The sequence below is a fragment of the Corynebacterium uropygiale genome, assembly GCF_021568315.1.
Taxonomy (GTDB): domain Bacteria; phylum Actinomycetota; class Actinomycetes; order Mycobacteriales; family Mycobacteriaceae; genus Corynebacterium; species Corynebacterium uropygiale.
Genome location: NZ_JAKGSI010000007.1, coordinates 1 through 55,066 on the forward strand (window position 1 = coordinate 1; position 55,066 = coordinate 55,066).

Consider the following 55,066-nt stretch of genomic DNA (forward strand, 5'->3'; position numbering starts at 1 on the left):
CTTCACCACAACGACGAACTGCTTGCCCCAGAAGTGATGGAGGAGATCTGCCAGCGTATTCATGCGCTGTGGCGTTCACAACTTGTGGGTGTCGTGGATCTTTCCTCTGAGATTGCGCAGCGCCCAAGGCTCAGATCCCTTACTGGCGCCGGGGAGATGATCACCGGGATAACGCGGTGGAATCCCTTCCACAGGGAGGAGTTCGAGGACTACCGTCGGCGTTGGGAGGAGAGGGCGTCGCAGGCCCAGTGATGTGTCACTGTGGTTGAAGGCAGCGCGGACGTTCAGAAGAGAAGGTGATCGTGTGGTTCATTTCATAGATTGGTTTCCCAAGCGGGATGCCCTCATTAAAGATGCCGAAATGAGAGTCGCGGCCGCCCAGGGCAACACAGTCGTGTGGCGCGTACCAACAAAAAACAGCGCGGAAGCGATCCGCGAATTGATCGACAGCGAACAGATCCGGGGTTTGATCGTGGAGTACTGTCCGATGCCCAACGAGGAAGGGAGGTAGCGCGGTGTCCTCTGAAGAAGAAATCACTCGGCTGACATCCGAACCCCGATTTTTGCTCCAAGCAAGCCGCGACACGACGAACTCCTTCGTGGGGCATGCCAATAATATCGCCGCGGTCGAGGCGCTGTTTGATTATTATCGGCAGCTTCCCGGCCAGCCGGATGTCTGGCACGGAAGGGCGCTCTTTGATAACCCGGAGGATTTTTATTCCCGGCCGGTCTTTATCGACTCTCAGCGCACCCAGTGGTGGCCGAACAGCTTCGATATCCTCGACCCACTCGAGTCCTTCCATCGAAGCTCGTGCAGATTCAGCGGCTCGTGGAGTGACCCGTCCTCCCGCTACGGGGTGAATGAAGATTTCCACATTGAGATGACCGCTCGCTGGGGCCAGTCCGAATGGGGTTGTACTGACATCTGCCGCGACGTTCTCAGCATGAGTTTCCAGCCGGGAAGCTACGCGGTCGATCAGGATACGTTCATCGACGTGTTATGCCACGTCGAGCTCCTCTGGCGTGCAGACGTCGTCGGGATTATTGACCTCAACGCTCTGCCGCTCTCCCCCCGGATCACCAATGATGCTGAGTGGGTGGAGCATATGGTGGCCGGAATCGTGGACGGGGAGTACTTCATGCGGCAGGAATTGGAGGACTACTTCTCCACCTGCTGACCTCACTCCCAGTCCACGTCAAGCCCCAGGGCGGCAGCTTTCGCCACCCTTGGGCCCCTTTCAGCTGCTACAGCTGCGCGCCATTCGACCCGATGACGTCCCGGTACCAGTAGTAGGACTTCTTCGGCGTGCGGGCCAGGGTGCCGCTGCCGTCGTCGTTGCGATCAACGTGGATGAGGCCATAGCGCTTGCGCATCTCGCCGGTCGTGAAAGAGACCAGGTCAATGATCCCCCACGGCGTATACCCAATGAGGTCAACACCGTCCTTCAGCACCGCATCCTTCATCGCCTCGATGTGGGCGCGGAGGTAGTCGATGCGGTCGTCGTCGTGAACGGTGCCGTCCTCCTCGACGGTGTCGTACGCGCCATAGCCGTTCTCCACGATGAAGAGCGGGATGTCATAGCGCTCCGAGAGCGTGATGAGGCTGTGGCGCAGCCCCGTGGGGTCGATGGTCCAGCCCCAATCGGTGGCGCCCAGGTGCGGGTTATCCACCGAGCCCGGCATGCCGCCATCGACGATGCCGGATTCCTCGGCGTGATCCTCCGCCCCGGCTTTCACCGTGGTGCTCATGTAGTAGGAGAAACCGAGGTAGTCCACGGTTCCTGCGCGGAGGATGGCGTCGTCGCCCTCCTGGAAGCCGATGTCGTAGCCGTTGGCCTCAATCTCCTTGAGCGCGTAGGCGGGCCAATGGCCGCGGACCTGGACGTCGGGGAAGAGGAAGCGCTCGTGGTTGGCGATGTCGGCGGCGAGGATGTCCTGCGGGTCGCAGGAATAGGGGTAGACGGTGACGAAGGAGATCATCGCGCCGATCTTGAGGTCGGGGTCGATCTCGTGGCCGGCGGTGACGGCGAGGGCGCTCGCGAGGAGCTCATTGTGCGCGACGCGGAGGAGCACCTCGCGGGGGTTGTCCTCCTCGTGGAGGGTGACGCCCGAGTTCGTCCAGAGGAAGAGCGGATTCCGGGTGTCCATCTGGTTGTTGATCTCGTTGAAGGTCATCCAATAGCGGACCTTCGTGTGGAAACGCTCGAAGCACGTGCGCGCGAAACGCTCGAAGTGGGCGACCACCTCGCGGTTGCGGAAGCCGCCGTAGTGGCGGGCGAGGTGCAGGGGCAGTTCGAAGTGGCTGAGCGTGACAACGGGCTGGATGCCGTGGGCGTTGAGGGTATCAAAGAGGCGGTCATAGAACGCGAGGCCCGCCTCGTTGGGCTCCTCCTCATCGCCGAGCGGGAAGATGCGGCTCCACTGGATCGAGGTGCGGAAGCAGCGCAGGCCCATGCCCGCGAGGAGCTCCACATCCTCCTCGTAGCGGTGGTAGAAGTCCGAGGCCACCTGGTTGGGGTAGTACTCTTCGGGCTCGACGTTCTCGGTGATGCGCCGCGGGACCCCGTGGGCGCCGCCGGTGAGGACATCGACGACGCTCAGTCCCTTGCCATCCTCATCCCAGCCGCCTTCGATTTGGTGGCCGGCCACGGCGCCTCCCCAGAGGAACCCCTCCGGCAGGGCATTCCCGCTGGTAGGCGTGGCGACATTCTGCTGATTCTGCATGACAACTCCTTAGGATTGCGTGGGGGTGGGGGCGGGGAGGACGGCGCCGAGCTCCTCGCCGGCGTCGACGTGCTGGGACAGCCGGGGGATGACCCCGCCGAGGTCGGCGGAGTTCGTGAGGACCACCGGCGTGATGGTGGAGTATCCGGCGGCGGTGATGGCCGCCGCATCGAACTCGAGGAGCAGGTCACCGCGTGCGATGCGCTGCTTCTTCTCCACGTGGAGGGTGAAGGGCTCGCCCTTCATCGCGACGGTATCGAGCCCGACGTGGATGAGGACGTCGAGGCCGTCGTCGGACCGCAGGCCGATCGCGTGCTTGGAGGGCAGCACCGTGACGACCGTCCCGTCGAAGGGGGCGATGACGCGGCCGGTGCCGTCGGCGGCCTCGGGCTCGACGGCGAAACCCTCACCCAGCCCGCCTTGCGCGAAGACCGGGTCGGGGACCTCGGCGAGCGGAAGGGGCCGGCCGGCGAGGGGGCTCACGAGGCGGGTGGCCGCCGGGGTGGAGGCCACCGCGGTCTCGTAGGCGGCGAGGGCGGCTTGCTCGGCTTCAGCGGAGAGGCCCTCTGACTCCTCCTCGGCTGCGGGCTCGGCCGGGGACGCGGCATCGTCGTTGAAGCCCACGATGTACACGAGCAGCGCCGAGCCCGCGAAGGCCACGAGGCAGCCGACGACCTCGCCGATGAGGGACATCGAATTCTCCGCACTGTGCGCATTCATGATGGTGAGGGCACCGGGAAGGCCCGCGTAGACGTAGTAGCGCGAACCGAAGAGCGCCACCGTGATAGCACCGAGCGCGCCGCCCACGCAGCCGCAGATGAAGGGCTTCTTCAGGCGGAGGGTGACACCGTAGATGGCGGGCTCGGTGATGCCGAAGATGCCGGTGATCGTGGCGGAGCCGGCCACCCCGCGCAGGGACTTCACGGGGGACTTGAGGAACACCCCGAAGGCCGCGCCCACCTGGCCGAGGACCGCGGCGGTCTGGAAGGCCTGGAAGGAGTCCGAACCGTACTGGTCAAAGTTGGAGAGGATGACCGGGGTGATGCCCCAGTGCACGCCGAAGATGACGAAGACCTGCCAGAAGCCACCGATGATCGCCGCGGCCAGCGGCGGGAAGATGTCCACCAGCCAGTTGTAGCCGTTCGCGATGGCGTCGGCCCCCGCCGCGGAGAGCGGCCCGAGAGTGAGGAGGGTGAGCGGCACCATGATGAGCGCGCAGAGGAAGGGCACGAAGATCGACGCCGCGACGCCGCGAATGTGCCGGTTGAGGAAGTGCTCGAGGTAAGAGAGCACCCACACGAGGATGAGCGGCGGCAGCACGGTGGAGGTGTACGTCGTGGAGCTCAGCGCGAAGCCGAGGAAGTCCACGCGATCCCCGTCTGCGACGTGCTCGGCGAGCGTTGCGACGTCGGGACTGACGAGTGCGGCGCAGCAGAACACGGCCACGAAGATGTTCACCTTGAAGTGCTGGGCCGCCGTGATGGCGATGAAGATCGGCAGGAAGGTGAACGGCGCCCAGGAGATGAGCGAGAAGACCTGGTCCGTGCCGGAGCCCTCGAAGCCGGGCCACGCCAGCCGCACGAGGATGAGGATGCCCTGGATGAAGCCCGCTGCCGCGAGCACGTAGATGAAGGGGGCGAAGACCGCGGACATCGTGGCGATGACGCGGTTCATGATGCTGGCCTTGGGCTGGTCATCGGAGTCCTCGGCGGAGAGCGAGGTGGTGGCGAGGAGCGCATCGTAGACCTCGCTCACGTGCGCGCCGATGACCACCTGGAACTGGCCGCTGTTCTCGATGACAGTGATGACCCCCGGCAGGTCAGCGACCTTCTCCTTGGCGCCGGCCGGGGTCTCCTTGAGGACCAAGCGCAGGCGCGTGGCGCAGTGCGTGGCGTTGTGAATGTTCTGTTCCCCGCCGACGATCTCCAGAATCTGGGACGCGAGCTTGGGATAATCGCGAATCTTTTCAGCCATTGCTGAGACACCAATCCCATCAACACGGGTGGATTCCATGGCCGCAGAACACCGCTGCCGGCCATGAGGGTTGATGCCTCGCGAAGTGGAGTGACACGCCCAAAAGTTAGGCCCAGTGTAGCGCGCATGTGGGGTTATACCGCAAGGGCTCCGGCTATGAACTCTGTCACTCGCGCGGGCGTTCGGCGTGGGTGAGCACGAGCATGACCGGACCGCGGGCGGCGCTCGACGACGGCCCCGGGCACGACGAACCCACCGCACACTGCGCGCACGCCCCGCTACTGCACGAGCTGGCCAGAACCTCCCGCCGGAGCTGCCCCGTGCGCTCGAGGTGGGCGAGGATCGCATCGACCGTGAACGGGGAAATATGCGCGCGCCGGGCGATGTCCGCCCGGGACGTCGCCCCCTCGGCGAGCGCCTCCCGCACGGCGGCGAGGGTGTGACCGCCGGAGGTGGCGGCGAAGTCGGCGCGGATGTGCTCGGCGAGGGTTCTCAACGACATCGTGTTATCCATGGTGAAGCCCCATAACGACTGGTCGTGGCGAGCCTAAGCTCCTTCTATGACGGGAGCTTAGACTTCGCTATCCCCGACGACAGGGATAAGGATTACCAATGGTGGGTGGGAATGGGGGCTAGTCGATGGGGGTGGCCATTTCTCTGACGTCATAGTCGACGGAGGCTGATCCAAGGCCCGGCACGGTGAGCTCTACTTTCCAGCGATCGGCGAACTGGTCGACTCCGTCGAGCATGGTGACCGTCCCCGATACGAGGATCGTTCCGGGCGTGTCCTCGCCGCGCGTGTGGAGGATATCCAGCCAATAGGACGGGCTCAGGAGGGCTCCGGCCGTGGAGTCTTGGATGAGCGTGGGGGTGGAGTCGCCATTGTGGGTGACCCATGCCTGGAGGGTGATCGTGGAGAGGTCCTCCGGGAGCTCGTCGAGGGGGAAGGCCACCGTGCCGAGGACGTCCGGGGCGGCGTTCTTGGACCAGGCCACACCGTGGGTCTCCAGGGCGCGGTCGGTGTGATCACACGCGACGGTGAGGAGCTGCCGGCCGTCGTCGTCGATAATGAGGGCCCATTCGGCTTCGCCGGATGTGGTGGAGTGCTGGACGTAGACGATGTCCGTCTGCTGGGCCAGGTAGGGGGAGACGGGGTAGAGCGTGGGGCTGGTGCTCGGGGCAGGGACGCCGAGTTCCGCGAGCTCGCGGATGTGTGCTTGGACCTCGGCTTGGTCCTGGCCGGCATAGCCGGCGTTGAGGAGGCGGCGCACGGTGGTGGTGGATGTGCTGCCGTCGGGGAGGGTGAAGGTCAGCGTGGGGTGGGCGGTGGAGGTCATGGTGGTTGTGCTCCTTTGCCTATTGATGGACAGGAAATAGCTGTTGTCATGCAGCCTAGCGCCCTCATTGTATACAATCAACGGCACAGTGAGATCTGGGACACGAAAGGAACTCTCATGAGCGACGCATCCCTGCACCAACCACCACCGAGAAAAGATGTGTACAAGGCCTTCGTGGCCTCGCTCTCGGGGACCTCCCTTGAGTGGTATGACTTCGCGGTGTACTCGGCGGCATCGGCCCTTGTTCTTGGGCAGCTGTTCTTCCCGGCGGATGATCGCTACGCCGCAACGATCTCTGCGTTTGCGACGTATGCCATCGGGTATTTGTCGCGACCAGTGGGAGGCGTGGTGTTCGGGCGTCTGGGGGACAAGCTCGGAAGAAAGACCGTGCTTGTCTATACATTGGTCCTCATTGGCGCGGCGACGTTCGCTATCGGCGTTTTGCCGACGTATGGGCGAATCGGGTTGTGGGCGCCGGTCGCGCTCGTGATCCTGCGATTCCTCCAGGGGGTGGGCGTCGGCGGAGAGTGGGGCGGGGCAGTGCTGCTGTCCTCGGAGTACGGCAACCCCCGCCGCCGGGGCTTTTGGGCAAGCGCTGCGCAGGTCGGGCCACCCGCCGGCAACCTCCTGGCCAATGGAGTGCTCGCTCTTCTCACCGTGTCTCTCAGCGAGGAACAATTCCTCGCGTGGGGGTGGCGCGTTGCCTTCTTGGCCTCCCTGATCCTTATCGGATTTGGACTGTGGATCCGGCTGAAGCTTGAGGACACCCCGGTATTCAAAGCGATTGAGGATGCGGGAGATCGATCCGATACACCCGTGACGGACGTCGTGAGAACGCAGACGAAACCCCTGATCGCAGCGGTGCTCAGCAGGCTTGGGCCCGACGTGTTTTATGCCCTGTACACCGTTTTCATTCTCACGTACGGGACGCAGAAACTCGGATTACCCAGAAGTGAGATCCTGGGGGCTGTGCTCATTGGTTCCGCGACGCAGTTGATCAGTATTCCGCTGGCCGGGTGGCTTTCTGACCTGGTTCACCGTCGAGTTCTCTATGCGGTGGGGGCTATTGCCGCGGCTCTGTGGTCCTTCGAGATTTTTGCTATCGCGGATAAGGGCAGCTTTGGGCTCCTGGCTCTGGCTATGGTCGTGGCCGGGACGTGCCACTCGCTGATGTTCGCTCCGCAAGCCGCCTTCGTGATCGAACAATTTCACCCGCGGCTTCGCTACACGGGCGCGTCACTGGCCTACACCATCGGTGGAGTCTTCGGTGGTGCCCTCGCGCCCTTGATGTTCACCGTGGTCGCGGGGCCATCCATCTCCTCGTTCCCGGTGGCGCTGTATGTTGTCGGCGCAGTGTGTTGCACGCTCGTGGGGCTTGTGATGGGGAAGAACCCGACGGTCGAGCACGAAGAAAGCGTGGTTAGGAACTCGCAGGCGTGACGCCGGGAGAGAGGAGGACGTCGAGCGTCCGATCCAGGTGGTGGACCACCGCACGGAGCGCAGCCTGGGAATCATTCGCACGGAGGGCGTCGACAATGTCGGCGTGCTCGCGAATAACCTCGCGCCAGCGATGGGGGGTATAGAGCGCCTGAGCCCCAATAATCCTCTGGCGGACGCGCAGCTTTTCGTACACCGCGCTGATCTCGTGATTGCCAGCGGCCTCCATGATGCGCGCGTGGAATTCCTGGTCAAGGCGGATGAACTCGATGACATGCTCGTGACCGGGCGAGTCAAGGAGACGGCGCTGCTGTTCGAGGGTGACTGATAGGCGATCCGCGACGGAGGAAGCGACGCCACGCTCGATGACCTTGAGGGTTGTGTGCTTTTCCAGAAGACCGCGGAGCTCCATGAGGTCGAGGATCTGTTCCCTGCTGATGCTGGGGATTCTCGTTCCGCGGTGGGGGATGTGTTCCACCAGGCCCTCGGAGGCGAGGGCGCGAATGGCCTCCCGAACCGGGGTGCGGGAGATGCCGAGATCATCGGCGATCGCTTGTTCACTCAAGAAGGACCCCTGAACGGAGGGGTCGACCAGGATGTGAGTGGTCAAGTAGCGATAGGCCAGGTCACGGCCGCGCGGAGAAGCCATAAGGGGATAGTACGTCGCCTCTCGCGCCCCGAAAAAGTCACTTTCGACCCATCGGGAGGTAACTTTCGACCACACTTTGACCAAAGCTCTTTAAATGCGTGGTCGGAAAAGGTAGCGTCCAGGGTGCAGGAACAGTCAGGGCACGTCCTGACGCACACTGATACATTCACAGGAGGCAGACATGACGTGGAATCTGATGAAGAAGAGCATTGCGGCGCCGGCACTGGGCGTGATGCTGGTGATTGGAGGGACCGGAGTGGCATGTGCGCAGGGCACCGACGCCGCCCACCTGGGTGCTTCCCAGGCGCAGGCGGCCGATGAAGTGCCGACCATCCAGCTCCAGCAGATCAACGACTCCGCTTTCGTCCTGGATCTCCCGGACGGCGTGGGCATTGACGCGGAGGCTGGCACCCTGACGATCGACGGCAAGGACATCCAGCTGCCCGACCAGGCCACCGACCGCGAGGGAAACGAAGCCACCCTCTACTACACGACGACCGACAAGGGCGTTGAGCTGCGCGCCATCGAGCGCTACGCGACGCGCGAGTTCCGCCAGTGCGACGTCCCCGAAGCCGAGAACCCCCTGACGGCGTCCGTGCCGGTGCAGGAGGAGTCCATCGAGCCCGGCATCCAGAACGCCGTGCAGGACGGCCTGGTTGCCGCCTTCCCGACCTGCTTCCACTAAGAAGTGCGGCCGGGTGCCGCGGTGAGCGGTAGTTGATGCTGCCGGCGCGGTTGTCTGAACAATGAGTGAGCCCACCACCCCAACGGGTGGTGGGCTGTGGCGCGTGTGGGGGAGGGTGGTTGCGCGAGCAGGTGCGAGGGACTTTATTCACCCGTCTGCGCAGGACGCATGACGCTGGAAGAAGTTTTTGAGCGTCTTAACCAAGGGGTTGGTCTGATCGGGATTATTCGATGGTGACGATATGTTGATTGCTAGGAATGAAGGAAAGAAAGTAGCCGCCATATCTTTCTATTTTATTCCTTTCTTTCCGGCCACTCTTCAGGCATTCTCCATATCTTTTTCCCAACCGGGGTTAGTTTAACGCCGGGCTTTATTCGGATCATATAGTCCCCGTCGCTTTCACGGCGCGGCACGTATGCGAAACCTGGCCCATTGGTTAGCCCAGGCACGGCAGGGTATTTCGGATCGAAGTCTATCACTTGGTTGAAAGCTTTTAGCTTGCGCCAGATAGCGCGGGCACGCTCGTACTGGGATTGAGTCAAAGAGGCGGGCCCACGCCATCTCACCCAACCGATTGCCCTGAAACCTTGATACAAAGCATTGCCCTTAAACTCTGACGGAATATCCCAAGGTATATGTTGGGTAAGCTTTGTCCATTTTGGTTCGTAGCCACCTTCCCTAGCAAGTTTGTAGATGTACTGCCTGGTAACACCTACCTGCCTGGCAATTTCAGCCTGGCTCATACCCTGGTCAAGAAGCTCCATGACTTCATCCGGTGTGATCCTCATGGCTCGCATCTTAGTTGATACAAACTATTGCGATCGGTGTTGCCTCCAACCTTCAAACGAGCTTGCAACCTTCATGCGTGCGTTCGAGTCCATGCGCTAGTAGAAGCGCAGTGTCGGCAGTTAGAGTCCCAACTTCACATAGCGAGCGCCTCGGGCATCGCACTAGCGGAACGGCACCTCGCCGATGCTTCGCCGCAGCTTGCGCGTGCGCAGCCGCTCGGGGTGGAGGGCGAGGGTTTCCATCGCCCGCACGGCGCAGGTGACGTGCGCTTCCTTCGAGTTGCTATAGAAGGCCTTGGCCTGGGAGGGCAGCTTGGGGACAGCGTGCAGCGGGAGGTCGGAGACGCTGAGCAGGGTGCCATAGGGCACGCGGTAGCGGTAGCCGTTGGTGGCGAGCGTGCAGGATTCCATGTCCACGGCGACGGCCGTCGAGCCATGAAGCCAGGACCACAGCTCCCGCGGGGTGTGCCATTCCCAGTTGCGGTCGCCCGTCGAGAGGACGGTGCCGGTGCGCATGAGGGACTTATCGGCGCTGTAGACCTCCGCGACGCTCGCCTCGAGGGCGCGCTGAACCTCGGGGATCGCGGGGATGGGGACGTCGCGGCGGACGTGGCGGTCGAGGATGTAGTCCTCCCGCTGGTAGGCGTTGCCCAGGATGAGGTCGCCGATGCGCATCCGCCCGTCGAGGCCCGCACAGTGCCCGATCATGATCCACGCCTCCGGGCGCAGCACCGCGAGGGCGTCGGTGATGGTCTTGGCATTCGACGGGCCCACGCCGATGTTGATCATGGTGATGCCGTCGCCGTCCTCGGTGGTGAGGTCGATGCGCGGCATCTGGTGGCCGGCGACGGCCGTCGTGATCCCCGTGTAGCGCGTGCCCTCCTCGGCGAGGCGCGCGCGGCCGAGCTTCTCAAACTCGGTGGTGTGCATGTCGTAGTTGGTGAAGAGGATGAAGCGTTGGAGCGACTCCACCTCGATGCCCGTGTAGTGCTCAATGCGCGCGCACGCGATGTCGAAGCGCTGCGGCCCGAAGTAGAAGAGCGGCTTCTCGGAGCCATGGAAGGCGTCCCAATCGGCGTCGACGATCGCATCGTGCACATCATCGAGGGAGGGGCGCGGCACCCCGGCGGGGCGCACCTCCCCGACGCTCCCGATCCCCGGCAGGTACTCCGGCGGGATGCGCGTGGCGCCGGGCTCCACCCAAATCCGGCAGGGATAGTTGCTGGTCAGGTGGGTGAGCTGCTCCTCGAGGTAGGGGCGCATGATGTGCGGCCGGGAGATTTCCGCGCTGTAGTGCCCGGCCTCCTCGACATAGCCGAAGGGAGCCGCCCGGTCGATGGGCCGCCACTCGAGGACCTCGACGTGCAGCCTGGGGTAGACCACCTGGCTCCACAGCCCCCATTCCTGCTGCTCGACGGCACGCCGCGCGGTTGCCACGGAGTTGTCGTAGATGGCGCAGAGTTTCTCGACGGATTCTTGGACGGCTTTATTCGCAGCTCCCACCATGGGTCCAAGCGTAGCGGGAGAGGGGCGCTTCCGCCGGCTGGACGGAACCCACAAGCTCGGCCCAGGGGAGGGGGTGGAGCGCGTGGCAGTCGAAGGGGACCCGCTGGTGCAGCGCCCGGAGGAGCTCGGCCGTGGCGAGGGCATCCCCCAGCGCGCTGTGCCGGTACTGGTGTTCGATGCCGCAGTGCTCGGCGCAGCGGGCGAGTGAATGGGAGTCCAGGTCTGGAAACACCGTCCGCGCGTGCTCGCACGTGCAAAGCGTCCAGGACTCGTGCGAGGGAAGTTTCACGTGAAACCGCGCGCATTCCTGGGCGAGGAAACGCGCATCAAAACGCGCCCAGTGCGCCGCGAGCAGCCGCCCGTCGAGAAGCGAAGCCAGCTCCCCGGCCACCCCGCGGAAGGACGGGGCCTGCGCCACGTCTTCCTCCCGGATCCCGTGGATGTGCGTGGCGCCCACGCCGCCGGCGGGTCGGATGAGGCTCGTCCATGTGGTCTCGACGCGCAGCTGGGCGTCGAGCAGCACCACGGCGAGCTCCAGGATCTCGTCCTCGCTGGAGAGGCCGGTGGTTTCGCAGTCGACGACGGCGACGGGATAGGGGAGCGGGGCCAGGGCGCCCGCGCTGCTGGGAGGCATGTTAGGAGCGGGCGGCGGCCATGCGGACCGCCTGGCTCACGGCGGGGGCGACGCGCCCGTCGAGCGGGGAGGGGATGACGTGCTCGGCGTTGAGGTCCTCGGCGGCGATTTCGGCGATGGCGCGGGAGGCGGCGAGCTTCATGTCGGGGGTGATGCTCGTGGCCCCGGCGGCGAGGGCACCGTGGAAGATGCCGGGGAAGGCGAGCACGTTGTTGATCTGGTTGGGAAGGTCGCTGCGCCCGGTGGCCACCACGGCCCCGTAACGATAGGCCAGCTCAGGGGCGATTTCTGGGTCGGGGTTGGCGAGGGAGAAGAGGATCGGCTCGGGCGCCATGCCGGCGAGCTCCTGCTCGCTCACGTGCCCGCGGGACAGGCCGATGAAGGCGTCCGCCCCGCGCAGCGCCTCGGCGACCCCGCCGGTGATGTTCCGCGGGTTGGTGTAGGTGAGCAGCTCCTCCTTGATGGGGTTGAGGTGGCCGCGATCCTTCTGGATGATCCCGCGGGAGTCGAGCACCGTGATGTCGGTGATCCCGGCGTCGTGGAGCATCTTTGCGCAGGCCACGCCCGCGGCGCCGGCCCCGGAGATGACCACGCGCAGCCGGGTGAGGTCCCGGTTGAGGAGCCGGCAGGAGTTGTGCAGCGCGGCCGTGATGACGATGGCGGTGCCGTGCTGGTCATCGTGCATGACCGGGATGTCGAGCTTCTCGATGAGACGGCGCTCCACCTCGAAGCAGGTGGGCGCGGCAATGTCCTCCAGGTTGATCGCGCCGAAGGAGGGCGCGATGGCGGCGATAGTGGCGACGAGGGAGTCCGCATCATGCTTGTCCAGCACGATGGGCACCGCGTTGAGGTCGGCAAAAGCGCTGAACAGCTGGGCTTTCCCCTCCATGACGGGCAGCGCGGCGAGGGGCCCGATGTTCCCCAGCCCCAGCACCGCCGAGCCGTCCGAGATGATGGCCACGGTGCGGCCCCGGCCGGTGAGCCGCTGGGAGGCCTGCGGCTCGCCGTGGATCTGCTGGCACACCCGGGCGACGCCGGGAGTGTAGGCCAGGGAGAGATCGCGGACGGTGCGCAGCGGCCGCGAGGAGGTGACGGTGAGCTTCCCTCCCTCGTGAGCATCAAAGATCTCTTGGTCGGACAGTTGTGCCGGCTGATGGTCAACGTGGTGCTCAAGGGGGAAGCTCATGGGCACATAGTGTAACGGGTCACCTTGGAAAGCTGGAACTGTGCGGCGGGGCGAGCCCTCAGCACTCGTCCTCCTGGGCGCCGTCGGTGTCCTCCCAATAGCGGTGGAGCTCCTCAACGCTCGTCATCGCCCGCAGGCAATCGACCGTCGCGGCGTCCGCGCTGTCCCCGCTGAAGATTCCGGGCTCGACGTCGGGAATGAGGGTGCGCCCGGCCCAGGACTCGGACTCGGTGAGGGGTGCGGCCTCCCCGGAGGCGACCATGGCCTCGAGCGTGCGGACCCAGGAGGGTCGCTCGTCCCCGCCGCGCCACAGCGTGGTGTGGAGTGCGGTGTGGGGCCCATCGAGGAGCGGGTAGGAGATCGCCCAGCCGCCGCAGCCGTGAAGCCGGACGGCCACGGAGGTGATGAAGCCGCGCCGGTCGGCCTCCGCCAGGGGGATGGTGGCGACTACATACATGTCCTCCAGGTGAGCGTCGAGACCATCCGAATGCAGGGCCACAAGGTGCTGCTCCGGGATGCGCAGCCCGCCGAGTCCGGTGGAGCTGCGGAAGCCGTCGAGGAGAAGACCGGCGTGCGCGTCGATGCTCAGTTCCCCGAGGCCTTCGATGTGGCTGCGGCCGCGCAGGAGGCAGACCGCCCCGGTGCCGAGGCTCACCTGGTGGCTATCGATGCGCGATTGTTCGCTGAGGCTGAAGGTGGCGGGGTGGTGCTCGGGGTGAGTGGGCTCGTCGGCGTGGATGGCGGTGGCGTTGAGGTCGCCGTCGGTGATGCTGAAGATGAGCCCGGGGCCCGAGCTCACGCTGCCGTTGAGCTGCGCGTGGTGGATGAGGAGGCCGCGGCCGGCGTGGAGGTCGCAGTCGTGGAGCCGCGAGCGGGTGATGCTGAGCGCCTCACCGCTGATGATCTCCCCGCCGTCGAGGGTGCTAAAGAGTATGCCGATGGGGCCGCGCGCCCCGATCCAGGTGCCTTTGTAGCGGGAGTGGATGAGGTGGCAGTCGCCAAATTTCTCTTCGTCGGCCGCGCCCGAGGTGCAGCCGCGCGAGCGCAGGTATGCGATGGCATGAGAGCCAGGATGATCATTCCCCGAGGTCGTCATGAGTATCCCCTGTCATACGGTATTGTCCCTCGAAATTTTCTTCATTATAGACGTGCGCGCGGCGCGATGGCACCGTTCGACGGCGTACCCCGCACATTCGTCACCATGAACGTGGCGTGCTGGGGGAGATAGCGGTCATCGGAGGCCTCCACGGGGCGGCCCTGGGAGTCAAAGGATCGGCGCCGCACCCTGAGCAGCGGCGTGGAGGTCTCGACGCCCAGCAGCCGCGCGTCCTCCTCATCCGCGCCGACGGCATCGATGGTGCGCTGGGCGTGGTGGAAGTCCACCCCGGCGTCGAGAAATGCCTGGTAGATGGAGCCGGCGTCGGTGTCCACCCCGTCCAGGTGGCGGCCGACCGCAATCGGGTAGCGCAGCCGCTCCACCATGGCGGGGGTGCCGTCGATGAGGCGGAGCCGGTGGATGATGAGGACCTCATCTCCCTCGGCGATGTCCAGGAGCGCCGCGAGGCCCGCGTCCGCCGGCCGAACATCCGTGGACTGCGTGCGCTGCCCGGGCTGCAGGCCGGAGGCCTTGCACCACTGGGTGAAAGAGATGATGTCATCGAAGTTCTGGGCGGGCACCGTGCTGAGGACCCGGGAGCGGCGGCCCTGGCCGGAGGAGATGAGGCCCTCGGTGCGGAGGACGTCGAGGGCGTGCCGCACGGTTCCCCGTGAACTCATGTAGGAATCGCACAGCGCGGCCTCGGAGGGAAGGGACTCGCCGGGGCTGAGCTCGCCGCTGCGGATGGACTCCCGCAGGGCAGAGGCGATGAGGAGATATTGCTGCTCGGGGGCGGTGGGACGGGTGGAAGCCATGGACCTCATTTTAACATGTATAGACAACTCTCTCCTTCGCTGTTAGCCTGAGCGCCATGAGCACGGACATCGCAGACATCCTCGTCGTTGGCTCAGGAATCCTCGGCCTCGCCACGGCGTATTGGGCGCACTCCGAGGGCCACACTGTTCACGTCTTAGACTCCGCGGACCGCCCCGTCGGTTCCTCCATTCAGAATTTTGGTCACGCCTGCTTCACGGGGCAGAGCGACGCCGTCCAACCGCTCGCCGATCTGTCCCGCGAAGGCTGGCGCCGCGCCGCCGCCGATGCCGGCTTCTGGGCGCGCGAATCCGGGACGTGGATCCCCGCGCGAACGGAGGCTGAGCTGCAGGTTGTCCGCGAGTTCGCTGAGCATCGCGGGCCCGAGCGGGTGCGGCTCGCGGATCCCGCCAAGATCGCCGGCGCCCTGGGTGCCCCGAGCAGCGCGGAGGGGATGATCGGCGGGGCCCACCTCCCCCGGGACATGCGCGTCAACCCCCGGGAGGTCGCCCCCAGGATCGCCGAGTACCTGGCCGCGAACGGGGTACGTTTCACGTGGAACACTCGGGTTCTCCGCGCCGAGGATGGTGTCGTCGAGACCACGCGCGGAATGTACCGCGGCGGGCGCGTGATCGTGTGCCCGGGCATGGAGCTCAACCAGCTCTTCCCGGAGATCGCGGAGAAGTACGAGGTGCGGGTGTGTTCCCTGGTCATGGCGTTGCTCGAGCGGCCGAGCCGCATCCCCGAGGGCCTCGCCGTCCTCACCGGGACCTCGCTGGCCCGCTATGACGGCTTCGCGGCCATGCCCTCGGTGCCCGCGCTGCGCGAGGAGCTGCGGGACAGACACCCTGAGCTGGTCGATTGCATCGCGAACCTCATGCTCACCACCATCCCGGGCGGCATCTTCATGGGCGACTCCCACGCCTACGCCCTCTCCCCGGAGCCCTTCATTGACGAGCGCCTCGCCACGCTCCTCCAGGACGAGGGCGCCCAGCTCCTCGGACTCCGCCCGGAGGAGCGCCGCGTCCGCCAGCGCTGGCTCGGGCGCTACGCGGATAGTCCCACCATCAACCTCATCGTCGAGCACCCCGACGAACGCACCACGGTGGCCGTCGTCGCGAGCGGCATCGGCATGACCCTCTCCTTCGGCCTCGCGAAGTACATTCTCGACGGCCGCCCCGTCCCCGCCATCTGATCCACCCCTCAAGGAGGTTCCCACATGAGCAGCACCCCCATTGACCTGGTCATCTGCGATATGGCCGGTACCACCATTGATGATCGCGACGAGGTCTACCGCGTCCTCCGCGAGGCCGCCGAGCGCGAGGGCGCCCGCTTCAGCGCCGAGGTCTTCCAGGAGCACATGGGTATGGAGAAGCACCATGCGCTGGGCGAGCTCCTGCGGATCGGCACGGACCTCGACGCCGAGGCGCGCGAGGCCGCGTGGGCCCGAGCCTGGGACTGGTTCCGCGAGGAACTGCGCCGCACCTACACGGCCGAGCCGCCCACGCCGCTGCCCGGTGTGCCCGAACTCATCGAGGAGCTGCGCGCGCGGGGAATCCCGCTCGGGCTCACCACGGGCTTCTCCCGGGAGATCGCGGACATCATCCTCGACGCGCTGGGCTGGACCGCTGACGCCTCTCGCTGCGGCGATGAGGTCCCCGAGGGGCGGCCGGCACCCGACCTCATCCGCGCCGTCATGGCGGACCTCGGCGTCACCGATGCGCGGCGCGTGCTGAGCGTCGGCGACACTGCCGCCGACGTTGCCTCCGCGCGGGCAGCGGGCGTGCGTTCCGTCGGGGTGCTCACGGGGCATCTCAGCTGCGAGGACTTCGAGCGCCTCGGCGCCGAGCACGTGCTCCCCGGGGCGGGCGAGATTCCCTCCCTCATTGACTCCCTCTGAGCAGGAGATATAAGCGGGAAATTCTAGATTTCGGCCCCTCACTGTTAGAGTGAGGAACAGACACTACCGAGCCGCCAACCCGCAGAAGGAGACCCCCGTGCCCACCCGCGCCCGCTTCAGCCTCGCCCTCACGCTGCCCCTCGCCCTGGCCCTGGGCGCCTGCGCTGGACAGGAATCCTCCGAGCCCACCACGGTCACCGCGACGGTGACCCAAGGCAGCGACACCTCCGCGCCCGCGACCTCCTCGGCAGCCTCTGAAGCCTCTGAGACGACGACGGCCAGCAGCTGCACCGGCGCCAAGGACATCAATGAGAGCGCCTTCGGCCGTTGGGCCCGGCTGGGAGAGGTCCCGCTGGAATCGGGAGAGGCGGTGCCCTTTAAGGTCTCGGCGAATTGCTACGACCCCTCCGCCGAGCTCAGCTGGGCGATCCTCACCATCACGGGCGAGGGGGCGTCGGGTCAGGCGCTTCTCCTCATGCGCCACGGGGATATGGTCGCGGTGCCTGCGCCGAGTGTCGTGGATAACGTCGACGACGTCACCCGGTTCTCGCCCAGCGAGATCCGCGCCAACCTCGGCGGCACGGACGTGACGTTCAGCGTGGAACACGGCGAGGTCACCGCCAACCCGGCGCCGCAGGGGAGCGCCACGCTGGACCTGCAGGGAAAGAACTATCGCGGGCCGAGGGGCGCTGAGCATCACTAGCTGCGTGGGTGCGCCTTGTTATGCCGGTCGCGCGTCGAGCATTCCCTCCTGCGAAGGATAAAACCTGTCCGGCTCCTTGGAAGGCATAGAAAGAAGGATGAGTAGCGGAATGGTGCCGAGGACAGGAATGAAGCCGATGAAGATCCAGGCATCGGAGTAGTCAGCGTCGTGGAGGCGGCGGCAGGCCAATGTGAAGCTCGGAAGACTATTGAGGACGTTAAAGGCGACCAACACAAGGGACGCATCGTCCCAGCTGATGCGTAGGCAAAGAATCCCACACTGAATGAGGAAAACAATCGCTATGACCCACCAAAACTCAGATCGTGAGGCACGACCCTCAAGATCGAAGGCGCAGCGCACATAACGTTTCCAGGCTTGGAAGAAGCTTGCCCCGGGCAGGGGATCCACGCCAGGGTATTTGGCGGAGGGCGGCGAGGGGTCTCGGTTGGGCGGGGGCTCATGGGGTCTCCTTTTCTCGGGCATCATGATCGAGGCAATCGACGGCAGAGCAGCACAACGAAACGTGGCTCAATAGTTACTGCATACAAGAGCGTGGCTATATGTTCAAGGGGGAGCCCCGGGATGGGTGGATCGGCCGGAGGGCATCAAACCTACAAGAATGCTCCTTTGGCGCGAGAAGCTGTTCTCGCTCTTTTGTAACCCGCCCCCCGCACACACGACAGCGGCGCCAGCTCGTGGCCGGCGCCGCCGCTGCAGTCTGAAAGGCGATCGAGTTACATCGAGCTCCCCGGGATGAAGGGGCCGACGGTGCCCGTGCACTGAACCGGCACGTTCCCGCCCAGGGCGTTGACCGTGTAGGCCATGGCCCGCGGGTCGTATGGCATGCCCTGGTGGTCGGCGAGGTCGTTGGGGCAGCCGTCCTGGAGGACGATGTTCTGGTAGTCGCCGGAGCTGAACTGGGTGTTGTTCAGCGGGGTGGCGGCCGTGTCGAAGAGCGTCGAGATGGAGACGTAGCGGACGCCGTCGACCTCGAGGCCGCCGTCGCGCAGCTGCGTCATGAAGGGGCTCATCTCGAGGAGATCGTTGCCGACGGGCCCGAGGATGCCGGTGACCACCGGGTCGATCGGCGCCCCCGCAAGCTGCATCTCACGGTGCAGGTTCGCGAGCCCCATCATGGAGGTCCCGCGGAGCACGCCAGCCAGCGTGACGACGGTGCCGACGCCCTTCCCGCCGCGCGCCTTCGTGTACGCGGTGGCGATGGTCCCACCCTGGCTCCAGCCGACGAGGTCCACCTTCTCCGCGCCCGTGTGCTCACGGATGCTGTCGATCTGGGCGGAGACCTCCTCGACGTTCTTCGCCAGCGGGGCCACCCCGTAGGTGCCGGGGATAGCGCCCATGGCGGAGCTGCCCTGCCCGTCGGCACCCGGGTACGCCCCGTAGTTCAGCGCGTACACGCACTTCCCCTGGGACTTCAACAGTGGGCCAAGCCCAGCCCACGCCTCGTAGGCGTTGGACGCCATGCCGTGGATGAGGATGACGGGGTTCTCGCCGGGGGCGGGGGTGCATTCCTCGTTGACGCCGGTGGGGCTGGGGTCCTGGGCGTGGCCGCCGGCGAGCTTCGCGGCGTTGAGGTTGTCCTTCGGCGGGAGCTGCGCCCCCATGCCGGTCCAGGGGGCGATGTCGGCGGCGGCCGCCGTCGGGGCGAGCGCGCAACCAAGAGCGCAGCTGGTCAGCAGGGCAGCGAGCCCGTGCATGACGCGGGAACGACGCATGAGACCTTCCTTCTCACGAACTCCCCCACGGCCGAGGCGCAATGGGGGAGGGAAACATTGATATGCCGAGTATGATTCTAGATCGTGTTCTAGATCGAGCTACCCGGGATGAAGGGGCCGACGGTCCCGGTGCACGGAACCGGCACGTTGCCGCCCAGGGCATTCTGGGTCAGAGCGATCGAGCGCGGATCATAGGGAACGCCCAGGTGATCGGAGGCGTCGCTGGGGCAGCCATCCTGAAGAACAATGTTCTGGTAGTCCTTCGAGGAGTACTGGTCATTGCCCAGCGGGTTCGCCGACTCATCGAAGAGGGTGGCGATGGACACGTAGTGAACGCCATCCACCTCGAGGCCGCCGTCCTTGAGGCGAGTCATGAAGTCAGAGTGCTCGAGCAGATCATTGCCCGACGCGCCGAGCGTCAGATCCACCGCCTGGGAGATCGGCAGGCCCAGCTGCGCGAACTCGTGGTGCAGGTTCGCGAGCCCCAGCATGGAGGTCCCGCGGAGCACGCCCGCCAGGGAAACGACGGTGCCGACGTCCTTACCGCCCGACTGCTTCGCATACGCCGTGGCCAGGGAACCGCCCTGGCTCCAGCCCACGATGTCCACCTTCTCCGCGCCGGTGTGTTCCTTCACCCGCTGGATGTGCTCCGTGACCTCGGCGAGGGACTTGTCCATCGGGGCGAGGCCGCCGTCGAAACCAGGGACGAAGCCCATGGCCGAGCTGCCGCTAGCGGGGCTGTTGTAGCGGCCGTAGGTGAAGGAGTAGACGCACTTACCCTGGGCCTTCAGCGCCGGGGCGAGGGCGGCGAAGGAACCGTACGGGGTGGAGACCATGCCGTGGATGAGGACCACGGGGTTCTCACCGGGGCGAGGGGTGCACTCCTCGTTGGCGCCGGAGGGGCTGGCGTCCTGCGCGGCCATCCCGTGCGCGATGGCGGCGGAGATGTTGTCCTGCGGCGCGAGCTGCGGGCCCATGCCCGTCCAGCCGGCGACCTCGGCGGCATGCGCCGTGCCCGCGCCCGCCGCGATGCCCAGTCCCATGGTCAGCGCGGAGAGCGCCGCGAGTCCAGAGCGCATCATCCGACGCATCCGAGAACCCTGTGTTGTGTGTGAGCTCATGTTTGGCCCTTTCAGTGACGTATGGATACGTAGTGTCTGCATGAAGCCTAATTCCTGAGAAAATGCCAGGGGCCTCTCATGATCGATTGAGAGCACGAATCGGCCCTAAACGGGGGTGAAATCGTGGAGAAAATCGCGGAAACCTATCGTGCGACAGTTCCCTTTGGCCACCCGCGGCAGGGGCGCCGATGTCGCCACGAACGCCGTAAAAGGTGTGATCTGGTTGGGGGTACGACGACGGCCGCCGCTTTCAGTCCCGCCCGAGGAAGGAACCCTTGAAGGGGGAGGGGGCAGTTGTTAAGGTCAGTGTCGCCCCTCGCTGATAACGACGTTATGGAACCGCGATGTCGCTGCAAACCAAACAGAACTATGCAACCTACTGCTACATCCTCGTCTATGCCGGGTGCGTCCTTCTGTCGACTTTTGCGGGAAGAGGCACGGTCATGCGCTGGGATGACCTGCTGATATGGGGAGTTCCTGCGCTGGTGGGGCTTCTGGGCCTGGCCTATCTGTTCTTCCGACAGGGATTCCACACAAAGAACTTCTATGGAATCGGGGTGAGCATCGTGATGTTCTGCGGCGCGGCTTGCCAGACGTCGCTCTGGTTCCGCCTCTTCGTCATCATTCCCTTCCTCGCCGTGATCTATGTGGTCCGGCACCATCCCCGGGTGGCGGAATGGGCGGGATGAGGGCTCAGTGCGGCCTCGCCGTCGTCGTCGGCGCCGCCTGTGACCAGCAGAAACGTCGGGGCCGCTAGACTGTGGGCCATGGCTGTCCCCAAGATCATCCTTTTTTATGTGTTCACCCCGCTTGCCGACCCAGAAGCCATCCGCCTCTGGCAGCGCAGCCTGTGCGAGCAGAACAATCTCCGCGGCCGGATCATCGTCTCCCGGGATGGCATCAACGCCACGCTGGGAGGGGAGCTCGACGACGTCAAGCGCTATGTTCGCGGCCTGCACGCCTACGCCCCGTTCAAGGGTGCGGACATTAAGTGGTCAGAGGGGCGCGGGGATGATTTCCCGCGGCTGAGTGTGAAGGTGCGACCGGAGCTCGTCACGTTTGGGGCACCGGATGAGCTGCATGTCTCGGCGGCGGGCGTCGAGGGCGGCGGCCAGCGCCTCAGCCCGGAGGGGCTCCACCGGCTCATGGCGGAGCGCGGGGAGGACGTTGTTTTCTTTGATGGGCGCAATGCCAAGGAAGCCGAGGTGGGGAAGTTTCGCGGGGCCGTCGTCCCGGAGACGCGGACCACCCGCGATTTCCTCCCCGAGCTGGAATCCGGCAAATACGATGACCTCAAGGACAAAACGGTGGTCACGTACTGCACGGGCGGCATCCGCTGCGAGATCCTCACCGTCCTCATGAAGAACCGCGGCTTCAAGGATGTCTATCAGCTGGACGGCGGGATCCACCGCTACACGGAGAAGTACCGGGATCGGGGTTTCTGGGAGGGGGACCTGTACGTCTTTGACCAGCGCGAAACGCTCGAGGTGAAGGGCGGGGAGGAGCTCGCGGAGAAGCCGCACACGCCCGCCCCCGCGGCGGCTCCCGCCCCCGAGCGCTAGCCCCTAAGCCCCACCAGCCCCACTCGCCTCGCTCTCTTCCCCCTCCTCCGCGAGGAAGCGGTGGCCCAGGCCGGTCTCGGTGATGACGTGCTGCGGGTGGGCGGGGTTGGTCTCCAGCTTGCGCCGCAGCTGGGCGATGTACACCCGAATGTAGTGGCCCTCGTTCTCGTGGCCGGGGCCCCACACGGCGTTGAGGAGCTCATCGCGGCGCACGAGCCTCCCCTGCGCGCGGACGAGAACCTCGAGGACCCGCCACTCCGTGGGGGTGAGGTGGATGTCCTTCCCGTCGCGGGTGACGCGAGTGGCCGCGAGGTCAATGAGCAGGCTGCCCGCCCGCACGACGGGCTCCCCGCGATCCTCCCCGGGGGCCGACGCCCCTCCGCCGCCCGCCCCACCGGCGCCCCGCTGCCCACGCGGCGCGGCGTGGCGCAGCGCCAGCCTCACCCGGGCGAGGAGCTCTTCCATGGCGAAGGGTTTGGTGATGTAGTCGTCGGCCCCGGAGTCAAGGACAGACACCTTGTCAATGGAGGTGTCTCGTGCGGTGAGCACGATGATGGGCAGGTTTGTCCAGCCGCGGATGCCGGCGAGCACCTCGGTGCCGTCGAGGTCCGGGAGCCCGAGATCGAGGATGACGAGGTCGGGGTGCTGGTCAGCGGCCCGGCGCACGCCCTCGCTGCCCGTGGTTGCCGTGACGACGTCATAGCCCCGCGCGATGAGGTTGATGCGCAGCGCCTTCACCAGGCGCGGGTCATCATCCACCACCAAGATCCGGGTGCTCACTCCGGCCTCCTTCTCTGCTGTTGCCGAGGGTTCCATCACGACCCCACCGGCAGGGTGACGCGGGCGCAGGCCCCAGGTGCGTCCTCCCGATTGACGAGTTCGATGCTACCGTCCATCGCGAGCGTGAAACCGCGGGCGACGTCGAGCCCCAGGCCCACGCCGGTGTCGCGGTGACGATCGCCGTGGCGCTGGAAGGGCTGCCACATGCTCTCCTCCTGGCCGGCGGGGAGGCCGGGCCCCTCGTCGGTGATGCTGATGGTGACGTGGCCGGCGTCGGGCTGGGCGGCGCTCACCGTGATGGGGGTGCCGGGGGCGTGGGTGAGGGCGTTGTCGATGAGGTTCGCGAGGACGCGCTCGAGGAGGACGCGGTCCGCGCGGACGACGGCGCCGCTGCAGCTCGGCTCCACGCGGACGAGGCCCGAGGCGTAGCCGCGCCGGCCCATCGCGCGGAAGACGACCTCCTCCAGGGGGACGGGGCCGAGGTGCGGGCTGACGGCGTCGGCGGCGAGGCGGGAGGAGTCGAGCAGGTTCGTGACCAGCGTGGTGAGCTCGTCGACACTGTCCTCCACGGTCTCCAGGAGGTCGGCCTGATCCTCCTCGGAGAGCTCCACATCGGGGGCGCGGAGGGAGGACACGGCCACCTTCGCCGCGGCGAGCGGGGAGCGCAGGTCATGGCTCACCGCGCTGAGGAGGGCGCGGCGCAGCTTGTCCGCGGAGGCGAGGGCGCGGGCCTCGGCGGCCTCCGCGGCGAGGGCCTCCTGCCGGCGCAGGGCCGCCACCTGATCGGCGACGACGGCCAGCACCCCGCGATGATCCGCCTGGATGTTGTGCGGCGCCCAGAGGCGGAGCGTGACGGTGCCGTCATGGGAGGTGATGGGCGTGTCGACGCTGTCCTTCGCGGGCTCGCCCTGGATGGCGATGAGCTGCCCGGACTCATCAAAGGCGCTCACGGAGGAGCAGCCGAAGACCTTCGCGATCTTGTCCAGCACCGTCTCCACCTGCGCGCCGCGGAGCACCGTCCGCGCGAAGGTGGCCAGCAGGTCCGCCTCCTGGGAGGCGGAGCGGGCCTCGCGCCGGGATTGGCGGGCCCGGTCCACGAGCAGCGCGACGGCCAGCGCCATCGCCAGCATGACCACCAGCGTGAAGCCGTGCGAGGGGTGGGCGATCGTGAACGTGTGCGTGGGGACCGTGAAGAACCAATTGAGCAGCAGCCCCGCGAGGAACGCCGAGAGGAGCGCCGGGACGATGCCGCTCACCAGGCTCACCGCGAGGATCATCGCGAAGAAGATCGCCGAGGTCAGCGCAATATCCGGCGAGAGATCGAGCGCGATGCACACCGCCGTCGTGAGGAAGGGCGCCAGGATCGCGAGGCTCCAGCGCAGGAGCATGCCCCGCAGGCGGTGCGGGGGCTCGACGCCGCCGTCGCTGCTGCGTGGCTCGGTGTCGAGGGTGACCAGGTGGACGTCGACGCGCCCCGAACCCCGCGCCACCGCGTGCGCCGTGTCCTCCCGGAAGAAGTGGCGCCAGCGCGGGTGCCGCTTCGTGCCCAGCACCAGCTGGGTGGCGTTGACCGCGCGCGCGAAGTGGAGGAGCGCCTCGGGAACGCTATCGCCGGTGACCTGGTGGACGCTCGCGTCCACATCGGCGGCGAGCTCCCGGATCCGCGGCATCGTGTCCAGGGTGCCCGAAGTGAACGCATCCCCGCCGATCACGTGCACAACCAGCAGCTCCGCCGAGGACTTCTGCGCAATCCGCCGCCCGCGCCGAATGAGCGGCGCGGCATCGGATTCCTCCGCAATAGCGACGACGACGCGCTCCCGCGTCTCCCACGTATCGGTGATGGATTGCTCCTCGCGGTAGGTAGCGAGGGCGTCGTCGACCTGATCGGCGAGCCACAGAAGGGCCAGCTCACGGAGGGCGATGAGGTTGCCGGTGCGGAAGTAGTTGTTCAGCGCGGTGCCGATGCGCTGCTCGGAGTACACGAGCCCGTCCGCGATGCGGCTGCGGAGGAACTCGGGGGACAGGTCCACGAGCTCGACGGTGTCGGCGTCGCGCACCACCCGGTCGGGGACGGTCTCGCGCTGCACGGTCCCGGTGATGTGCGTGATGACGTCGCCGAGGGACTCCAGGTGCTGGATATTCACCGTGGAGATGACGTTGATCCCCGCGGCGAGCAGCGTGTGGATGTCCACCCAGCGCTTCTTCGAGCCCGCCGAGTGCGCCAACTCATCCACGAGGACGATCTGCGGGTGGCGGGCGAGGACCGCCTCGACGTCGAGCTCACCCGCCGCGTCCCGGGGGATCGTCTCTAAGGAGCTGGCGAGGTCCCGGGTGTAGGCGCGGCCGTGATCCTCGACGATCCCGACCACCACATCCTTGCCCGCGGCCTGAAGTCGCCGGGCCTCCGCGAGCATGGCGCAGGTCTTGCCCACGCCCGGCGCCGCACCCAGGTAGACCTTGAATGTTCCTTCAGCCTGTCCCTCCATGGTTGGTTATCATTCCACGGCCGGGCAGGTGGTGCCGCCCGGCAGGGCGGCGTTGAGGTCGGTGACGTGGACGACCGGGTCGCCCAACACCCCGATGATCCGGCCGGCCGTGTGCTCGGACACGAGGCGGCGGACCTCCTCCTCGCTGAGCCCGTGGGCGCGGGCCACCCGGGGAACCTGCAGCTCGGCGTAGGCGGGGGAGATGCCGTCGTCGGCACCGGAGCCCGAGCCGCTCACCGCGTCGAGGGGAACCTGCTCGGGGGCGACGTGCTCCCGGGCGGCGATCTCCTGGCGGCGGGACTCATAGTCCTTGTTGAGCTGTGGGTCCAGGGGGGAGAGGTTGGTGGCGCCCTCGGCGCGGGACTGGAACCAGGCGTCGTCGGGGCGGCCGTCGGCGAGGCCGTGGGCGGCGACGAGGCAGTCGCCATCGTAGATGAGGTGGCCCTCGGCGGCGTCGGCGTTGATGCGGGAGACCGCCCACATCACGCAGGGGTAAGCCATGCCCAGCACCACCGTGCCAATGATGACGGCGATGAAGCCGCGAACAGTAGAGCGAAGAAAAGACATCATGATTCCTTTCAGGATCCTTCAGACTCCGGGATGGATCAGAAGGCTCAGAATCCGGGGAGGCAGCGAACCACCAGGTCAATGATCCAAATACCGATGAAGGGGGCGATCACCCCGCCGAGTCCCCACACCGCGAGGTTGTGGCGCAGCAGCGTTGCGGCGGCGGCCGGGCGGTACTTCACGCCCTTGAGCGCCAGCGGGATGAGCGCCACGATGATGAGCGCGTTGAAGATGATCGCCGAGAGAATGGCCGACTGCGGCGAGTGCAGCCCCATGACGTTGAGCGCCCCGAGCCGCGGCACCGAGGCCGCGAAGAGCGCCGGCAGGATGGCGAAGTACTTCGCCAGGTCGTTGGCCAGGGAGAACGTGGTGAGCGCGCCGCGGGTCATGAGCAGCTGCTTCCCGACCCCCACGATGTCGATGAGCTTCGTCGGATCCGAGTCCAGGTCCACCATGTTCCCGGCCTCCTTCGCCGCGGAGGTGCCCGTGTTCATCGCCACGCCCACATCTGCCTGCGCGAGCGCCGGGGCGTCGTTGGTGCCGTCGCCGGTCATCGCGACCATGCGGCCGTGGGACTGCTCCTCCCGGATGCGGGCCAGCTTGTCCTCCGGGGTGGCCTGCGCGAGGACGTCGTCGACGCCAGCCTCCTCCGCGATCGCGCGCGCGGTGAGAGGATTATCACCCGTCACCATGACGGTGCGGATCCCCATCCGGCGCAGCTCCTCGAAGCGCTCCCGCATCCCCGGCTTCACGATGTCCGAGAGCTCAATGACACCGAGCGCCCGGCGCCCCTGCGCGCCCTCCTCCGCGACGACGAGCGGCGTTCCACCCGCCTGGGCAACCTTCTCGACGGTGTCCTGGACCTCCTGAGGCCAGGCGCCCTGCCCTTCCGAGACCCACGCGCGCACGGCGTCGCCAGCACCCTTGCGGATTCGCCGCCCAGCGATGTCAATGCCGGACATGCGCGTCGTCGCGCTAAACGCCACGACCTCGGCGGAGCGCTCCTCGGGCGTCGCCTCCTGGGTGAGCCCGTGCTTCTCGGCGGTGTACTCGACGATGGACCGGCCCTCCGGCGTCTCATCCGCGAGGGAGGCCAGCCGCGTGGCGGAGGCCAGGTCCTCCATGTCCACGCCCGTGGCGGGGAAGAGGTTTGTGGCGCGCCGGGAGCCGAAGGTGATGGTGCCGGTCTTGTCGAGCAGGAGGACGTCGACGTCACCGGCGGCCTCCACCGCGCGGCCGGAGGTGGCCAGCACGTTGTGTCGCACGAGGCGGTCCATGCCGGCGATGCCCACGGCGGAGAGCAGGGCGGCGATGGTGGTGGGGATGAGGCAGACGAGCAGCGCGATGAGGCTGAGCGGGTCGAACTCGGCGCCCACCCACGTGCCCGTGGGCGCGAGGGTGACGACCGCGACGAGGAAGATGATCGTCAGCGTGGCGAGCAGCACGGACAGCGCGATCTCGTTGGGGGTCTTCCGGCGCTCCGAGCCCTCCACCAGGCTGATCATCCGGTCCACGAAGCTCTGCCCGGGCTCCGAGGTCACCTGCACGACGATCTCATCGGAGAGCACCACGGTGCCGCCGGTGACGGCGGAGCGGTCCCCGCCGGCCTCGCGGACGACGGGCGCCGACTCGCCGGTGATCGCGGACTCGTCGACGGTGGCCGCGCCCTCGATGACGTCACCGTCGGCGGGGATCGTCTCGTTCGCGGCGACGAGGACGACGTCGCCCTTGTGTAGCTCGGTCGCGGCGACCTCGCGGACGGTGCCGTCGGTGTCGCGCAGCCGGGCGCGGGTATCGGTCCGCACGGAGCGCAGGGCGTCGGCCTGGGCCTTACCGCGGCCCTCGGCGACGGCCTCCGCGTAGGAGGCGAAGAGGATCGTGACCCACAGCCAGGCCGTGACGGACCAGGCGAACAGCGAGGAGTGAGTGATTGACCAGAACGTGGTGATGACCGCGCCAACCCACACCACCAACATCACGGGGTTACGCGCCTGCACCTTGGGGTTCAGTTTGCGGAACGCCAAAGGCAACGCGGAAAGAAGAGTGTTCTTATTCATCAGATGTCCTTAGGGAGGAGGTTGTGAGTTCCGTGGGACTAGGCCGCCAGGGCCTCGGAGATGGGGCCCAGGCAGAGAACGGGGAAGAAGGTCAGGGCCGCGACGAGCAGCACCACGCCGACGGTCAGCGCCCCGAAGGTCACGCCGTGCGTCGGGAGGGTGCCGGAGGAGGCCTCCGTCGAGCGCTGCTCAGAGAAGGACCCGGCCAGCATAAGAACGCAGATGATGGGCAGGAATCGGCCCAGCGCCATCGCGGCGGCGAGCGAGAGCTGGAACCACACGTTCGTCACGGTGAGGCCGCCGAACGCGGAGCCGTTGTTATTCGCGCCGGAGGTGTAGGCGTAGATGATTTCGCTCAGGCCGTGGGCGCCGGCGGGGGAGCCGACGGGCCCATAGTTGGTGAGCGCGTCGATCGTGCCCGGCAGCAGCACCGTGATGGCCGTCCCGGCGAGCACGAGCGTCGGCATCACGAGGATGTAGAGACACGACGCCGTGATTTCCCGCCGGCCCACGTGCTTCCCGCCGAACTCGGGGGTGCGCCCGACGAGCAACCCGCCGATAAACACCGCCACGATCGCCACCACCAGCAGACCGTAGAGCCCGGCGCCCACACCGCCGGGCGACACCTCGCCGAGCAACATGTTGAGCATGGCCAGGCCACCGGCGGCCGGCGCGAGGCTGTCATGCATCGCGTTGACCGCGCCCGTCGAGGTGGCAGTGGTGGACGTTGCGAAGAGGGCGGACGCCCCCTGGCCGAAGCGCACTTCGATGCCTTCTATGGTGCCGGCCTTCACCTGTGCCCACGTCATGAGGCCCAGCACCACACCCCACAGAAACACGACGACGCCCAGCAGGGTGTAGCCATCCTTGGCGCGCTGCGTCATGATCCCGTAGGTGTGCGTGAGGGAGACGGGAATGACAAGAATCGCGAAGATCTCCACGATGTTGGTGAAACCGTTGGGGTTCTCAAAGGGGTGCGAGGAGTTCGCCCCCACGATGCCACCGCCGTTGGTGCCCAGCTCCTTGATGGCTTCCTGCGATGCGATGAGCGCGCGGGGGACGTCGACACCCTGCGCCGTCACCAGGTTGGACCCAAAGCTTTGCACCACGCCGCCCGCGAGGAGCAGCAGCGCGATGATTACCGCACCCGGCAGCAGGATCCGCGTGGTCCCGCGCACGAGGTCCACCCAGAAGTTCCCCAGGTTGCGGTGGTAGGCAATCCCGCGCACGAGCGCCACCGCCACCGCCATGCCGACAGCCGCCGACAAGAAGTTCTGCACCGTGAGGCCCGCAGCCTGCGTGAAGTTCGTCAGCGTGTCCTCACCGGAGTAGGACTGCCAGTTCGTATTCGTCACGAAGCTCACCGCGGTGTTGAACGCCATCGCGCGCTCCACCGCCTCCTGCGGATTCCCCCAGGAGGGCAGCACCGCTTGCAGCCTTTGGATGAGATACAGCACGACGACGGATGCCAGGGAGAATCCCAATACAGCCCGGCTATAACCCCGCCATGTCTGAGGGGCGTCGGGGTTAATGCGCAGAAGCTTGTAGCACAGTGCCTCTGTGCGCAGGTGGCGCGGCGAGGTGTACACTCTCGCCATCCACCGACCCACCGGCACATACGCCGCCGCAAGGAGAATGATCAACACAGCAATCTGGCCAAGCGTGGCCACGAGAGAAAAAGACGACATGACCTAGAACCTCTCTGGATCGACGAGGGCAATGACCAGGTAGCACGCCAACGCAATGGCGATCACGAGGAGGCCAATGGCAACGATCTGACTCATGAGAGGCACCTTAGAAAGCACTCATGAGGGATCGGCCCCACTTTGACGGGATTTTTACGGCCAATGAGGAAATCTTGACGTTTCTTTGACGGTAGAGGGGAGAGGCGGCCGCGGTGGGAGACCGTCAAGGTGGTTCGGTGTCCATTGCGCGTGCGTTCATCCCCCGATCGATGAGTGACGAGAATACTGCCCCCCGATGCCCGTGCCCACTACCCGACGCAGGGGCGCTTACCAGGGGGTGACGTTGACATTTATGGGGTGTCGCGATCTGACGAGCGCGGCAAGCGACCGGTGATCGTCGATATCCATGGAGGTGGGTGGAATCAGGACGCGCGCATGCCGGCCACTTTACGGTGGTTCGCGGACCATGGGTATCTGGTGCTGCGGCCGAGCTATGAGCTGGCGACCCCCAACAGGCCGACGGCGGATACCGTACGTGACCAGGTTTTTTCTGCGTATGCATGGTGCGCGAAGCACGCGGCGGAGTGGGGCGGGGATCCGCAGCGCCTGTCCGTGTTTGGTGATTCGGCGGGTGGTGGTCTGGCGGTGAGCACGGCGTACCGGGCCTCAGTGGATGCGAGGGTGCCGGGCCCGCAGGATTCGTTCGTGCCGCCTGATTCGGTGAGGACATTTGCCGGTCAGGCGCGCTCCGCGGGGATCGACGTCACGCTGCAAGAAGTTCCCTGGGCGGATCACGCCTTTGACGCGCAGTTCGCCGATTCTCTGGGATTTCAGCTGGTCACCTCGGTGACGGACGCGTTTCTTCGGGAGGCGTAGCTGCCGCATCCGTGGCGGGGATGGTCTTCTCTCCCGTGAGCATGGTGAGCAGTAAGATCAGTGCGGTGAGGGGGTTGGGTTCTTTTGGGGATGATGATGCTCGCGGATCCCCTGGTTGGCGATGGCGCTCACCCACGCCCATGTTGCCAGGCTGACCGCCAACCCGAGGAGGCCCACCGGATTCATATATCCGGGGCTGATCATGAACCATATGGTGCAGACGATGGCGGCAAGCGCCGCGATCATCACCCCGATCTTCAGTGCGCGGCAGAACCGTGCGGTTTCCCATCCCTGGTGGTAGAGGTAGCCCGAGTAGGCCGCTACCCCGCTGAGGCTCAGCCCAGCGACCAGGAAGCACACCGCGTAAGCCAGTCCGCCACCCGGAACGCCGGTCTGCTGGTCAAGCCATTCCTTTACTGACGTAGACAAGGCCACAATCTGGAGTGTCCACAGGATGATGAAGGCCGCAGTGCCGATGTGAAAGAGAGAGAGTTTCCGCATAACGATCATCCGAAGGTGAAGTCGAAGTACATTTCAGTTGCAGGAGCATTCGAGTTTATGTCGTCCCAGGCATGTGCAGTTTGAGTTTCACCCACGCCAGCGACAGCTTTAGCTATCTGTTTTCCATCCCGCTTGTAAGTGATACTCGCACCAACAACTCTTCCTTGTCCGCCGCAGTCGCCACCAGAGCCCTGTTCACCCGAGGCATGGACCGTGCCTCGATAATGGAGGTATGCGATTTGCTGATTGCGTACGGTACTTGAACCGCAATGAAAAGTATGGTCTTCGTAAGGGCTCCAATGGTTAAAATTTATAAATGGACCATTCGCCCCGGTGGTAGACGCTTTATCGCTCTTCTCTAGTTTTTGACAACCGATGGAGTGTTTCGTTCCTTGTGAGTCAAGAAATACTTTGTGTTCTCCATGTGAACAGTCAAGCTCTTGCTGTACTTGAGAAATCGTGGGATCTTCTCCTGAAAAGGGCGCCTGATCTTGAGCATTAGTTACAGGAGGGGTGAGTATGCCAGTAGTGCACATGCTCGCTACTAGAACTTTCATAAAACCCTTATGTCTCATGTGCTCGGGAACCTCTCTTTGGTGGGGTTGATAAGCCGCGTTCTTGCAGCTTATCTATCATGTGCCTATGGTAAGGTTCCCCCTCGAAGAGTTCAATACCTTGTGAATAATTGCACAAAACTCACAAAGGTGACGCAACTCACTACGTGAGGACATGCTGGAACGGCTCTTTCTTTGGGGCACGTACATTGACTATCTAGCGGTTTCCTCTTCCCTCTTCCTCGGCTTCAAAGGCGATGCCCCTCGAGGTTTTCCTTGCGCTCGGTGAAGAAGGCGAGCATAGTGACTGTGCGGCCGCGGACGTTGGTGGCGATGTCCTTGGGGACGTCATCGGGAATGAGCAGCACATCATGGATGGCGTAGCCGCCTCGCCCGCGGCGGGGTGGCGTCTTCTCCCGTGAGCATGGTGAGCAGGAGGACGTGCTGCTCGGCGGGGTCGGCGTCGGCGGGGCAATCCACCCGGTGAATGAGGTAAGCCGGCAGATGGAGGACGACGCCCGGCTCCATGGTGATCTCCTCGTCCTCGCACGTGAAGACGAGGGTGCCGCGCAGACACTGGACGGTGATGGGGTGGGCCGCGCGATGATCCGGCAGGCTCTGACCCGGGAGGAAGTGGAAGCAGATGAGGTTGCCGCCATCAGCCTGGAGGAGCCGGCGCACGCCGGGGCGCGGCCGGGTGGGGTGGGGCTCGGGTAGGTTTTCCAGCACCCGGATGGTGCTCATGTGGCCGGCGTCGGAGCGCTGCTCGGGGCTGCCAAAGGTGTCAGGGTGGTTGGTGTGCATGGTGGCCTTCTTCTTGGATCAGCGTGGATGGGGATGGGGTGTTCGCACTGCCGCCTCGGTGAGCGCGGGAGATCACTGAGGCGAGAGCGCAGACCAGCGCTACGGCTCCCTCTTCTGCAGCACCATGCCCATCCCCGCCAGATAGTCTCGGTATTCGGTGAAGGTGGCGCGCATGGCGAGCACACGCCGGCGCACTTCTGGCTTTCGCGCGAGGTTCATCATCATGGTGGCCACGCCGAGCGGGCCTTCGTCGGCGAGGAGGCGGCGCGGTTCGAGGAGGCTCATGGTGGTGGTGAAGTTGTCGGTGACGGTGAAGCCGGCCTCAGTAGCAACCTCGGTCCATTCCGGCCGGGTGAGGGGGCGGGCGTTGACTTTGATGACCTGCGCGAGGCGCCGGCGGATCGCGGTGGCGATCTCTTCGGGCAGGTCATCGGGGGTGAGCGCCATTTCGTGGATGGCGTAGAACCCGCCCGGCCGGAGGATGCGGTGGGCTTCCGCCATGATGGCCCTCTTCGCTTTTGCGCCCTGCATGGTGAGCATGGCCTCCCCGATGACGATGTCGGCGCACCCGTCCGGCAGGCCCGTATCCGATGCGGACACGTGATAGACCTTCTGCTGCGTGCCGCCCCACTCGGGGTGGGAGCGCAGGAGGTGGGCGACCTGCTCGCAGGCATCGCGGTCCTGGTCCAGGGCGGTGTAGGTGGCGGGGTGGGCGTCCAGCAGAAGGCGGGCGGTCGTGCCCAGTCCGGGGGCAATTTCGACGACGTCCGCCCCGGCGAGGTTGAGCTTGCTGAGCAGCCAGTCCGTTGTTTCTCGGCCGCCGGGGCGCAGGACCTTCTTGCCGACGCTTGCGAGGATCCAGTGGCCGCCCTGGCTCTCCACGGGGCGATCAGATTCAGGGGTATGCGGATGCTGTGTGTGAGGCATGCCTTAATGCTACTCCCAAATACGTATTTAGGGGTGGCTGGGGTGAACGATACAGTGCCCGAGAGTGCAACCGGTGATGTGCGCGGCAGGAGCCAGGGAGGGGCGGTGGTAACAGAGGGCACGATCGTGAGAGTGCCAGGGACCGATGCCGATGAGGCGGGCGGAGAGTGCTCTGTTCGGAGCGGTCAGATGCTGTGTGAACTATAGGAAACACATCATGGCTGCATCCGCGAGACGACATGTCAAGGTGTCAGAAAAATTGAAAAGGTAGCTTTCGTTCACCCCCAATACGGGGGAAATCTATCAATCTCATCGGTACTTATTGACAAGGGTGACCTTAGTATTCCAGTCTGTAGCTGTCCTACTCATCGACCAGGAGGGATCATGAGGATCACCAAGAAGATCGTCGCTACAGTGAGCGCTGTTGCTGTAATGTGCTCATTCTGTGAAGTGGAAGTCCATGCGGAGAGTCGAGATGCTTCTCGCTCCGAAATTCGCCTCGTGGATTCCCCATTCCAAGGCACGCTTGATGATCAAGCTGAAGCAATGACTACGCTTCTCGAATACTATGAGAGCATTCCAGATGAAGTCCTTCAGAAGGGTGACGCTGCATATGATCAATGGAAAGAGCAGCATCCGATTATGGCTACAAGGGCAAATACTGTTGACTGCACCTTGGCTATAACAGCATTAATCGCTACTACTGCCATCCCTGTCGCAAAAATTGTGAAGATCAAGAAGCTCATCAAAGCGCTGGGTGGCGTCCAGGAAGCTGTACGAATCATGTGGGGAGCGTCGTTCAGCTACGAGAAACTGATGGCAATGGGCGGTGCAGTGAAGGATCTCGTCGCAGAGATCGTCGGATACAAGGATGTTAAGGAGAAGTGCTTCCAGTGACGAATAAAAAAGTTTGGGCGGTCTCTCTAACGATTATTCTTGTTGTTGCCGCAGTTTTCGTGGCGATCCAGCACGATTATATGGTGGCGTTGATCCTGCTCATCGTGGCTGGTCTTATCGATCTTCTTGTTCTTATGCCGTCGCGAAAGAGCATCGATTCTATTGCATCGCATAAAGAACTCGGAGATATCAATCCTGAGGAGCTGAAAGAGTACAGGAGGAAGCATCCTGGTAGCTCCATCGTGGATGCTATCAATAACACCAGAGAGTGAAAGCGGCACGTACTATCCGCGTACATACCGGTGACCGTCAGGTAGAGGCATCCTTGTCTCTCCCATGATCGAGATGAGCGACGTACGAGTTTTCAGCGTTGCGTCCGCATGGGTGGTGCTGTGGAGCTGGATCGGGAAAGCTAGCCCCTTGTCTGCAACAGCTGCGAGAACAGTTGTCAGCGGACAAGGGGCATCGTGCGCTTCTGGTCTTATGCCCAGCCTGCCGGGACGAGGTTGAGGATGGACGCGATGGAGTAGAGGAAGGCCAGCACGTAGACGGCGATGAGAACGACTTGGAGGGCTGGGTGGGCCTGCCAGGTGGCCTGCCAGACGGGTTTGCGGTCGCCGTGGCGTCGGGAGAGTCTAAGGAGGATGACGGGGATGATGGACATGACGGCGCCGGAGAATCCGCCGGCATAGCTGAGGGCGGCGACGAAGCTGCCCCATCCGGCCAAGGAGATGATCAGCGGCGGGCCGACGGTGAGTGCGACGGCCAGGGGGCGTTGGCGTCCGTGCTCGGCCCAGTGGCAGACGTCGAGGATGTTGCGCATGGCGGTGTAGCCGATGGCGATGAAGCTGGTGAACATCGCGCAGAGGGCGAAGATGTTGGCCAGGTAGTAGGCGCTGGTCCCCAGGTTTTCACCCCAGGAGACGGTGACCACCTCGGACACCGAGGTCCCCAGGAAGCCGAGCGCCGCGAAGGGCACGAGCGCCAGGGTGAAGCCGGTGGCGCACATGCCGAGCACGATGGAGCGCGGCACCGCGGAGGGGGAAGCGGGGTCTGCGCCGCGCGCGATCTCGGGGACCACGTATTGGGCCAGGAAAGTAAACACCGCGAGGTTGAGGATCGGCACGATGAAGTAGGGATGGAAGACCACGAGGTTCTCCATGCTGATCCCCGGGCCTGCGAAGGTCCAGCCGCAGAGGATGAGGATGATCGCCGCCATCCCGCAGGTGATGAGGCCCTCGGTGAGGCCGGTGGCCTCCAGGCCCTTCCACATGATGAAGGACCCGGCGGCGAAGAACACGAGCGTGCCGGCCAGCTCCGGGATGAGGCCGTTGCTCAGGTTGGAGAGCAGCTGCCCGCTCCCGGAGGCGTAGGCGATGAGCGCGCCGATGCTGTTCACCATGATCGCGATGAAGATGATCCAGCGGCCCGTCTGGCCGAGGTAGCGTTCGGCCAGGCCAGAGAGCTGGAGCGGCTCCTTGGTGCGCAGCGAGACCTCGGCGATGTAGAGCATGGAGATCGTCGTGAGCACGCCCGCGATGACCAGCGCCACGAGCAGCGCGAGGAATCCGCCATTGCGCCCGGCGTAGGGGAGGGAGAGGATCCCGGCACCAATGTTCGTGCCGAAGATGAGCGCCACGCCCTGGGCCACGCTGAGGTGAGCGCGGTGGGGGCCGGTGGTGTCGGGGCCAGGCTGCGTCGTGGGGGTCGAGGGGGAGGAGGTATCGGTCATGGTGTCCTTCAGGTCCGGCGGGGAGGGGGAGGCGCTTAGGCCTGGACGGCGTGGAAGGCGTCGACGAGGACGCGGAGGCCGTCGCGCAGCAGCTCCTCAGAGATGACGAGCGGCGGCAGCAGGCGGATGACGTTGCCATTCATGCCGCAGGTGAGGATGAGCACGCCCTGCTCCTTGCAGCGCGCGGCGATCGCGGCGGTGAGGGCGGCGTCGGGCTGCCCAGAGGGCTCGACGAACTCCAGGGCGATCATGCCGCCCCGGCCGCGGATCTCGGCGACCCGGCCGGTGTCGAGCAGCGGGGAGAGCTCCTCGCGGATGATGTCTTCGATCTCCCGGGCGCGGCCGTTAAGGTTGAGCTCCGCCATCTGGTCGAGGGCGGCGAGGGCGGCAGCGCAGGCCACCGGGTTGCCGCCGTAGGTCCCGCCGAGGCCACCGGGCTGGACGGCGTCGATGATCTCGGCGCGGCCGGTCACCGCGGAGAGCGGCATGCCGCCCGCGATGCCCTTCGCCGTCGTGATGAGGTCCGGGACGATGCCCTCGTGATCGCAGGCGAACCAGTCGCCGGTGCGGGCAAGGCCGGCCTGGATCTCGTCGGCAACGAAGACGACGTTGTTGCTCTGGCACCACTCGACAAGGGCGGGGAGGAATCCCTCGGCCGGCTCGATGAAGCCGCCTTCGCCCTGGATCGGTTCGATGACCACGCATGCCAGGTTGTTCGCGCCGATCTCCTGCTCGATCTTGGTGATCGCCCGGTCCGCGGCCTCCTTGCCGGAGAGGCCGTCGCGCAGCGGGTAGGAGGTGGGGATGCGGTGCACGTTGCCGGCGAGCGGGCCGAAGCCCTCCTTGTAAGGCTTGTTCTTCGCGGTCATCGCGAGGGTGAGGTTGGTGCGACCGTGGTAGCCGTTGTCAAAGACCACGACGCTGTGCTTCTTCGTGTATGCGCGGGCGATCTTCACCGCGTTCTCCACGGCCTCCGCGCCGGAGTTCAGCAGCACGGTCTTCTTTGCGAAGGAGCCGGGGGTGAGCTCATTGAGCTTCTCACACACGGCGACGTAGGACTCGTAGGGGGAAACCATGAAGCAGGTGTGCGTGAAGTGCTGGACGGACTCCTGCACGGCGGCCGCGACCTTCTCGTTGGAGGCGCCCACGGTGGTCACCGCGATGCCGGAGGCAAAGTCAATGAAGGAGTTGCCATCCGCGTCGACGAGGACGCCACCGTCGGCGTCGACGATGTACGCGGGCAGCCCGGGGGTGAGCGCGCGGGCGACGGCGTTGTCGCGCCGCTCGGCGAGTGCCTGCGAGGCCGGGCCGGGCAGCGGGCCCTGGACGGAGCGCTTCTGGGGGAGGCGGTAGGTGAGGTCCTTCATGGGTTCTCCTTCGGAAGGGGTGGGGAGGGGCCGACGACGCCAGCCCTCGATAAACAGGCGCCACGAGTGTGACGGGGAGATCGTGGGACTCAGTATGTGAGAGGGGTCGCCCTGGGGGAAATGTCCGGCATGGACAAATATCCGGCAGATCTTGTCCATGATGGAGCACGTCTGCCAGAATGGGCCCGTGAACTCGGCGAATCATCGCTCCATCCCGCCCGCCCGCGGGGAGCTGGACCTCCATTGGCTGCTGCGCCAGACGCGGCTGCGGCTGCGCCCTCTCGTGGATCGGCCGGCGCGCTTCTGCGCGGTGCACACCACGGAGCTCCTCCACCCGGGGGAGTTCCTCCCCTCCGGGAGCATCGTGCTGAGCTTGGGCATGGTTTTCGCGGGAGGCCCAGGCGGTGTTGCCAGCGCGGAGCCCGCTCACCCCTGGGCGGACTACGTCCACCACCTGGCGGAACACGGGGTGGTGGCCGTCGGATTCGGCACGGGGCTCGTCTTCGATGCCGTCCCGGAGGGGCTCGTGGCGGCGTGCCGGGAGGCGGGGCTTGCGCTCTTTGAGGTCCCGCGGGCCACGGCCTTCTTGTCCATCACCTCGGCGGTGGCGGAGGAGCAGGGGCGCCGGGCGCGCAGGCAGCGCGAGGAGCTCGCCCGGATGCAGAGTTTCCTCACCGCGCGCGCGGTGGCGCAGGGCATGACGGGGCTGTGCGAGCAGCTCGCGGAGAGCCTCGATGCGGAGGTGGCCGTGGTGGATAATGACGGCCGCGTCGTCGGGAAGGTGGGGGAATCCGCGGTGGAGCTCGCGGTGGCACACATTGCGCGCGGGCGCCACGAGGGGAGCCTCGCGCCCGGGACGATGGTGTTTCACATGACGCGCTATGGGCATCGGCATCACGTCATGGGGGTGCGCTCGCGGCGGCTGCTCGGGGAGGCGGATCGGGCGCTCATTAAGCACGCGGCGAGCCTCGCGGATATCCTCCAGCGCCGCTCGGATGCCCTCGTGGAGCGGGAGAATCGCCTGCTCAGCCACGCTCTTGCCCTCCACGTGGGGGCGGCCCCCGATGCGAGCGCGCTCCACACCATCCTCGCCCGGGTGGCGGACGGCGCGGGCCGCATCCGCCCGATCCTCCTCCACGCCGAGCAGCCCGCCAGGGTTCGACGCGCAGAGCGCGCGGCGCGGGAACAGCTTCGCCGCGAGAATCGCTCCTGCGCCACCCTGGCCGTCGACCCCACCACCACGCTGCTCGTCCTCCGGGGGAGCCGGGGCGTGGACTCGGCGCTCAGCCTCCTCGAGGGGGCGCGCGGCGGGGTGCGCGTCTTCGTCGGCGAGCCAATGAGCCTCGACGCCCTCAGCAGCGAGACCGTCGAGCGCCTGGCGATGATGTGCCGCACGGTGCCGCTCGGTGAGTGGGCGGCTACGACCAGCCACGACTGGCTCCGGGACTCCGCGGTGGCTGCGGCCCTCGACGCCCAGGCGCGCGACACCTGGGACGTGCTCGCCGCCCATGACCGCGAGCACGGCACAGACCTGTGTGGGAGCCTCGCCGCGTGGGCGCGCGCCGGGACGAACGTCGGCGCGGCCGCGGAGCTCGCCGGGGTTCACCGGCACACGATGCGTCGTCGGCTCGCGAGCATCAGCGAGCTCTGCGGAGTGGACCTGGCGGACCCGCTGAGCATCGCGGAGCTGCTCCTCGTGGTGGCGACCCGCCCGGCACCCCACGCGAGCGGGCAGGCGCGGGCTTAGCTCTCCACCTTCGTCCACGGCCACCAGAAGCGGCGGCCGCTGAGCAGCGAGGTCGCGGGCACGAGGAAGGAGCGCACGAGCAGCGTGTCCACCAGCACGCCAAAGCCCACGATCACAGCCAGCTGCACGAGGAATTGGATGGGCACGACGGCCAGCGCCGCAAACGTGGCCGCGAGCACCACGCCGGCGCTGGTGATGACCCCGCCGGTGAGCGTGAGGGCGCGAAGGGTCCCCGACTCGTGCCCGTGCTCGAGGGCCTCCTGGCGGATCCGCGAGGCGAGGAAGATGCTGTAATCAATGCCCAGCGCGACGAGGAAGATGAAGCCATAAAGCGGCACGGAGGGGTCGGCCTGCCCCATCCCCATCGCGGAGAGCACCCACGAGGACACGCCCAGCGCGAAGCCGAAGCTGAGAACCGTGGCGATGAGCAGCAGGATCGGCGCGACGATCGCCCGCAGCAGGAGCGCCAGCAGGACGAGGATCACGGCGAGGACGATCGGGATGATGAGGTTGCGATCGTGGATGGCCGTGTCATTCGTATCGATGGTCGTGGCCGTCTCCCCGCCAACGTAGGTGGTGGCCTCAAGCGAGGCGAGCCTCTCGCGGAGGGTGCGCACGGTATTCTCCGCGGCGGGGGACTCGGCCGAATCCGCGAGGCTGGCCTGGAGCATGACTTGCCCATCAATGCGGGTGGGCTCGGCGGCCTTCGGGCCCATGGGGATGGGGGCGCCGTCGGGGCCGAGGGGGAGGAAGCCGCTCGGAGAATCGGCGCTGGTCACGGACACGTCAGCAATGCCCTCGGTATCCCGGACAAGGCTGGCCACCTCCGCCATGTCCGACTCCTGCGTGAGGATGTACGCCGGGGAGGCGCTGTCCTGGGGGAAGTGCTCGTGGAGGATCTCGTTGCCCTCGCGGGCCTCGCTGTAGCCGACGACGAGCTCGCTCGTCGGGACACCCTGGGCGTCCAGGGCGGGGATCCCGGCGCAGCCCAAGGCCAGCAGCACGGTGAGGCCGCCTGCCCAGGCGCGGGGGCGCTGGCGAACCGTCGACGCGATGCGGGCCCACACACCATGCGCGGAGGCATCCGTGGGGTCGGCACTCGCGGCGGAGGCGTGGGCCGCGTACTTCTTCGAAGGCCAGAACGCGTGCCGCCCGAGCAGCACGAGGAAGGCAGTGAGGAAAGTGAGCGACGTCAGCGCCGCGCAGAGAACCCCGATGGCGCCGACGGGCCCCAGCGCCGCGTTGGAGCGCAAGTCAGAAAACGTCAGGCAGAAGATGCCGGCGGCCACGGTCCCCGCGGAGACGAGGATCGTCGGGGCCACCTCCTTCAGCGCGGCGAGCGCGGCCGTGAACGCGCGCTCCTTCGGGGCGTGGGCAATTTTCTCCTTAAACCGCGCGATAAGGAGGAGGGAATAATCCGTCGCCGTGCCGATCACCAGAATGAAGAGAATCCCCTGCACCTGGCCGTTGACCGTAATGATTCCGCTGCGGGCCAAGAGCACCGTGAGAAGCACGGAAAAACACAATGCCGTGAGCGAGGTGAGCAGCGTGATAATCGGCAAGATAGGGGTGCGATACACGATGAGGAGAATCACCGCCACCACCGCGATGGCCACCACCAGAAGCAGACCGTCAATACCGGAAAAAGCCTCCAGAAGGTCGGCCGTAAACCCGGCGGGGCCGCTTACCCAGCTGCGCAGCCCCGGGGAGGAATCCGTGGCCTGGGTGATGCCCTCGCGGAGGGATTCGACGGCTTCGCCCGCATCCATCGAGGAAGGGATGGGGATGATGAGCTCGATGGCCTTCCCGTCCTCCGAGGGGATCGGCGGGGAGGTCTGCACGTCCTGGCCGAGGATCTCCGGGAGCTTCTCCTGGAAGGAGGTCACAGCCTGTTTATCCGTGGGGCTTAATCCGTTGGAGTTTTCAATAACGACAATGGCCGGAATGGAATCCGATCCCAAGAAATCCGCCTGCACGGAGGCGACGTGGGTCGATTCCGCAGATTCGGGGAGAAAGGAGGTGCGGTCGCTCGTCACCACATCGGAGAGCGAGGCAAAAGACATCCCGCCCACCCCGAAGAGACATAGCCACACGACAATAACGATGGCAGAAAAGGAAAAATACCTGCGGCGAGAAGGGGCCGCAGGTTCATTCTGGGTGGTGGTCATAAAGACGACTATACCGACGGGCCCAGCGCGCGCCGGGAGAACGATCAGGCGCCGGCGTCTGCGGGGAGGGGCTGGCGTCGAAACAGCCGCCCGTTGAGACACAGGGCAGCCATGGCCACCACGACGAGGGCAATGACCCCCGTGACCAGCAGACTGTGCCCGGTGAGAACGCCAAAGAGCAGCATCCCCAGCGGGATTCCCGCGGTGTTCACCAGCTGATCGCGGGTGGCAAAGAGGTGGACCTGATCCTGATCGGGGAAGGATTGGCCGAGGACATCCCACGCGATCCCAGAAAACGTGGTGGCAGCCGAGCCCAAGATCGCGGCCAGCACAATGAGGGCCGCGCTGGGGGAATAGGCCAGCGCCGCCACCTGCGCAGAGAGCAGGACGCAGGCGGTGGCCTGCTTGAACCGCCAGGGGATGCGGCGGGTCCGTCGAGAAAACGCGGACATCGAGCCCAACAGCGAACCGATGGCGCCCCCTGCGGCCACCCACCCCCACCAGGATTCGTCGAAGCGGTTCATCACGAGGGTCGGGCCCGCGACGCCGAGGAAACCAATCGCGAGGGCACACGCGCCCCACGTCACCAGGCCCGTGCACACCCAGAGGGGCAGGGTGGCGGCACTGGCATTGGGGTGTGTGTCGGATTCCTCGCTGTCCGAGGCCTCACCCGGGGACGTGTTCTTCTCCGCGCGGAAGCGGAGCAGCGGGGAGAGGACGAGGATCCCGATGAGGAAGGAAAGAGAATCAATGAGCAGGACGCCATGGAATCCAAGGCGCATCATGAGGGCCGTGCCCAGGAGAGGGCCGCACACGAAGAGGACGTCCCCGATCACCGACAGAGTGCTGTTGATCTTTTCTCGTTCGGAATCATGGAAGAGCTGGGCGAGAAGGCTGAAGCGGGCGGGGTTGAAGAAGGCCGTCGCGCAACCGTACACGAAAGAGGACACCGCGAAGGCGATCCCCTCCTGCGCGCCACCAGCAAGGAGCCACAGAAGGAGGAGGAACTGCGCGAGCAGACGGACGGCGTCCGAGCACACCATCCACAGGGCGGGCCTCCGGGGCGACGGCGCCCGCCGCACCCCCAGCGAGGCGAGGAAGCGCCCCAGCCACAGGCTGACGAGGACGGCCGTGAGAGTTTTTCCGGAATGATCGACGTGATAGGACTCGATGGCAAAAGCCACGGGGATAATTCCGTCACCGAACCCCGAGATGAGGGCGGCGCAGAGGATGAGAATGGATGAGAGTCGATGTCTCAGGGGGGGCATGGGCCTCACTTATGAGCTAGGAAATATCACCATGTGAACTGCAACACAGGTTAACGCGGTGGGGCGTATCCCTCGAAGAAGTGTGAAGAAGTGCACTGTGGCTCCAGCAGTGTGAGCGTTGCTGTTCCCGCCCTGCCCCACACACGCCAACGGCCGCTGAGACTCCGGGGAGGATCTCAGCGGCGCGTGGGTCATTCGGGAAAGAGGGAAGGAGAGCGCTCCTACTTCTTCACGGCGTAGAGGCGCTTGTTGACGAACTCATCCATGCCGAGCGGCCCGAGCTCACGGCCGTAGCCGGAGCGCTTCACGCCGCCGAAGGGCATGCTTTCGGTCTCCGGGGGCTGCTGGTTGACGCCCACCATGCCGGCGTCGAGGGAGCGGGCGAGCGCCTCGGCGCGGCCCTCCTCGACGGCGTAGACGCTGGAGCCCAGGCCGTACTGGGTGTCGTTGGCCAGCTCGAGGGCTTCCTCATCGCTGCTCACCCGGTAGATCTGGACGATGGGCCCGAAGAACTCCTCGTAGTAGATGTCCGAGCCGACGGGGATGTCCGTGATGACAGCCGGGGAGACGTAGAAGCCCGGGCGCTCGAGGCGCTCGCCGCCCACGTGGACGGTGGCGCCGGCCTCGCGGGCGCGCTGCACCTGGTCAACGAGGATGTCCGCGGCCTTCTCGGAGGACAGCGGGCCGAAGGCGTTCTCCTCACCGGCGGCCGGGTCAGCCGGGTGGAGGGCGCGGATCTGGGAGATGGCTTCGTCGAGGAACTCCTCGTACACGTCCTCGTGGACGATGATGCGCTTGTTGGAGTTGCACGCCTGCCCGGTGTTCTCCAGGCGGATCGCGAGGGCATCGCGGGCGTGCTGCCGGGCGTCGGCCGTCGAGAGCACGATGTACGGGTCAGAGCCGCCGAGCTCGAGGACGGCCTTCTTCAGCTGGGCGCCCGCCTGCTGGGCGACGGCGGCGCCGGCCCGCTCGGAGCCGGTGAGGGAGACGCCGCGGAGGCGCGGGGCCTCGATGAGGGAGCTCACCTGCTCGTGGGTGGCGAAGATGTTCTGGTAGACGCCCTGGGGAACGCCGGCCGCGTCCATGATCTCCTGGACGGCCAGCGCGCAGCCGGGCACGGACTCGGCGTGCTTGAGGAGGATCGTGTTGCCCAGCATGAGGTTCGGGGCCACGAAGCGGGCGATCTGATAGAAGGGGTAGTTCCACGGCATGATGCCGAGCAGCGGGCCGATGGGCCGGCGCTCGATGACGGCGCGGTACTCGTCGGTCTCCTCGAGGACGGTGTCGGCGGCGAGCTTCGGGCCGTGCTCCGCGTAATAGCGGAAGATGTCCGCGCAGAACGCGGCCTCGCCGGTGGCCTCCTCGATGGGCTTGCCCATCTCCTGGGTCGCGAGGGCGCCCAGCTCCTTCGCGCGCTGAGCAAAGAGGTCCGCAATGGCGCCGACGATCTTCGCGCGCTCCTCGATCGGGCGCGCGCCCCAGGCCTGGTAGGCGGTCCAGGAGCGCTGGAGGGCGTCGGCGACCTGCTCGTCCGTCGTGTGCTCGTGGTGGCTGATTTCTTCGCCGGTGGCGGGATTAATGGCGGTGTAGGAGGGGGAGGTTGTCATGAGTAATCACTCCTTGTTGTTCGTGTTGTGGGTCAGTGTGCGCCACTATGTCAAAAATCTGTTCCGGATGCAGACTCCTCGACCGCCCGGTGGGTGGTGTCCGTGGAGGATTCGCAGCGGCTCAGCGTCTTGCCCAGGAAGAAGTCAGGGTGGCGCAGCCGCGTCCACAGCATGAGCAGAACCCCCACGCCGAGCACGGACATCCCGAGCACGAACACCGCGCCAATCCCAAAGACGGAGGAGCCCGAGCCATAGGAGGGGTCAAGCGAGTCGTGCGCCGTGATCGCGAACATCACGAGCAGCGTGATGCCGCCGAGCCCCGGGCAGATGAGGCGGAACAGGACGGTCCGCCAGGAGCAGAAGAGCTCGCGTCGGAAATACCACACGCAGGCGCAGGCGGTGATGCCGTAGTAGAAGCAGATCATGAGGCCGAGGGCCGTGATCGTGTCCCACAGGGCGTTCTCGCTGATGAGGCGGGTGACCGCGTAGAAGCCGGCGGCGGCGAGCGCCGAGGCCCCCGTCGCCACGGAGGGAGTGCGGAAGCGCGGGCTGATCTGCGCGAACACGGGCGGAAGCGCCCGGTAGTGGCCCATCGCGAGGAGCGTGCGGGAGGGGGAGATCATGGTGGACTGGAGCGAGGCGAAGGACGACGCCATCACCGCGATGGACATGAGCATGGCCGCCGGGCCCATGATCGGCCCAGCCAGTGCTGCGAAGAGGGACTCCTGGTTCGCGGGGTTGCCGGCGCCCAGTCCGTCCTCGCCGACGCCCGCCCACGCGATCACGCCCAGCGCCACCAGCACATACACCGCGATGATGAGGAGCACGACGATCGTCGACGCCCGCCCCGCCGTGTGGTGCGGATCCTTGGTTTCCTCGGTGAGGGTGAGCGTGGCGTCCCAGCCCCAGAACATGAAGATGGACAGCGAGACGCCGGCCGCCACCGTGCCCACATCGGGCAGGTCAGCGGGGTTGAACCAGCTGAGGTTGATGGGGGTGGCGTCGAAAGCGGAACCGTTGTAGGCCCGCCACAGCGCGGTGATGGCGAAGCCCAGCAGCACCGAAAGCTGGAGGACCACCAGCACGTATTGCACGGCCTTGGTGGACTCCATGCCGCGCCAGGAGATCCACGCGGCGATGGCCAGCAGGGCGCACGTCGTCGGGATGTTCACCCACATGTTGAGGCGCAGGTCAGCGAGGCCGGGGTTGTGGAAGAGCTGCCCGAGGAGGATGTAGAAGAAGTCGACGGCGACGGCCGCGAGGTTGGAGAGGACGATGATGGTCGCCGCGATGAGCCCCCAGCCGCCCATCCAGCCGAGCCACGGGCTGAACGCCTTCGTGGCCCACGTGAAGGAGGTGCCGCTGTCGGGGATGCGCTGGTTGAGCTCCCGGTAGCCGAAGGCGACGAGCAACATCGGCAGGAAGCCGAGCAGGAGGATCGCCGGCACGTGGGTGCCGACCTCCGCGATGGTGGGGCCCAGCCCGGAGGTGAGGGTGTACGTGGGGGCGATGCAGGACACGCCGATGACGACGGCACCCAGCACGCCCACCTGGCCGGCCGCGAGACCCTTGTCCCCGCCACTCTGGGCCGGGGCGTCCGTGGCGTTCTCGCGCGTGCGGGCACTCATGATGCACCTCCCGCCGGGATGACGACGACGGGCACCGGGGTGTGCTTGACGATGTGGTGGGCTGTCCGCCCGAGGAAGAGGTGCCCGCCCGCGGCAATCCGCGCGGAGCCGAGCAGCAGGATCTCATCCGGGTCCCAACTGAGCTGGCGGACGGCGTCGTTGAGCGTGTCGCCGATACCGACGTCGACGCTCACCCCGGGCTCATGGCGCAGCTCGCCCACCATGGTGTCCACGCGGGCGTCGAGGCTGGCCTCGGTCTCGCGGGTGAGGAGGGAGGCCAGCCGGAGCGGCAGCCCCCGGTGCCGGGCAATCCGGGCCGCGACCTGCACCACGTCCACCGCGCCGGGCCGGGGCCCGAACATGGCGGTGATCCGGGTGATGGGCTCGCGGCGTCGGTATCCCGTCGGCGCGAGGGCCACGGGAAGGTCCGCGGAGTGGAGGAGCTCGCGCGCGGTGGATCCGATGACCATGCGGCGCAGCAGCCCGCCGGAGCGGGAGCCCACCACGATGATCGAGGTCGCCGCGCCGTACTTCTCCTTCGCCTCGTGCGCGGCCTGGAGGATGCCCTCCGCGTCGGAGCGCGCCCCCACGATCCGCCCCTCAGCCTCGATGCCTTCGGGGACTTCGGCGAGGGCGTCGTCCAGCCACGTCTGCATCTGCGAGTGGATGATGGATTCGTAGCCGGCATCGTGGCGATCGGAGGCGCCGAACACGTCATCGCGCGGCTCCACCATCACCACGGTGAGGGGCACGTCGAGGCCGCTGGCCAGCGCAATCCCCAGGTTGAGGGCGTCCTGCCCGGTGGCGGTGGCCGTGTAGCCGACGGTAATGCAGCTCATTATCAGGCCTCCTCGCCGGGCGCCGGGGACGCCTCGGATGCCTCAGGGGTCTCGACGCCCGCAGCCGCGAGAATGGCGTGCGCCGCCTTCTCGCCCTGGCGGATGGCGCCGTCGACGTGCTGGTAGCCCTCGGCGGCGATGTCCGAGCAGGCGTAGTGGATGGGCCCGGTGGGCTGGTTCTGGAGGTGGCCCCAGCGGCTCAGCCCGCCGAGGTCATAGCTCGTGGCGTAGGCACCGCGGGTCCACTCCTCGGCGGCCATGTCGGAGAGGTAGAACGCGATGGGGTGGAGGGTCTCTTCGCCCAGGTAGGCGGCCATTTCCTCGAGGATGCGCTGCTGGCGGGTCTCGGCGTCGAGGGCCCACATCTCCTCGGCGAAGACGTCGGAGACGAAGCCGACGAGGGTGCCGTAGCCCTCCTCCTCGGGGCCGTTCTCCCCGGGGAGGACGTTGGTGTTGTCGTAGATCTCCTGAACCAGGTGCCCGCCGCCAAAGCAGGTGCCGGAGAGACCCTTCTCCCGCCAGAACGGGCGGTCATAGACGGCGTGCACCTTGATGACCAGGCCCATCGAGATGTGCTGGTGGGCGACGTGCTGCTCGCGCGGCATCGGCGGGACGTACTGGATGCGGCTGTAGAGGTTCGGCGGGACGGCGAGCACCGCGTGCTGCGCGGTGACCGTCACATTGTCGCTGATGGCGGTGACGCTGCCGGCGGCGCCGTTGGTGGGCACACCGTTGCGCACGTCGGCGGGAACCTTGTTGAGCGGGTCCGCGGTGCTGGGGTCCGGGGTGGCCCAGTGCAGGGTGCGGACGGGCTGGCCGAGGAAGATGTCCTCCTCGCCGACCCGCCGGGCGAGCTCGAGGGACACGGACTGCATGCCGCCCACCACGCGGCGATCGAGGATGAAGTCCTCATCCACGAGGTTGTCGAAGCTCCCCGCCGAGGCGGCCATGAGCGCCGCCTGCAGGGCGGAGAAGGTGGTGGCCGGCTTGGTGAGCATGCCGCTGGCCACGTAGATGGAGACGTTGTCGATGGCCTCCGTGTCATCCGAGTGCTGCTCCAGCCACGTGCGGAAGGGGATCGCGTCGAGCTCCTTGGCGCGCTCCGCGGCCCACGGGGCGGTGGCGCCGACCTCCGCCGCCACATCATTCATGAGCGCGATGAGCTTCTCCGTCTCGACGCGGGTGGTCTCGCTGGTGGGCATCGCATCCCCCGAGTACACGTGCCGCGTGCCGTCCGGGGCGCGGTACACGGAGTCGCCTTCGCGGTAGCGCTGGAAGGTCTCCAGCCCGAGCTCCTCCACCAGGGCGCTGAGGCGTGTCTGATCGGGGGAGATCCACTGCCCGCCGATCTCGATGAAGTGCTCGGTGCCCTCGGCATCGGCGACGGCGCCGTTCCACGTGCGGCCGCCGACGCGCTCGCGGGCCTCCAGGACCGCGACGCTCAGCCCGGCCTTCTTCAACGTGTACGCGGCCATGAGGCCGGCGGGACCTGCGCCGATGATGACGACATCGCGGGAGATCGTGGTGTTCGGGGCGGGGGAGGAAGTCATGGGATGTCCTTTCTGAGTGCGACTCCGTGGGGCGGGAGAAGGCGGAGTGTGATCCGCACTAAACGAATACCGTTCATTTAGCCGTGTAGGGCATGCTACTCACTGGGGCCGGATATGGCAAGGGTCACTTCCTGGATGTCTGTGCATAACAGCCAATTGGAGGCGGGGGTAAGGTGAGCAAAGGTAAACGCGCTGGGCGAAGGTGCATAGTAGGGGCGCGTGCACAGGGGGTAGGGATGGCTTTAGTTAACACCCGTAATGCGGGGTGACGTCAAGGCGTCGCAAGATCCTTCCGAAGTGTGTCTTCGAGACGGAGGCTGAGGGCGTCGACGGACAGGGGTGGCCAGAGCTAACGCGACGGCCGATGGCGTGGAAACCACCGATTCGAGGTCGATTGGACTTGGGGTCGCGTGCAAGCTCGTTCAATTTATTTATGGATATAATACTAGCAAACATGTGACCTAAAGCAAATTTTCAGTAGACTGAAAGCTTGATCATACATGCCTGGAGTATATGCCCTAAATAGGGGGTAACTTTGCGTAGAGCTCTTGAGATGGCGCGGTTGTCGTGAGATTGTGGGCGTGCCGAACAATTTGACAGAAAGGAGTTGATGATGCGTCACCGGAAAGTGGGCACGTTGTTTATTCTTGCAACATTGACGGTTGGTCAAATGTTGACACCGCACGCTTCGGCCGAACCGATTGGTATGGAAAGAAGTTCTGGATTTGAACCGCCAAGCGCGTCAGCTGAAGAGGTCCTCTTGCGGTATGTATCGGTTGATGGCCCGGGGGCTACCGTACACTTCAATGAGGAGGCTGCTAAGGCGGATGCTATCGATCCCGCCATTGTTGAATCGGGAAGACTGTTTAATGAATATGCTGATGCAGTTCATTCTGGGGCGAAAGGTAACCGGGCAAAAATTGTAATCTGGGGAAATTATTGCGGGCCAGAGCATTCTGGGCCAGGGGCCCCGAAGGATCTCCTCGACGCTGCGTGCAAGAAGCATGACGAATGCTATGGCCAGCCGAACTCATATGGGAGCTGTGCTTGCGATGACGCTTTGATCGCGGAAATCAACGAAAACTATCGAAGGATGCATGCAACTGAGAAGGTGGCCGCGACTGCCGTGAAGTCGTATTTCATTGCCGTGCGTCCTAAGTGTAAAAAGTAGGGAGACATGAAAAAGAAAATAACCACGCTGGTCTGTTTGGCAGCGATGTCGGTTTGTATGGGTTTCACCTCGGTAGCTGAATCAGGGGCCGACCCAATTGGTGCCCCGAGGTCTTCTGGAACCGGATGTTGGGCGGAGAAGGTGACGGGACCTGGAGAGCATATAAAGGGGAAGAAATGGGACTGGGTGCGGCTCCATTGTGGGACCATACAAGGCGCAAAATACGCGCGAGGTAAGATTCAGTGTAATCACTATCCCGACCGTTACACATCTTGGCTCGTAAGTAATGAATCCGGCGATTCTGGCGGATGTCCTTTCGGCAGCGGAGCTGTTTCCGTTGAATATGTGAGGAGTATATAATGAAATGTTCGTGGTCTTTCTATGGACAATCCCAACCGCGCTGGATGGTGGCGCTCGCGTGGGTCCTCGTTTTCCTGCTCCCCGTCGTCACCTTCCTTGCCCTGCATGATGAGGGCGGTGACCAGCTTCTTTTCCTCTATCCCCTCATCGCGGGAATCGTTGTGCTCGTCATGGCTTTCTTCTTGAAGAGTTGGCTCCTCATTATCGAGGGACTCTTCACCCTGACGTACTACCTTTCCCTCGGCGGGCTGTTCATGGACCTCATCCCGTAGGGACCCCGCGGAGTGCGCATAAAGAAGGATGCTGTGTGCTCGACTCCGCTGTACTGTGAGGCCATGAAGACAACATCCTGGTCTTTCTATGGAAAATCCCAACCGCGCTGGATGGTGGCGCTCGCGTGGGTCCTCATTTTCCTGCTCCCCGCGGTGGCCTTCATCTCGCTGCGCTATGACTGGGGCTACCAGCTCCTCTTCATCTATGCGCTCATCGCGGGTCTCATCCAACTGGTCCTGTCCTGGTGCCTGCGGAGCTGGCTGCTCATCCTGATTGGCCTCTTCACGCTGACCTTCTACTACTACATGGCGGGCCTGCTCTTCGGGATCATTCCTTAAGGCGGGAATCTGTCCGCCCGGGCCCGCCGGCGCCCCGCGACAACCTCGGCGATATGATCCTCAGCATGGCTCGACGCAGCGCTGGACGCCCCCGCACCCCGGTCCTCACCCAGGATCGGATTGCGCGGGCTGCGCTGGACCTCGCGGATGCCCACGGCGATGACGCGATCACCATGCACCGGCTCGCCCGGGAGCTGGGGGTCGCGCCCTCCGCCTTGTATAACCATGTGTCGGGCATCGAGGAGGTGAAGCTCCTCATCCAGGACGAGATGATGGGCCGGGTGACCACCGTCGGCCTCTCGCAGCTCGTTGAGGCAGCGCGACGCGGCGCGCGCCCGGGGGAGGGGGAGCTCAGCCGCGCGTTGGAGACCTGGGCGTGGTCCTATAGGGAGACCTTTGCGCGGTACCCGGGGCTCGTGCCGCTTATCGCCACGCTCCCGGTGGGCGGGGCGCCGGCCACCCAGGCGATGTATGAGACAGTTGCCGCGGGCCTGCGCGCCGCCGGTCTGCCAAAAGAGCAGGTCATGCCGGTGATCGTCGCCTTTGAGTCCTTCCTCTTCGGCTCCGCGATGGACGTCCACGCCCCCGCCGACGTCTTCACCCGCGCCCCCGACGATGACGCCGCGGCCACCCCCACCCTCCAGGAGGCTCTCGACGCCCAACCCGCCGGTGGTGTTCACGGCGGAAATCCCTATGCGGATCCGCCCTTTCGCTGGGGCCTGCGCGCACTCTGCGAGGCCACCGAGCGGGCGTGTACGCACATCCCGGGCAAGGAACCAACCGCTCGGTCCTAGGTCACCCCGAGGAAGCGGAACTCCCCGCTCCACACGCTCACGCCCAGTGCCACCACCGCGATGCTCAGGCAGGCGAGGATGAGGAGGGCGTCGGCGCGGCCCAGCTGCGAAGGACGAGCCCATGTGCGCTGCTCAGCGTTGCGGAATCCTCGGGCCTCCATGGCTGTGGACAGTGTGTCCGCCCGGCGGAGCGCGAAGATGAGCAGGGCGAAAGCCTGGCTGGCCCCGCGGCGGATGCGGCCGTGATCGCCGAGGCCGCGGGCGCGCCGGGCGAGGCCCAGAGTGTGCCAGTCGCGGCGAAAGGCCCCGAGGAGGCGGACGCCGGCCATTGCCGAGAGCACAAAGCGGGCGGGGAGGCGAAGGATCTGGGCCAGGCCATCGCCGAGGTCCGTCGGATCGATGCTGCGCAAGAGGGCGATCGTGGGCAGCCCGATAGCAAGGACGCGGAGCGTGATCGCCTCACCGAGGCGGAGGGAATTCGAGGTCACCCGCGCCGTGAGGAAGGAAAAATACTCCTCCCCGGCAGGTTGTCCATACAAGCTCATGGAGATGCCGGCCAGGGCGGCCGCGAGCAGCACCGGCCAGCCCCAGCGCACCCAGGCCCGGGGCCCGAAGCCCAGGTAGAGCATGAGGGGCACGGACAGCACCAGGGCCACCGCAGCGGAGATCCGGTCGATGGAGAGCAAGAGGGGCGTCGTCAACACTCCGGCGGCGAGGAATCGGCCCACCGGGTTGAAGCACGGGGAGGGGAGGGTCATAGCCGTACCTCCTCGTCGCCGAGGGCGCCGACCACCAGCGGATCGTGGGTGACGGCGACGACGGCCGTCCCCTCCTCGCTCAGCTCGCGGAGCAGGCAGACGAGCTCGGCGAAGGTGCGGCGATCTTGGCCGAAGGTGGGCTCGTCGAGGATGAGGAGCGAGGGCCCGTGCGCCCCGCCGAGCGCCGTCCCCACCGAGAGCCTCCGCTTCTCCCCGCCGGAGAGGGCGAAGGGGCTGGCGGCGGCCACGTGGCGGAGGCGAAGCCGGTCGAGCAGCTCCTCCACGCGCTCCTCGGGGGTGCGGCCAAAGGCTAGCTCCTCCCGCACGGTGCGGCAGAGGAATTGGTGCTCGGGGTGCTGAAAGACGGTGCCGATCCGCGCGGCGAGCTCGCGGGAGCGCCACTGGTGCGGGTGCGGGCTGCGCAGGCCGGCGCAGAGGCTCTTGCCTGCGCGAACCTCCCCGCCGAGTGGGGGCAGCAGCCCTCCGAGGGTGAGCGCCAGCGTGGACTTCCCAGCCCCGTTGTGCCCCGTGATGCACACCCCCTGACCAGCCTCAATGCGCAGGTCGATGGCGCGGCGGACGGGATGATCCGGGGTCCAGCCGACGTCGAGCCCACGCGCCTCCAGCAGAGGCTCGGCGGTGGTGGGCCGCGCGCGATCGGCTGTGCGCGCAACCGGAAGCTCGGGAGGCGGACCGGGGACCCAGATGCCCTCGTCCCGGAGGGCGTCGGCGTGGCGGGCGAGCACGTCCTCGCGGGGGCCGTCGGCGCGGATGCCGCCTTCCCCGAGGACGATGATCCGGTCGATGTGCGGCAGCCAGGGCTCCAGGCGGTGCTCGACGACGAGGAGCGTGGCCCCCGTGGCCTCGACAGCGTCGAGGGGGGCGCGCACGAGCCCGGGGATGCTTTCGGGGTCGATGTTCGCGGTGGGCTCGTCGAGGGCGACGATCCCAGGGCGCATTGCGAGGACCCCGGCCAGCGCCAGCCGCTGCTTCTGGCCGCCGGAGAGGGTCTGCGTGGAGTCGTGAAGTCCCAGCTCGGGGGACAGGCCGACGGTCCGCAGCGCCTCCTCCACTCGCGGCCAGATCTCCTCGCGCGGCACGGCCATGTTCTCCAGGCCAAAGGCCACGTCATCGCCCACGCGCGCGGCCACCGCCTGGGCATCGGGGTCCTGGAGGACGAGGCCGACGCGCTCACGCACGGTGATGTGCCCCAGGTACTCGCCGTCCTCGGGGTCGACGCCCGACGTGGGCCCATACACCCCGGCCAGCGCCGCCAGCAAGGTGGACTTTCCCGCGCCCGAGGTTCCCAGCAGAAGCACGCGCTCACCAGGGAAGATGTCGCAGCTCAGGCCGTGGAGCGCCGGGCGGGCACGGCCGGCATGGCGCCAGCCGAAGTCCCGGAGGGAGATGACCGGGGTGGGCGTCGAGAAGGAAGGGGACATCGGCGCTAGATGAGGGTACGGCGCTCGCGGCCCACGGCGAAGCGGTCCAGCGCCCCCGTAGAGGCGAGGAGGCGGACCACCACCCAGCCGAGCAGGCCGGCCAGAACAATCCCGGACACCTGGGTGCACAGGAGGTAGATGAGGTTATAATCCCAGCTCTTGGCGATGTTTCCAAGGAAGAACTCGAGGATCCACGCGCCGGCGGCCGCGCCCATGCCGGAGAGCATCGCGACGGGGAGGGAGAAACGCCGGTAGGCGAAGAGCGCGAAGATGATCTCCGCGCCAATGCCCTGCGCGAGCCCGGAGTAGATGGTCTCCACGCCCCACTGGTTTCCGATGAGCATGGACACAATCGCGGCGATGAGCTCCACGAAGATCGCCGCGCCCGGCTTGCGGATGATGAGCCCGCCGAAGATCCCGCCGAGCAGCCACACGCCGAGCGGCAGGCCACCCAGACCCGGGGTGAGGGCGTTGAAGACCTCATAGAGGTTCCCGCCCACGATGTTCCACGCGACAAAGATGAAGCCTGTCACCACGCCCAACACGGCGGCGGTGACGATGTCGACGGTGCGCCACCCGCGGCGCGGCCTGGTCGGGGTGCGCGGGGCGTCGTCGTGATGGGGGGAGGTTGGTTGTGTAGACAAGAGGTGTGCTCCTTCGCGGTGCGGATACGAGGGGCACACGGGAAGGATTCTCGCTCCCTTCGCCGGCATGACCCGGATCAGGTGAAACGGTCGAGGGCTCGGCGCCCTCCTCTCAGCCCCTCGCAGGGCTCCCGTGCGCTGGCGCTCACGTCGATCATGAGCGGCTCATATGAGCGCGTCATATCCTACCCCCTCGCGGGATAAGGCAATGCTTGCCCCTGCGCGCCGTCCACGCTACGTTTTTCCCTATGTTGAAGAAAATCTGTGCCAATAAGGTGGGTGCGACGGCGGCTGCGCTTCTCTGCGTTGCCTCCCTCTCCCTCACCGCGTGCGGCTCCTCCGGAGATCACCAGGACACGGCCGCGAACGGCCCCAGCGCGGAGCGGCCCGCGGCGCCGCCCGAGAAGGCCGAGCCCATCAGCGCATCGCTCTCTGTGACCGGCCCGAAGGGTGAGGAGATCACCCTCGATCATGCGCCCCAGCGCGTCGTGTGCCTGACCGGCATCTGCGATGACCTGCTCCTCGAACTCGGGATGGAGCCCGTCGCCACCACCAGCCCTGACCTGCTGAAGGACAAGCACTTCATGGGGGAGGAGAAGGGCGGCCAGGTGCCTGTGGTGCAGGGCGGCTTCGGCTCTGAGGACGTGGGGGACATCGCCTCCTTCAAGCCGGACCTCGTGATCGGTTTGGCCGGGGTGCATGATGGCCTGACCTCGGCCGTCGAGAAGGTGGCGCCCATGTGGAACATGCAGCCGGATAGCGTCGAGGACTCTGTGGCCTACCTGCGGGCGATGGCCGCCCTCACCGGGCGCACCGCCGAGGGGGAGAAGGCAGAAAACACGTTCTACGACAAGATTCGTGAGAGCCGTAAGGTTGCCGACGACAAGGGCCTGCGCAACACCAAGGCGCTCTCCATGTACACCTCTTCCTCGGGCACGGGCGTGAACGTGCGTAACGAGCTCCTGGGCGAGCTGCTGGCCAACGTCTTCGACTACCCGTGGAACGGGAAGAGCGATGACCCGATGACGGCTGGGCAGTACTCGGTGGAGGAGATTCTGGACGTCAACCCGGATGTCGTGTTCGTGCAGTCCTTCGTCTTCGCGCCGGGGGATAAGGCGCTCACCGAACAGTGGAAGGACAACCCTGTATGGCAGCAGGTTGCTGCGGTGAAGAACAACCAAGTCCACGAAGTGAACACGGGTCTGTGGTCGATGGGCCGCGGCCCGCGGGCGCTGTCCGCCGTGCTGGAGGAAGCCGTCAGCACGCAATGAGATCGGCGCTCGTCACCCTGGGGCTGATCTTCCTCGCGGCGGCCGTGTCCGCCGTGACCCTGTGGCACGGTTCGCCCTCGGAGGTGGTAGTGGCCCAGCTGCGGGCGCCTCGCCTGGCGATGGCGCT

The 55,066-nt window shown here is 66.0% G+C and carries 55 protein-coding genes and 1 riboswitch (1 of these 56 cut by a window edge); of the genes, 20 read left to right on the top strand and 35 right to left on the bottom strand.

All coding sequences use genetic code 11. From position 1 onward, the window contains the following. From L1O03_RS11050 to L1O03_RS11060, 3 genes are all read left to right on the top strand, one after another. A partial coding sequence (locus L1O03_RS11050) for a hypothetical protein (protein WP_236120028.1) occupies positions 1-252 on the top strand: 252 nt, incomplete at its 5' end. A gap of 52 nt (positions 253-304) precedes the next feature. After that, positions 305-511 carry a hypothetical protein gene (locus tag L1O03_RS11055; RefSeq protein WP_236120029.1) on the top strand — a complete coding sequence of 69 codons (207 nt, stop codon included), beginning with the start codon at positions 305-307 and terminating at the stop codon, positions 509-511. Positions 512-515: 4 nt separating this feature from the next. Beyond that, positions 516-1,178, top strand: coding sequence for a hypothetical protein (locus L1O03_RS11060; protein WP_236120030.1), 663 nt, complete (start codon positions 516-518; stop codon positions 1,176-1,178). Positions 1,179-1,245: 67 nt separating this feature from the next. Here L1O03_RS11060 and L1O03_RS11065 read toward each other — a convergent pair whose 3' ends face one another. From L1O03_RS11065 to L1O03_RS11080, 4 genes are all read right to left on the bottom strand, one after another. After that, on the bottom strand, positions 1,246-2,724 hold the full coding sequence (locus L1O03_RS11065; RefSeq protein ID WP_236120031.1) for a 6-phospho-beta-glucosidase: 1,479 nt from the start codon (positions 2,722-2,724) through the stop codon (positions 1,246-1,248). Between the two features lie 9 nt (positions 2,725-2,733). Beyond that, entirely contained in the window at positions 2,734-4,698 is a 1,965-nt protein-coding gene (locus tag L1O03_RS11070) for a beta-glucoside-specific PTS transporter subunit IIABC (protein WP_236120032.1), read from the bottom strand. 166 nt (positions 4,699-4,864) lie between these two features. Then, positions 4,865-5,200 carry a FeoC-like transcriptional regulator gene (locus L1O03_RS11075; protein WP_236120033.1) on the bottom strand — a complete coding sequence of 112 codons (336 nt, stop codon included), beginning with the start codon at positions 5,198-5,200 and terminating at the stop codon, positions 4,865-4,867. Positions 5,201-5,330: 130 nt separating this feature from the next. Further along, positions 5,331-6,035, bottom strand: coding sequence for a DUF2848 family protein (locus L1O03_RS11080; RefSeq protein WP_236120034.1), 705 nt, complete (start codon positions 6,033-6,035; stop codon positions 5,331-5,333). A 117-nt stretch (positions 6,036-6,152) separates the two neighbouring features. On the opposite strand from L1O03_RS11080, the gene L1O03_RS11085 reads away from it, so the two are divergent. Further along, on the top strand, positions 6,153-7,475 hold the full coding sequence (locus L1O03_RS11085; RefSeq protein WP_236120035.1) for an MFS transporter: 1,323 nt from the start codon (positions 6,153-6,155) through the stop codon (positions 7,473-7,475). On the opposite strand, the gene L1O03_RS11090 is transcribed toward L1O03_RS11085, so the two are convergent. Beyond that, a complete protein-coding gene (locus L1O03_RS11090) occupies positions 7,456-8,121 on the bottom strand; it encodes a GntR family transcriptional regulator (protein WP_236120036.1) in 666 nt (221 codons plus the stop codon). The genes L1O03_RS11085 and L1O03_RS11090 overlap by 20 nt on opposite strands. 181 nt (positions 8,122-8,302) lie before the next feature. On the opposite strand from L1O03_RS11090, the gene L1O03_RS11095 reads away from it, so the two are divergent. Beyond that, on the top strand, positions 8,303-8,806 hold the full coding sequence (locus L1O03_RS11095; protein ID WP_236120037.1) for a hypothetical protein: 504 nt from the start codon (positions 8,303-8,305) through the stop codon (positions 8,804-8,806). A gap of 293 nt (positions 8,807-9,099) precedes the next feature. Here L1O03_RS11095 and L1O03_RS11100 read toward each other — a convergent pair whose 3' ends face one another. The 6 genes from L1O03_RS11100 to L1O03_RS11125 form a co-directional block, all read right to left on the bottom strand. Further along, positions 9,100-9,594: a helix-turn-helix domain-containing protein gene (locus L1O03_RS11100; protein WP_236120038.1), complete on the bottom strand. Its 495-nt coding sequence runs from the start codon at positions 9,592-9,594 to the stop codon at positions 9,100-9,102. 162 nt (positions 9,595-9,756) lie between these two features. After that, positions 9,757-11,100 (bottom strand): AMP nucleosidase, encoded by a 1,344-nt coding sequence (gene amn / locus L1O03_RS11105; protein ID WP_236120039.1) that lies wholly within the window; start codon positions 11,098-11,100, stop codon positions 9,757-9,759. Then, complete coding sequence (locus tag L1O03_RS11110) at positions 11,081-11,734, bottom strand: 3'-5' exonuclease (protein WP_236120040.1); 654 nt, start codon at positions 11,732-11,734, stop codon at positions 11,081-11,083. Before L1O03_RS11110 ends, amn begins: the two co-directional genes overlap by 20 nt. Position 11,735: 1 nt before the next feature. Next, complete coding sequence (locus L1O03_RS11115) at positions 11,736-12,920, bottom strand: NAD(P)-dependent malic enzyme (RefSeq protein WP_236120041.1); 1,185 nt, start codon at positions 12,918-12,920, stop codon at positions 11,736-11,738. A 58-nt stretch (positions 12,921-12,978) separates the two neighbouring features. Beyond that, positions 12,979-14,016: a hypothetical protein gene (locus L1O03_RS11120; RefSeq protein WP_236120042.1), complete on the bottom strand. Its 1,038-nt coding sequence runs from the start codon at positions 14,014-14,016 to the stop codon at positions 12,979-12,981. A gap of 44 nt (positions 14,017-14,060) precedes the next feature. Continuing rightward, positions 14,061-14,831 carry a GntR family transcriptional regulator gene (locus L1O03_RS11125; protein WP_236120043.1) on the bottom strand — a complete coding sequence of 257 codons (771 nt, stop codon included), beginning with the start codon at positions 14,829-14,831 and terminating at the stop codon, positions 14,061-14,063. A gap of 56 nt (positions 14,832-14,887) precedes the next feature. Between L1O03_RS11125 and L1O03_RS11130 the strand changes: the two genes are divergently transcribed. The 3 genes from L1O03_RS11130 (at position 14,888) to L1O03_RS11140 (ending at position 17,432) form a co-directional block, all read left to right on the top strand. Beyond that, positions 14,888-16,024 carry a TIGR03364 family FAD-dependent oxidoreductase gene (locus L1O03_RS11130; RefSeq protein WP_236120044.1) on the top strand — a complete coding sequence of 379 codons (1,137 nt, stop codon included), beginning with the start codon at positions 14,888-14,890 and terminating at the stop codon, positions 16,022-16,024. A gap of 24 nt (positions 16,025-16,048) precedes the next feature. After that, positions 16,049-16,729 (top strand): HAD-IA family hydrolase, encoded by a 681-nt coding sequence (locus L1O03_RS11135; RefSeq protein ID WP_236120045.1) that lies wholly within the window; start codon positions 16,049-16,051, stop codon positions 16,727-16,729. Positions 16,730-16,826: 97 nt separating this feature from the next. Next, entirely contained in the window at positions 16,827-17,432 is a 606-nt protein-coding gene (locus L1O03_RS11140; protein WP_236120046.1) for an LppP/LprE family lipoprotein, read from the top strand. 18 nt (positions 17,433-17,450) lie between these two features. On the opposite strand, the gene L1O03_RS11145 is transcribed toward L1O03_RS11140, so the two are convergent. From L1O03_RS11145 to L1O03_RS11155, 3 genes are all read right to left on the bottom strand, one after another. Continuing rightward, positions 17,451-17,840 carry a DUF805 domain-containing protein gene (locus L1O03_RS11145; RefSeq protein WP_236120047.1) on the bottom strand — a complete coding sequence of 130 codons (390 nt, stop codon included), beginning with the start codon at positions 17,838-17,840 and terminating at the stop codon, positions 17,451-17,453. Between the two features lie 326 nt (positions 17,841-18,166). After that, positions 18,167-19,165, bottom strand: a complete 999-nt coding sequence (locus L1O03_RS11150; RefSeq protein ID WP_236120048.1) for an esterase/lipase family protein — start codon at positions 19,163-19,165, stop codon at positions 18,167-18,169. 89 nt (positions 19,166-19,254) lie between these two features. After that, positions 19,255-20,247 (bottom strand): esterase/lipase family protein, encoded by a 993-nt coding sequence (locus tag L1O03_RS11155; RefSeq protein ID WP_236120049.1) that lies wholly within the window; start codon positions 20,245-20,247, stop codon positions 19,255-19,257. Positions 20,248-20,630: 383 nt separating this feature from the next. On the opposite strand from L1O03_RS11155, the gene L1O03_RS11160 reads away from it, so the two are divergent. Together L1O03_RS11160 and trhO are read left to right on the top strand one after the other, a co-directional pair. After that, entirely contained in the window at positions 20,631-20,975 is a 345-nt protein-coding gene (locus L1O03_RS11160) for a hypothetical protein (RefSeq protein WP_236120050.1), read from the top strand. A gap of 78 nt (positions 20,976-21,053) precedes the next feature. Next, positions 21,054-21,848, top strand: a complete 795-nt coding sequence (gene trhO / locus L1O03_RS11165; RefSeq protein WP_236120051.1) for an oxygen-dependent tRNA uridine(34) hydroxylase TrhO — start codon at positions 21,054-21,056, stop codon at positions 21,846-21,848. 3 nt (positions 21,849-21,851) lie between these two features. On the opposite strand, the gene L1O03_RS11170 is transcribed toward trhO, so the two are convergent. The 6 genes from L1O03_RS11170 to kdpF are packed head-to-tail and all read right to left on the bottom strand — an operon-like array spanning position 21,852 to position 29,522. Then, the gene (locus L1O03_RS11170) at positions 21,852-22,664 is read right to left on the bottom strand and encodes a response regulator (RefSeq protein ID WP_420830338.1); all 813 of its coding nucleotides are present in this window, start codon (positions 22,662-22,664) and stop codon (positions 21,852-21,854) included. Then, positions 22,664-25,114 carry a DUF4118 domain-containing protein gene (locus tag L1O03_RS11175; protein ID WP_236120053.1) on the bottom strand — a complete coding sequence of 817 codons (2,451 nt, stop codon included), beginning with the start codon at positions 25,112-25,114 and terminating at the stop codon, positions 22,664-22,666. Before L1O03_RS11175 ends, L1O03_RS11170 begins: the two co-directional genes overlap by 1 nt. Positions 25,115-25,123: 9 nt before the next feature. After that, positions 25,124-25,684: a potassium-transporting ATPase subunit C gene (locus L1O03_RS11180; protein ID WP_236120054.1), complete on the bottom strand. Its 561-nt coding sequence runs from the start codon at positions 25,682-25,684 to the stop codon at positions 25,124-25,126. A 44-nt stretch (positions 25,685-25,728) separates the two neighbouring features. Further along, complete coding sequence (gene kdpB / locus L1O03_RS11185) at positions 25,729-27,738, bottom strand: potassium-transporting ATPase subunit KdpB (RefSeq protein ID WP_236120055.1); 2,010 nt, start codon at positions 27,736-27,738, stop codon at positions 25,729-25,731. Positions 27,739-27,776: 38 nt separating this feature from the next. Continuing rightward, a complete protein-coding gene (gene kdpA / locus L1O03_RS11190; RefSeq protein ID WP_236120056.1) occupies positions 27,777-29,426 on the bottom strand; it encodes a potassium-transporting ATPase subunit KdpA in 1,650 nt (549 codons plus the stop codon). A gap of 3 nt (positions 29,427-29,429) precedes the next feature. Next, positions 29,430-29,522 carry a K(+)-transporting ATPase subunit F gene (gene kdpF, locus L1O03_RS11195; protein ID WP_236120057.1) on the bottom strand — a complete coding sequence of 31 codons (93 nt, stop codon included), beginning with the start codon at positions 29,520-29,522 and terminating at the stop codon, positions 29,430-29,432. Between the two features lie 258 nt (positions 29,523-29,780). Between kdpF and L1O03_RS11200 the strand changes: the two genes are divergently transcribed. After that, positions 29,781-30,299 carry an alpha/beta hydrolase gene (locus L1O03_RS11200; RefSeq protein ID WP_236120058.1) on the top strand — a complete coding sequence of 173 codons (519 nt, stop codon included), beginning with the start codon at positions 29,781-29,783 and terminating at the stop codon, positions 30,297-30,299. A gap of 57 nt (positions 30,300-30,356) precedes the next feature. On the opposite strand, the gene L1O03_RS11205 is transcribed toward L1O03_RS11200, so the two are convergent. The 4 genes from L1O03_RS11205 to L1O03_RS11220 form a co-directional block, all read right to left on the bottom strand. Next, positions 30,357-30,800 (bottom strand): hypothetical protein, encoded by a 444-nt coding sequence (locus L1O03_RS11205; RefSeq protein WP_236120059.1) that lies wholly within the window; start codon positions 30,798-30,800, stop codon positions 30,357-30,359. Between the two features lie 5 nt (positions 30,801-30,805). Beyond that, positions 30,806-31,336: a hypothetical protein gene (locus L1O03_RS11210; protein ID WP_236120060.1), complete on the bottom strand. Its 531-nt coding sequence runs from the start codon at positions 31,334-31,336 to the stop codon at positions 30,806-30,808. A 387-nt stretch (positions 31,337-31,723) separates the two neighbouring features. After that, positions 31,724-32,098 (bottom strand): cupin domain-containing protein, encoded by a 375-nt coding sequence (locus L1O03_RS11215; protein WP_236120114.1) that lies wholly within the window; start codon positions 32,096-32,098, stop codon positions 31,724-31,726. A 159-nt stretch (positions 32,099-32,257) separates the two neighbouring features. After that, positions 32,258-33,085: a class I SAM-dependent methyltransferase gene (locus L1O03_RS11220; RefSeq protein WP_236120061.1), complete on the bottom strand. Its 828-nt coding sequence runs from the start codon at positions 33,083-33,085 to the stop codon at positions 32,258-32,260. Positions 33,086-33,469: 384 nt separating this feature from the next. Here L1O03_RS11220 and L1O03_RS11225 point away from each other — a divergent pair, with 384 nt between their 5' ends. Then, positions 33,470-33,982: a hypothetical protein gene (locus L1O03_RS11225; protein WP_236120062.1), complete on the top strand. Its 513-nt coding sequence runs from the start codon at positions 33,470-33,472 to the stop codon at positions 33,980-33,982. Continuing rightward, complete coding sequence (locus tag L1O03_RS11230) at positions 33,979-34,254, top strand: hypothetical protein (RefSeq protein ID WP_236120063.1); 276 nt, start codon at positions 33,979-33,981, stop codon at positions 34,252-34,254. The genes L1O03_RS11225 and L1O03_RS11230 overlap by 4 nt, the downstream gene beginning before the upstream one ends. Positions 34,255-34,463: 209 nt before the next feature. Here the strand turns inward: L1O03_RS11230 and L1O03_RS11235 are convergent, their stop codons facing one another. Then, positions 34,464-35,714 carry an aromatic amino acid transport family protein gene (locus L1O03_RS11235; RefSeq protein WP_236120064.1) on the bottom strand — a complete coding sequence of 417 codons (1,251 nt, stop codon included), beginning with the start codon at positions 35,712-35,714 and terminating at the stop codon, positions 34,464-34,466. A gap of 35 nt (positions 35,715-35,749) precedes the next feature. Further along, positions 35,750-37,081 carry a 4-aminobutyrate--2-oxoglutarate transaminase gene (gabT, locus tag L1O03_RS11240; RefSeq protein ID WP_236120065.1) on the bottom strand — a complete coding sequence of 444 codons (1,332 nt, stop codon included), beginning with the start codon at positions 37,079-37,081 and terminating at the stop codon, positions 35,750-35,752. A 187-nt stretch (positions 37,082-37,268) separates the two neighbouring features. On the opposite strand from gabT, the gene L1O03_RS11245 reads away from it, so the two are divergent. Then, positions 37,269-38,828: a PucR family transcriptional regulator ligand-binding domain-containing protein gene (locus tag L1O03_RS11245; RefSeq protein ID WP_236120066.1), complete on the top strand. Its 1,560-nt coding sequence runs from the start codon at positions 37,269-37,271 to the stop codon at positions 38,826-38,828. On the opposite strand, the gene L1O03_RS11250 is transcribed toward L1O03_RS11245, so the two are convergent. The 6 genes from L1O03_RS11250 to L1O03_RS11275 all read right to left on the bottom strand — a co-directional run bounded on the left by L1O03_RS11250 (position 38,825) and on the right by L1O03_RS11275 (position 47,888). Then, a complete protein-coding gene (locus L1O03_RS11250) occupies positions 38,825-40,996 on the bottom strand; it encodes an MMPL family transporter (RefSeq protein ID WP_236120067.1) in 2,172 nt (723 codons plus the stop codon). The two genes, L1O03_RS11245 and L1O03_RS11250, sit on opposite strands and share 4 nt — an antisense overlap. Before the next feature lie 44 nt (positions 40,997-41,040). Then, a complete protein-coding gene (locus tag L1O03_RS11255; protein WP_268914294.1) occupies positions 41,041-42,264 on the bottom strand; it encodes an MFS transporter in 1,224 nt (407 codons plus the stop codon). A 221-nt stretch (positions 42,265-42,485) separates the two neighbouring features. After that, complete coding sequence (locus L1O03_RS11260) at positions 42,486-43,871, bottom strand: NAD-dependent succinate-semialdehyde dehydrogenase (protein ID WP_236120069.1); 1,386 nt, start codon at positions 43,869-43,871, stop codon at positions 42,486-42,488. A 50-nt stretch (positions 43,872-43,921) separates the two neighbouring features. Then, positions 43,922-45,499, bottom strand: coding sequence for an APC family permease (locus L1O03_RS11265; RefSeq protein WP_236120070.1), 1,578 nt, complete (start codon positions 45,497-45,499; stop codon positions 43,922-43,924). Further along, on the bottom strand, positions 45,496-46,338 hold the full coding sequence (locus L1O03_RS11270; RefSeq protein WP_236120071.1) for a universal stress protein: 843 nt from the start codon (positions 46,336-46,338) through the stop codon (positions 45,496-45,498). The genes L1O03_RS11265 and L1O03_RS11270 overlap by 4 nt, the downstream gene beginning before the upstream one ends. Positions 46,339-46,340: 2 nt before the next feature. After that, entirely contained in the window at positions 46,341-47,888 is a 1,548-nt protein-coding gene (locus L1O03_RS11275) for a flavin monoamine oxidase family protein (RefSeq protein ID WP_236120072.1), read from the bottom strand. A 610-nt stretch (positions 47,889-48,498) separates the two neighbouring features. Here L1O03_RS11275 and L1O03_RS11280 point away from each other — a divergent pair. From L1O03_RS11280 to L1O03_RS11295, 4 genes are all read left to right on the top strand, one after another. Next, positions 48,499-49,059 carry a phospholipase A2 family protein gene (locus L1O03_RS11280; protein WP_236120073.1) on the top strand — a complete coding sequence of 187 codons (561 nt, stop codon included), beginning with the start codon at positions 48,499-48,501 and terminating at the stop codon, positions 49,057-49,059. A 359-nt stretch (positions 49,060-49,418) separates the two neighbouring features. Then, entirely contained in the window at positions 49,419-49,691 is a 273-nt protein-coding gene (locus L1O03_RS11285) for a hypothetical protein (RefSeq protein WP_236120074.1), read from the top strand. A 63-nt stretch (positions 49,692-49,754) separates the two neighbouring features. Then, on the top strand, positions 49,755-50,030 hold the full coding sequence (locus tag L1O03_RS11290; protein WP_236120075.1) for a hypothetical protein: 276 nt from the start codon (positions 49,755-49,757) through the stop codon (positions 50,028-50,030). Positions 50,031-50,095: 65 nt separating this feature from the next. Next, positions 50,096-50,824, top strand: a complete 729-nt coding sequence (locus L1O03_RS11295) for a TetR/AcrR family transcriptional regulator (protein WP_236120076.1) — start codon at positions 50,096-50,098, stop codon at positions 50,822-50,824. Here the strand turns inward: L1O03_RS11295 and L1O03_RS11300 are convergent. Genes L1O03_RS11300 through L1O03_RS11310 form a run of 3 tightly spaced genes read right to left on the bottom strand, consistent with a single transcriptional unit; the run spans position 50,821 to position 53,668 of the window. Further along, complete coding sequence (locus L1O03_RS11300; RefSeq protein ID WP_236120077.1) at positions 50,821-51,582, bottom strand: energy-coupling factor transporter transmembrane component T family protein; 762 nt, start codon at positions 51,580-51,582, stop codon at positions 50,821-50,823. The two genes, L1O03_RS11295 and L1O03_RS11300, sit on opposite strands and share 4 nt — an antisense overlap. After that, positions 51,579-53,024: an ABC transporter ATP-binding protein gene (locus L1O03_RS11305; RefSeq protein WP_236120078.1), complete on the bottom strand. Its 1,446-nt coding sequence runs from the start codon at positions 53,022-53,024 to the stop codon at positions 51,579-51,581. Before L1O03_RS11305 ends, L1O03_RS11300 begins: the two co-directional genes overlap by 4 nt. A 5-nt stretch (positions 53,025-53,029) precedes the next feature. Then, positions 53,030-53,668 (bottom strand): ECF transporter S component, encoded by a 639-nt coding sequence (locus L1O03_RS11310; protein WP_420830337.1) that lies wholly within the window; start codon positions 53,666-53,668, stop codon positions 53,030-53,032. Between the two features lie 37 nt (positions 53,669-53,705). Beyond that, positions 53,706-53,813: riboswitch (TPP riboswitch) on the bottom strand. Between the two features lie 103 nt (positions 53,814-53,916). On the opposite strand from L1O03_RS11310, the gene L1O03_RS11315 reads away from it, so the two are divergent. Next, the gene (locus L1O03_RS11315; RefSeq protein ID WP_236120079.1) at positions 53,917-54,939 is read left to right on the top strand and encodes an ABC transporter substrate-binding protein; all 1,023 of its coding nucleotides are present in this window, start codon (positions 53,917-53,919) and stop codon (positions 54,937-54,939) included. Then, positions 54,936-55,066, top strand: partial view of a FecCD family ABC transporter permease gene (locus L1O03_RS11320; RefSeq protein ID WP_236120080.1) — the start only. It continues 817 nt past the right edge of the window; 131 of the gene's 948 nt are visible here — the first part of the coding sequence; its start codon is at positions 54,936-54,938; its stop codon lies beyond the right edge, outside the window. The genes L1O03_RS11315 and L1O03_RS11320 overlap by 4 nt, the downstream gene beginning before the upstream one ends.

Bases quoted from the DNA above. Each gene is read 5' to 3' on its own strand.
- trhO (WP_236120051.1), top strand. From the start codon at position 21,054: ATGGCTGTCCCCAAGATCATCCTTTTTTATGTGTTCACCCCGCTTGCC.
- L1O03_RS11100 (WP_236120038.1), bottom strand. From the start codon at position 9,594: ATGAGGATCACACCGGATGAAGTCATGGAGCTTCTTGACCAGGGTATG.
- L1O03_RS11095 (WP_236120037.1), top strand. From the start codon at position 8,303: ATGACGTGGAATCTGATGAAGAAGAGCATTGCGGCGCCGGCACTGGGC.
- L1O03_RS11300 (WP_236120077.1), bottom strand. From the start codon at position 51,582: ATGACCCTCCCCTCCCCGTGCTTCAACCCGGTGGGCCGATTCCTCGCC.
- L1O03_RS11205 (WP_236120059.1), bottom strand. From the start codon at position 30,800: ATGCGGAAACTCTCTCTCTTTCACATCGGCACTGCGGCCTTCATCATC.
- L1O03_RS11160 (WP_236120050.1), top strand. From the start codon at position 20,631: ATGTCGCTGCAAACCAAACAGAACTATGCAACCTACTGCTACATCCTC.
- L1O03_RS11290 (WP_236120075.1), top strand. From the start codon at position 49,755: ATGAAGACAACATCCTGGTCTTTCTATGGAAAATCCCAACCGCGCTGG.
- L1O03_RS11265 (WP_236120070.1), bottom strand. From the start codon at position 45,499: ATGAGTGCCCGCACGCGCGAGAACGCCACGGACGCCCCGGCCCAGAGT.
- L1O03_RS11150 (WP_236120048.1), bottom strand. From the start codon at position 19,165: ATGCGTCGTTCCCGCGTCATGCACGGGCTCGCTGCCCTGCTGACCAGC.
- L1O03_RS11210 (WP_236120060.1), bottom strand. From the start codon at position 31,336: ATGTGCACTACTGGCATACTCACCCCTCCTGTAACTAATGCTCAAGAT.
- L1O03_RS11080 (WP_236120034.1), bottom strand. From the start codon at position 6,035: ATGACCTCCACCGCCCACCCCACGCTGACCTTCACCCTCCCCGACGGC.
- kdpF (WP_236120057.1), bottom strand. From the start codon at position 29,522: ATGAGTCAGATCGTTGCCATTGGCCTCCTCGTGATCGCCATTGCGTTG.
- L1O03_RS11260 (WP_236120069.1), bottom strand. From the start codon at position 43,871: ATGACAACCTCCCCCTCCTACACCGCCATTAATCCCGCCACCGGCGAA.
- kdpA (WP_236120056.1), bottom strand. From the start codon at position 29,426: ATGTCGTCTTTTTCTCTCGTGGCCACGCTTGGCCAGATTGCTGTGTTG.
- L1O03_RS11175 (WP_236120053.1), bottom strand. From the start codon at position 25,114: ATGGAGGGACAGGCTGAAGGAACATTCAAGGTCTACCTGGGTGCGGCG.
- L1O03_RS11130 (WP_236120044.1), top strand. From the start codon at position 14,888: ATGAGCACGGACATCGCAGACATCCTCGTCGTTGGCTCAGGAATCCTC.
- L1O03_RS11180 (WP_236120054.1), bottom strand. From the start codon at position 25,684: ATGATGTCTTTTCTTCGCTCTACTGTTCGCGGCTTCATCGCCGTCATC.
- L1O03_RS11270 (WP_236120071.1), bottom strand. From the start codon at position 46,338: ATGAGCTGCATTACCGTCGGCTACACGGCCACCGCCACCGGGCAGGAC.
- kdpB (WP_236120055.1), bottom strand. From the start codon at position 27,738: ATGAATAAGAACACTCTTCTTTCCGCGTTGCCTTTGGCGTTCCGCAAA.
- L1O03_RS11280 (WP_236120073.1), top strand. From the start codon at position 48,499: ATGATGCGTCACCGGAAAGTGGGCACGTTGTTTATTCTTGCAACATTG.
- L1O03_RS11170 (WP_420830338.1), bottom strand. From the start codon at position 22,664: ATGGAACCCTCGGCAACAGCAGAGAAGGAGGCCGGAGTGAGCACCCGG.
- L1O03_RS11225 (WP_236120062.1), top strand. From the start codon at position 33,470: ATGAGGATCACCAAGAAGATCGTCGCTACAGTGAGCGCTGTTGCTGTA.
- L1O03_RS11115 (WP_236120041.1), bottom strand. From the start codon at position 12,920: ATGAGCTTCCCCCTTGAGCACCACGTTGACCATCAGCCGGCACAACTG.
- amn (WP_236120039.1), bottom strand. From the start codon at position 11,100: ATGGTGGGAGCTGCGAATAAAGCCGTCCAAGAATCCGTCGAGAAACTC.
- L1O03_RS11215 (WP_236120114.1), bottom strand. From the start codon at position 32,098: ATGAGCACCATCCGGGTGCTGGAAAACCTACCCGAGCCCCACCCCACC.
- L1O03_RS11285 (WP_236120074.1), top strand. From the start codon at position 49,419: ATGAAATGTTCGTGGTCTTTCTATGGACAATCCCAACCGCGCTGGATG.
- L1O03_RS11135 (WP_236120045.1), top strand. From the start codon at position 16,049: ATGAGCAGCACCCCCATTGACCTGGTCATCTGCGATATGGCCGGTACC.
- L1O03_RS11065 (WP_236120031.1), bottom strand. From the start codon at position 2,724: ATGCAGAATCAGCAGAATGTCGCCACGCCTACCAGCGGGAATGCCCTG.
- L1O03_RS11155 (WP_236120049.1), bottom strand. From the start codon at position 20,247: ATGATGCGCTCTGGACTCGCGGCGCTCTCCGCGCTGACCATGGGACTG.
- L1O03_RS11120 (WP_236120042.1), bottom strand. From the start codon at position 14,016: ATGACGACCTCGGGGAATGATCATCCTGGCTCTCATGCCATCGCATAC.
- L1O03_RS11125 (WP_236120043.1), bottom strand. From the start codon at position 14,831: ATGGCTTCCACCCGTCCCACCGCCCCCGAGCAGCAATATCTCCTCATC.
- L1O03_RS11090 (WP_236120036.1), bottom strand. From the start codon at position 8,121: ATGGCTTCTCCGCGCGGCCGTGACCTGGCCTATCGCTACTTGACCACT.
- L1O03_RS11235 (WP_236120064.1), bottom strand. From the start codon at position 35,714: ATGACCGATACCTCCTCCCCCTCGACCCCCACGACGCAGCCTGGCCCC.
- gabT (WP_236120065.1), bottom strand. From the start codon at position 37,081: ATGAAGGACCTCACCTACCGCCTCCCCCAGAAGCGCTCCGTCCAGGGC.
- L1O03_RS11255 (WP_268914294.1), bottom strand. From the start codon at position 42,264: ATGCCCCCCCTGAGACATCGACTCTCATCCATTCTCATCCTCTGCGCC.
- L1O03_RS11110 (WP_236120040.1), bottom strand. From the start codon at position 11,734: ATGCCTCCCAGCAGCGCGGGCGCCCTGGCCCCGCTCCCCTATCCCGTC.
- L1O03_RS11315 (WP_236120079.1), top strand. From the start codon at position 53,917: ATGTTGAAGAAAATCTGTGCCAATAAGGTGGGTGCGACGGCGGCTGCG.
- L1O03_RS11295 (WP_236120076.1), top strand. From the start codon at position 50,096: ATGGCTCGACGCAGCGCTGGACGCCCCCGCACCCCGGTCCTCACCCAG.
- L1O03_RS11075 (WP_236120033.1), bottom strand. From the start codon at position 5,200: ATGTCGTTGAGAACCCTCGCCGAGCACATCCGCGCCGACTTCGCCGCC.
- L1O03_RS11250 (WP_236120067.1), bottom strand. From the start codon at position 40,996: ATGACCACCACCCAGAATGAACCTGCGGCCCCTTCTCGCCGCAGGTAT.
- L1O03_RS11305 (WP_236120078.1), bottom strand. From the start codon at position 53,024: ATGTCCCCTTCCTTCTCGACGCCCACCCCGGTCATCTCCCTCCGGGAC.
- L1O03_RS11070 (WP_236120032.1), bottom strand. From the start codon at position 4,698: ATGGCTGAAAAGATTCGCGATTATCCCAAGCTCGCGTCCCAGATTCTG.
- L1O03_RS11085 (WP_236120035.1), top strand. From the start codon at position 6,153: ATGAGCGACGCATCCCTGCACCAACCACCACCGAGAAAAGATGTGTAC.
- L1O03_RS11220 (WP_236120061.1), bottom strand. From the start codon at position 33,085: ATGCCTCACACACAGCATCCGCATACCCCTGAATCTGATCGCCCCGTG.
- L1O03_RS11275 (WP_236120072.1), bottom strand. From the start codon at position 47,888: ATGACTTCCTCCCCCGCCCCGAACACCACGATCTCCCGCGATGTCGTC.